This window comes from Spirillospora sp. NPDC048819, assembly GCF_040650055.1.
GTDB lineage: Bacteria > Actinomycetota > Actinomycetes > Streptosporangiales > Streptosporangiaceae > Spirillospora.
Window position 1 is genome coordinate 112,249 of sequence record NZ_JBEZGN010000017.1, and the last position, 54,196, is coordinate 166,444.

General features: G+C 71.7%; 57 protein-coding genes and 1 riboswitch (2 of these 58 running past the window's edge). Of the genes, 23 read left to right on the top strand and 34 right to left on the bottom strand.

All coding sequences use genetic code 11. The features are described 5' to 3' along the window. A protein-coding gene (locus AB0C35_RS23010; RefSeq protein WP_358459045.1) for a 2'-5' RNA ligase family protein crosses the window boundary here: on the bottom strand, positions 1 to 10 show its 5' portion. It extends 698 nt beyond the left edge of the window; 10 of the gene's 708 nt are visible here — the first part of the coding sequence; its start codon is at positions 8 to 10; its stop codon lies off the left edge, out of view. After that, a protein-coding gene (trpS, locus tag AB0C35_RS23015) for a tryptophan--tRNA ligase (protein ID WP_358459168.1) crosses the window boundary here: on the bottom strand, positions 1 to 1,088 show its 5' portion. The gene continues 1 nt to the left of window position 1, outside the view; the window shows 1,088 of its 1,089 coding nt (coding positions 1-1,088); it begins with the start codon at positions 1,086 to 1,088; only part of the stop codon is in view: it crosses the left edge, with 2 bases visible at positions 1 to 2. Before trpS ends, AB0C35_RS23010 begins: the two co-directional genes overlap by 11 nt. Positions 1,089 to 1,106: 18 nt before the next feature. Beyond that, entirely contained in the window at positions 1,107 to 2,216 is a 1,110-nt protein-coding gene (locus AB0C35_RS23020; RefSeq protein WP_358459047.1) for a hemolysin family protein, read from the bottom strand. Positions 2,217 to 2,298: 82 nt separating this feature from the next. Here AB0C35_RS23020 and galE point away from each other — a divergent pair, with 82 nt between their 5' ends. Then, positions 2,299 to 3,252 (top strand): UDP-glucose 4-epimerase GalE, encoded by a 954-nt coding sequence (galE, locus tag AB0C35_RS23025; RefSeq protein ID WP_358459049.1) that lies wholly within the window; start codon positions 2,299 to 2,301, stop codon positions 3,250 to 3,252. Then, positions 3,249 to 4,409, top strand: coding sequence for a galactokinase (gene galK / locus AB0C35_RS23030; RefSeq protein WP_358459170.1), 1,161 nt, complete (start codon positions 3,249 to 3,251; stop codon positions 4,407 to 4,409). The genes galE and galK overlap by 4 nt, the downstream gene beginning before the upstream one ends. Here the strand turns inward: galK and AB0C35_RS23035 are convergent. Further along, positions 4,406 to 7,075: a hypothetical protein gene (locus AB0C35_RS23035; protein WP_358459051.1), complete on the bottom strand. Its 2,670-nt coding sequence runs from the start codon at positions 7,073 to 7,075 to the stop codon at positions 4,406 to 4,408. The genes galK and AB0C35_RS23035 overlap by 4 nt on opposite strands. Next, the gene (locus tag AB0C35_RS23040) at positions 7,072 to 8,841 is read right to left on the bottom strand and encodes an HSP90 family protein (RefSeq protein WP_358459052.1); all 1,770 of its coding nucleotides are present in this window, start codon (positions 8,839 to 8,841) and stop codon (positions 7,072 to 7,074) included. The genes AB0C35_RS23035 and AB0C35_RS23040 overlap by 4 nt, the downstream gene beginning before the upstream one ends. A gap of 111 nt (positions 8,842 to 8,952) precedes the next feature. Between AB0C35_RS23040 and AB0C35_RS23045 the strand changes: the two genes are divergently transcribed. Both AB0C35_RS23045 and AB0C35_RS23050 read left to right on the top strand, forming a co-directional pair. Then, positions 8,953 to 9,369, top strand: a complete 417-nt coding sequence (locus AB0C35_RS23045; RefSeq protein ID WP_358459054.1) for a MarR family transcriptional regulator — start codon at positions 8,953 to 8,955, stop codon at positions 9,367 to 9,369. After that, complete coding sequence (locus AB0C35_RS23050; protein ID WP_358459056.1) at positions 9,366 to 9,800, top strand: hypothetical protein; 435 nt, start codon at positions 9,366 to 9,368, stop codon at positions 9,798 to 9,800. The genes AB0C35_RS23045 and AB0C35_RS23050 overlap by 4 nt, the downstream gene beginning before the upstream one ends. Before the next feature lie 106 nt (positions 9,801 to 9,906). Here the strand turns inward: AB0C35_RS23050 and AB0C35_RS23055 are convergent, their stop codons facing one another. Together AB0C35_RS23055 and AB0C35_RS23060 are read right to left on the bottom strand one after the other, a co-directional pair. Then, a complete protein-coding gene (locus tag AB0C35_RS23055) occupies positions 9,907 to 10,368 on the bottom strand; it encodes a DUF1801 domain-containing protein (protein WP_358459058.1) in 462 nt (153 codons plus the stop codon). A 78-nt stretch (positions 10,369 to 10,446) separates the two neighbouring features. Continuing rightward, positions 10,447 to 10,902: a carboxymuconolactone decarboxylase family protein gene (locus AB0C35_RS23060; protein WP_358459060.1), complete on the bottom strand. Its 456-nt coding sequence runs from the start codon at positions 10,900 to 10,902 to the stop codon at positions 10,447 to 10,449. 173 nt (positions 10,903 to 11,075) lie between these two features. On the opposite strand from AB0C35_RS23060, the gene AB0C35_RS23065 reads away from it, so the two are divergent. From AB0C35_RS23065 to AB0C35_RS23075, 3 genes are read left to right on the top strand one after another with little or no spacing between them, the layout of a single operon-like run. Next, positions 11,076 to 13,556, top strand: coding sequence for a tetratricopeptide repeat protein (locus tag AB0C35_RS23065; protein ID WP_358459062.1), 2,481 nt, complete (start codon positions 11,076 to 11,078; stop codon positions 13,554 to 13,556). A 28-nt stretch (positions 13,557 to 13,584) separates the two neighbouring features. Next, positions 13,585 to 14,577 carry an intradiol ring-cleavage dioxygenase gene (locus tag AB0C35_RS23070; protein WP_358459064.1) on the top strand — a complete coding sequence of 331 codons (993 nt, stop codon included), beginning with the start codon at positions 13,585 to 13,587 and terminating at the stop codon, positions 14,575 to 14,577. 44 nt (positions 14,578 to 14,621) lie between these two features. Then, positions 14,622 to 15,248, top strand: a complete 627-nt coding sequence (locus AB0C35_RS23075) for a TetR/AcrR family transcriptional regulator (RefSeq protein WP_358459066.1) — start codon at positions 14,622 to 14,624, stop codon at positions 15,246 to 15,248. 72 nt (positions 15,249 to 15,320) lie between these two features. Here AB0C35_RS23075 and AB0C35_RS23080 read toward each other — a convergent pair whose 3' ends face one another. Further along, positions 15,321 to 15,839 (bottom strand): hypothetical protein, encoded by a 519-nt coding sequence (locus tag AB0C35_RS23080; RefSeq protein ID WP_358459068.1) that lies wholly within the window; start codon positions 15,837 to 15,839, stop codon positions 15,321 to 15,323. A gap of 225 nt (positions 15,840 to 16,064) precedes the next feature. On the opposite strand from AB0C35_RS23080, the gene AB0C35_RS23085 reads away from it, so the two are divergent. Continuing rightward, positions 16,065 to 17,324: an NADH:flavin oxidoreductase/NADH oxidase family protein gene (locus tag AB0C35_RS23085; protein WP_358459070.1), complete on the top strand. Its 1,260-nt coding sequence runs from the start codon at positions 16,065 to 16,067 to the stop codon at positions 17,322 to 17,324. Between the two features lie 178 nt (positions 17,325 to 17,502). On the opposite strand, the gene AB0C35_RS23090 is transcribed toward AB0C35_RS23085, so the two are convergent. From AB0C35_RS23090 to AB0C35_RS23105, 4 genes are all read right to left on the bottom strand, one after another. After that, a complete protein-coding gene (locus tag AB0C35_RS23090; RefSeq protein WP_358459172.1) occupies positions 17,503 to 17,934 on the bottom strand; it encodes a hypothetical protein in 432 nt (143 codons plus the stop codon). Positions 17,935 to 18,009: 75 nt separating this feature from the next. Beyond that, positions 18,010 to 18,459, bottom strand: a complete 450-nt coding sequence (locus AB0C35_RS23095) for an NUDIX domain-containing protein (RefSeq protein WP_358459072.1) — start codon at positions 18,457 to 18,459, stop codon at positions 18,010 to 18,012. A gap of 88 nt (positions 18,460 to 18,547) precedes the next feature. After that, on the bottom strand, positions 18,548 to 19,903 hold the full coding sequence (locus tag AB0C35_RS23100) for a hypothetical protein (RefSeq protein ID WP_358459074.1): 1,356 nt from the start codon (positions 19,901 to 19,903) through the stop codon (positions 18,548 to 18,550). 23 nt (positions 19,904 to 19,926) lie between these two features. Next, on the bottom strand, positions 19,927 to 20,385 hold the full coding sequence (locus AB0C35_RS23105) for a hypothetical protein (RefSeq protein WP_358459076.1): 459 nt from the start codon (positions 20,383 to 20,385) through the stop codon (positions 19,927 to 19,929). Between the two features lie 220 nt (positions 20,386 to 20,605). Between AB0C35_RS23105 and AB0C35_RS23110 the strand changes: the two genes are divergently transcribed. The 4 genes from AB0C35_RS23110 (at position 20,606) to AB0C35_RS23125 (ending at position 22,276) form a co-directional block, all read left to right on the top strand. Beyond that, entirely contained in the window at positions 20,606 to 20,857 is a 252-nt protein-coding gene (locus AB0C35_RS23110; RefSeq protein WP_358459078.1) for a hypothetical protein, read from the top strand. Further along, positions 20,857 to 21,354, top strand: coding sequence for an ATP-binding protein (locus AB0C35_RS23115; protein WP_358459174.1), 498 nt, complete (start codon positions 20,857 to 20,859; stop codon positions 21,352 to 21,354). The genes AB0C35_RS23110 and AB0C35_RS23115 overlap by 1 nt, the downstream gene beginning before the upstream one ends. 491 nt (positions 21,355 to 21,845) lie before the next feature. Continuing rightward, entirely contained in the window at positions 21,846 to 22,091 is a 246-nt protein-coding gene (locus tag AB0C35_RS23120; protein WP_358459079.1) for a hypothetical protein, read from the top strand. Further along, positions 22,088 to 22,276 (top strand): hypothetical protein, encoded by a 189-nt coding sequence (locus tag AB0C35_RS23125; RefSeq protein ID WP_358459081.1) that lies wholly within the window; start codon positions 22,088 to 22,090, stop codon positions 22,274 to 22,276. Before AB0C35_RS23120 ends, AB0C35_RS23125 begins: the two co-directional genes overlap by 4 nt. Positions 22,277 to 22,426: 150 nt before the next feature. Here AB0C35_RS23125 and AB0C35_RS23130 read toward each other — a convergent pair whose 3' ends face one another. The 5 genes from AB0C35_RS23130 to AB0C35_RS23150 all read right to left on the bottom strand — a co-directional run bounded on the left by AB0C35_RS23130 (position 22,427) and on the right by AB0C35_RS23150 (position 26,802). Then, a complete protein-coding gene (locus tag AB0C35_RS23130; RefSeq protein WP_358459176.1) occupies positions 22,427 to 22,858 on the bottom strand; it encodes a hypothetical protein in 432 nt (143 codons plus the stop codon). Between the two features lie 264 nt (positions 22,859 to 23,122). Continuing rightward, positions 23,123 to 23,533, bottom strand: coding sequence for a hypothetical protein (locus tag AB0C35_RS23135; protein ID WP_358459083.1), 411 nt, complete (start codon positions 23,531 to 23,533; stop codon positions 23,123 to 23,125). A 160-nt stretch (positions 23,534 to 23,693) separates the two neighbouring features. Further along, a complete protein-coding gene (locus AB0C35_RS23140) occupies positions 23,694 to 24,698 on the bottom strand; it encodes a malate dehydrogenase (RefSeq protein ID WP_358459085.1) in 1,005 nt (334 codons plus the stop codon). Between the two features lie 248 nt (positions 24,699 to 24,946). Beyond that, positions 24,947 to 26,164, bottom strand: coding sequence for an NADP-dependent isocitrate dehydrogenase (locus AB0C35_RS23145; RefSeq protein WP_358459087.1), 1,218 nt, complete (start codon positions 26,162 to 26,164; stop codon positions 24,947 to 24,949). Positions 26,165 to 26,316: 152 nt separating this feature from the next. Beyond that, entirely contained in the window at positions 26,317 to 26,802 is a 486-nt protein-coding gene (locus AB0C35_RS23150; protein ID WP_358459089.1) for a DUF3017 domain-containing protein, read from the bottom strand. 359 nt (positions 26,803 to 27,161) lie between these two features. On the opposite strand from AB0C35_RS23150, the gene AB0C35_RS23155 reads away from it, so the two are divergent. Beyond that, the gene (locus AB0C35_RS23155; RefSeq protein WP_358459091.1) at positions 27,162 to 27,875 is read left to right on the top strand and encodes an FHA domain-containing protein; all 714 of its coding nucleotides are present in this window, start codon (positions 27,162 to 27,164) and stop codon (positions 27,873 to 27,875) included. A gap of 149 nt (positions 27,876 to 28,024) precedes the next feature. Here AB0C35_RS23155 and AB0C35_RS23160 read toward each other — a convergent pair whose 3' ends face one another. Further along, positions 28,025 to 28,876, bottom strand: a complete 852-nt coding sequence (locus AB0C35_RS23160) for a bifunctional methylenetetrahydrofolate dehydrogenase/methenyltetrahydrofolate cyclohydrolase (RefSeq protein WP_358459093.1) — start codon at positions 28,874 to 28,876, stop codon at positions 28,025 to 28,027. A gap of 66 nt (positions 28,877 to 28,942) precedes the next feature. Beyond that, positions 28,943 to 29,028: riboswitch (ZMP/ZTP riboswitch) on the bottom strand. A 95-nt stretch (positions 29,029 to 29,123) separates the two neighbouring features. On the opposite strand from AB0C35_RS23160, the gene AB0C35_RS23165 reads away from it, so the two are divergent. After that, positions 29,124 to 29,729, top strand: a complete 606-nt coding sequence (locus AB0C35_RS23165; protein WP_358459095.1) for a GNAT family protein — start codon at positions 29,124 to 29,126, stop codon at positions 29,727 to 29,729. Between the two features lie 40 nt (positions 29,730 to 29,769). Here the strand turns inward: AB0C35_RS23165 and AB0C35_RS23170 are convergent, their stop codons facing one another. From AB0C35_RS23170 to purN, 3 genes are all read right to left on the bottom strand, one after another. After that, the gene (locus AB0C35_RS23170) at positions 29,770 to 29,949 is read right to left on the bottom strand and encodes a hypothetical protein (RefSeq protein ID WP_358459097.1); all 180 of its coding nucleotides are present in this window, start codon (positions 29,947 to 29,949) and stop codon (positions 29,770 to 29,772) included. A 173-nt stretch (positions 29,950 to 30,122) separates the two neighbouring features. Next, positions 30,123 to 31,685 carry a bifunctional phosphoribosylaminoimidazolecarboxamide formyltransferase/IMP cyclohydrolase gene (purH, locus tag AB0C35_RS23175; protein WP_358459099.1) on the bottom strand — a complete coding sequence of 521 codons (1,563 nt, stop codon included), beginning with the start codon at positions 31,683 to 31,685 and terminating at the stop codon, positions 30,123 to 30,125. After that, positions 31,666 to 32,352, bottom strand: a complete 687-nt coding sequence (purN, locus tag AB0C35_RS23180; RefSeq protein WP_358459101.1) for a phosphoribosylglycinamide formyltransferase — start codon at positions 32,350 to 32,352, stop codon at positions 31,666 to 31,668. The genes purH and purN overlap by 20 nt, the downstream gene beginning before the upstream one ends. A gap of 134 nt (positions 32,353 to 32,486) precedes the next feature. On the opposite strand from purN, the gene AB0C35_RS23185 reads away from it, so the two are divergent. Then, positions 32,487 to 32,957, top strand: a complete 471-nt coding sequence (locus AB0C35_RS23185; RefSeq protein ID WP_358459103.1) for a DUF4190 domain-containing protein — start codon at positions 32,487 to 32,489, stop codon at positions 32,955 to 32,957. 13 nt (positions 32,958 to 32,970) lie between these two features. On the opposite strand, the gene AB0C35_RS23190 is transcribed toward AB0C35_RS23185, so the two are convergent. The 3 genes from AB0C35_RS23190 to sucC all read right to left on the bottom strand — a co-directional run bounded on the left by AB0C35_RS23190 (position 32,971) and on the right by sucC (position 37,066). Continuing rightward, complete coding sequence (locus tag AB0C35_RS23190; protein ID WP_358459105.1) at positions 32,971 to 34,824, bottom strand: DUF6350 family protein; 1,854 nt, start codon at positions 34,822 to 34,824, stop codon at positions 32,971 to 32,973. A gap of 177 nt (positions 34,825 to 35,001) precedes the next feature. Beyond that, positions 35,002 to 35,889, bottom strand: a complete 888-nt coding sequence (gene sucD / locus AB0C35_RS23195) for a succinate--CoA ligase subunit alpha (RefSeq protein ID WP_358459107.1) — start codon at positions 35,887 to 35,889, stop codon at positions 35,002 to 35,004. 1 nt (position 35,890) lies between these two features. Beyond that, positions 35,891 to 37,066 (bottom strand): ADP-forming succinate--CoA ligase subunit beta, encoded by a 1,176-nt coding sequence (sucC, locus tag AB0C35_RS23200; RefSeq protein ID WP_358459109.1) that lies wholly within the window; start codon positions 37,064 to 37,066, stop codon positions 35,891 to 35,893. Between the two features lie 292 nt (positions 37,067 to 37,358). Here sucC and AB0C35_RS23205 point away from each other — a divergent pair, with 292 nt between their 5' ends. Beyond that, positions 37,359 to 39,089: a glycoside hydrolase family 15 protein gene (locus AB0C35_RS23205; protein WP_358459111.1), complete on the top strand. Its 1,731-nt coding sequence runs from the start codon at positions 37,359 to 37,361 to the stop codon at positions 39,087 to 39,089. Positions 39,090 to 39,167: 78 nt separating this feature from the next. Here AB0C35_RS23205 and AB0C35_RS23210 read toward each other — a convergent pair whose 3' ends face one another. Next, positions 39,168 to 39,713 carry a GNAT family protein gene (locus AB0C35_RS23210; protein WP_358459112.1) on the bottom strand — a complete coding sequence of 182 codons (546 nt, stop codon included), beginning with the start codon at positions 39,711 to 39,713 and terminating at the stop codon, positions 39,168 to 39,170. A 50-nt stretch (positions 39,714 to 39,763) separates the two neighbouring features. Between AB0C35_RS23210 and AB0C35_RS23215 the strand changes: the two genes are divergently transcribed. Continuing rightward, a complete protein-coding gene (locus tag AB0C35_RS23215) occupies positions 39,764 to 40,354 on the top strand; it encodes a TetR/AcrR family transcriptional regulator (RefSeq protein ID WP_358459113.1) in 591 nt (196 codons plus the stop codon). 31 nt (positions 40,355 to 40,385) lie between these two features. Here AB0C35_RS23215 and AB0C35_RS23220 read toward each other — a convergent pair whose 3' ends face one another. Both AB0C35_RS23220 and AB0C35_RS23225 read right to left on the bottom strand, forming a co-directional pair. Further along, the gene (locus tag AB0C35_RS23220; RefSeq protein ID WP_358459115.1) at positions 40,386 to 40,880 is read right to left on the bottom strand and encodes a MaoC family dehydratase; all 495 of its coding nucleotides are present in this window, start codon (positions 40,878 to 40,880) and stop codon (positions 40,386 to 40,388) included. Positions 40,881 to 40,907: 27 nt separating this feature from the next. Further along, entirely contained in the window at positions 40,908 to 41,327 is a 420-nt protein-coding gene (locus AB0C35_RS23225) for a hypothetical protein (RefSeq protein WP_358459117.1), read from the bottom strand. 187 nt (positions 41,328 to 41,514) lie between these two features. On the opposite strand from AB0C35_RS23225, the gene AB0C35_RS23230 reads away from it, so the two are divergent. Then, positions 41,515 to 42,198, top strand: coding sequence for a hypothetical protein (locus AB0C35_RS23230; protein WP_358459119.1), 684 nt, complete (start codon positions 41,515 to 41,517; stop codon positions 42,196 to 42,198). Positions 42,199 to 42,204: 6 nt separating this feature from the next. Here AB0C35_RS23230 and pcrA read toward each other — a convergent pair whose 3' ends face one another. Further along, positions 42,205 to 44,460: a DNA helicase PcrA gene (gene pcrA, locus AB0C35_RS23235; protein WP_358459121.1), complete on the bottom strand. Its 2,256-nt coding sequence runs from the start codon at positions 44,458 to 44,460 to the stop codon at positions 42,205 to 42,207. A gap of 333 nt (positions 44,461 to 44,793) precedes the next feature. Between pcrA and AB0C35_RS23240 the strand changes: the two genes are divergently transcribed. Both AB0C35_RS23240 and AB0C35_RS23245 read left to right on the top strand, forming a co-directional pair. Next, the gene (locus tag AB0C35_RS23240) at positions 44,794 to 46,263 is read left to right on the top strand and encodes a hypothetical protein (RefSeq protein WP_358459123.1); all 1,470 of its coding nucleotides are present in this window, start codon (positions 44,794 to 44,796) and stop codon (positions 46,261 to 46,263) included. 34 nt (positions 46,264 to 46,297) lie between these two features. Continuing rightward, positions 46,298 to 46,636 carry a protealysin inhibitor emfourin gene (locus tag AB0C35_RS23245; RefSeq protein WP_358459125.1) on the top strand — a complete coding sequence of 113 codons (339 nt, stop codon included), beginning with the start codon at positions 46,298 to 46,300 and terminating at the stop codon, positions 46,634 to 46,636. Positions 46,637 to 46,645: 9 nt separating this feature from the next. Here AB0C35_RS23245 and dhaM read toward each other — a convergent pair whose 3' ends face one another. The 3 genes from dhaM to dhaK are packed head-to-tail and all read right to left on the bottom strand — an operon-like array spanning position 46,646 to position 48,716. Then, the gene (gene dhaM, locus AB0C35_RS23250; protein ID WP_358459127.1) at positions 46,646 to 47,041 is read right to left on the bottom strand and encodes a dihydroxyacetone kinase phosphoryl donor subunit DhaM; all 396 of its coding nucleotides are present in this window, start codon (positions 47,039 to 47,041) and stop codon (positions 46,646 to 46,648) included. Further along, positions 47,038 to 47,724, bottom strand: a complete 687-nt coding sequence (dhaL, locus tag AB0C35_RS23255; protein ID WP_358459129.1) for a dihydroxyacetone kinase subunit DhaL — start codon at positions 47,722 to 47,724, stop codon at positions 47,038 to 47,040. The genes dhaM and dhaL overlap by 4 nt, the downstream gene beginning before the upstream one ends. Further along, positions 47,721 to 48,716, bottom strand: coding sequence for a dihydroxyacetone kinase subunit DhaK (dhaK, locus tag AB0C35_RS23260; RefSeq protein WP_358459131.1), 996 nt, complete (start codon positions 48,714 to 48,716; stop codon positions 47,721 to 47,723). The genes dhaL and dhaK overlap by 4 nt, the downstream gene beginning before the upstream one ends. Positions 48,717 to 48,828: 112 nt before the next feature. On the opposite strand from dhaK, the gene AB0C35_RS23265 reads away from it, so the two are divergent. From AB0C35_RS23265 to AB0C35_RS23275, 3 genes are all read left to right on the top strand, one after another. Next, entirely contained in the window at positions 48,829 to 49,794 is a 966-nt protein-coding gene (locus tag AB0C35_RS23265; protein ID WP_358459133.1) for a nucleoside hydrolase, read from the top strand. Between the two features lie 190 nt (positions 49,795 to 49,984). Further along, positions 49,985 to 50,668, top strand: coding sequence for a PIG-L deacetylase family protein (locus AB0C35_RS23270; RefSeq protein ID WP_358459178.1), 684 nt, complete (start codon positions 49,985 to 49,987; stop codon positions 50,666 to 50,668). 121 nt (positions 50,669 to 50,789) lie between these two features. Further along, positions 50,790 to 51,245: an SRPBCC family protein gene (locus AB0C35_RS23275; protein ID WP_358459135.1), complete on the top strand. Its 456-nt coding sequence runs from the start codon at positions 50,790 to 50,792 to the stop codon at positions 51,243 to 51,245. A gap of 126 nt (positions 51,246 to 51,371) precedes the next feature. Here the strand turns inward: AB0C35_RS23275 and AB0C35_RS23280 are convergent, their stop codons facing one another. From AB0C35_RS23280 to AB0C35_RS23290, 3 genes are all read right to left on the bottom strand, one after another. Then, the gene (locus AB0C35_RS23280) at positions 51,372 to 52,133 is read right to left on the bottom strand and encodes a DUF4190 domain-containing protein (RefSeq protein ID WP_358459137.1); all 762 of its coding nucleotides are present in this window, start codon (positions 52,131 to 52,133) and stop codon (positions 51,372 to 51,374) included. Positions 52,134 to 52,393: 260 nt separating this feature from the next. Then, complete coding sequence (locus tag AB0C35_RS23285; RefSeq protein WP_358459138.1) at positions 52,394 to 53,023, bottom strand: response regulator transcription factor; 630 nt, start codon at positions 53,021 to 53,023, stop codon at positions 52,394 to 52,396. A gap of 13 nt (positions 53,024 to 53,036) precedes the next feature. After that, on the bottom strand, positions 53,037 to 54,176 hold the full coding sequence (locus tag AB0C35_RS23290) for a PspC domain-containing protein (protein WP_358459180.1): 1,140 nt from the start codon (positions 54,174 to 54,176) through the stop codon (positions 53,037 to 53,039). Positions 54,177 to 54,196: the final 20 nt, after the last annotated feature.

Here is a 54,196-nt window from a genome sequence, read left to right on the forward strand (position 1 = left end):
CAGTGACCACGTCCCACGAATCCCACCCGGTCGCGGACGATCTCCATCGTCCGCGTGGCGACCTTGGACGCGCGTCCGGCGCCGTGGGCGAGGAGCCGGTCGAGCTGCGCCTCGTCGTCCAGCAGCTTGAGCGTGCGTTCCCTGATCGGCGTGAACGTGTCGAGGACGACCTGCGCGAGGTCCTTCTTGAACTGCCCGTAGCCGGAGCCCTCGTACCGGCGTTCCAGGTCGGGGACGGACGTCCCGTCCAGCGCGGAGTAGATGCGCAGCAGGTTGGTGACGCCGGCCTTCTTCTCCTCGTCGTAGACGACCTCGGAGCCGGTGTCGGTGACCGCGCGCATGATCTTCTTGCGCATCGGGCCGGGCTCCTCCAGCACGTCGATGATCCCCTGCGGGGAGGAGGCGGACTTGCTCATCTTCGCCTCCGGCTCCTGAAGGTCGGTGATCTTCGCTGCGCCCTCGGGGATGTGCGCCTCGGGCGGGACGAACGTCTCGCCGAACCGGTGGTTGAACCGCTGCGCCAGGGTGCGGGTCAGCTCTAGGTGCTGCCGCTGGTCCTCGCCGACCGGCACGCGCAGCGCCCGCTCCCCCTCTCCCGGCTCGGGCGTGTAGAGCAGGATGTCGGCGGCCTGAAGGATCGGGTAGGTGAACAGCCCGACGGTCGTCCCGCTCGTGCCCTGCTTGGACGACTTGTCCTTGAACTGGGTCATCCGCCCCGCCTCGCCGAACCCGGTGAGGCAGCCCAGCACCCACGCCAGCTCGGCGTGCTCGGGGACGTGGCTCTGCACGAACACGGTGGCGCGGTCGGGGTCGAGGCCCATCGCGAGGAGCTGCGCGACGGCGACCTTCGTGCGGCGGCGCAGCACCGCCGGGTCATGCTCGATGGTGATCGCGTGCAGGTCGACCACGCAGTAGAAGGCGTCGTGGGTGTCCTGCATCGTGACCCACTGCCGGAGCGCGCCCAGATAGTTGCCGAGGTGGAACGAGTCGGCGGTGGGCTGGATGCCGGACAGCACGCGGGGGGTGACCGCGCCTGCGGCACCGGCGGACGTCGCGGGGCTGGGCACTGGGCTGGACGCTTCGGACATGTGCACGGACCGATTCTCTCAGGTGTCGCCGGAGGCTCCGCCGCCGGTGGCCCGGCCCTGTGCGGGGCCGGTGGCCCGGCCCGCCGCGGGCTCGGCGGCCCGGCCCGTCGCGGGGCCGGTCGCCTGGCCGTTCGCCGGGCCGGTGGCGGCGTCGCCGATGGCCGCCCGCGGGGTCGCGGGCGGGGTGCCGGGCGGCGCCGTGACGGCCTGCGGCGTCGCCCGCGGCATGACGCGCACGCGGGCCACCCGCCGGCCGTCCATCCGGGCCACCGCGAGGCGGCGGCCCGCGACCTCCACCGAGTCGCCTTCGGCGGGCACGCGGCGCAGCGCCGCCATGATGTGCCCGGCGACCGTCTCGTAGGGCCCGTCGGGCAGCCGGATGCCGGTCTCGTCGGCGAAGTCGTCCAGGTTGAGCAGGCCGTCCACCTCGACCACGCCGTCGTGCAGGCGCCGTGCCTGCGCGTCCTGCACATCATATTCGTCGCGGATGTCGCCGATGAGCTCCTCCACGAGGTCCTCCAGCGTGACGATTCCGGCGACGCCGCCGTACTCGTCCATGACGATCGCCAGGTGGCAGCCCTCGCGGCGCATCTCCGACAGGACGGGCAGCACCCGTTTCGTGGACGGCAGGAACTTCACCGGCCGGACGAGATCCCCCACCGGCACGTCCCGCGGCGCCCCGTCCCGGCCGTCCGGACCGCCCGAGCCGTCGGGCGGGTCCGGGACGAGCAGGTCCCGGATGTGCACGAAGCCGATCACCTCGTCGTGGGAGTCGCGGCAGACGGGGTACCGCGAGTGGGGGCTGCGGGCGGCGATCCGCGCGGCGGCGGTCAGCGGGAGCGCCGCGTCCAGGAACTCCACCTCCGTGCGCGGCACCAGGACCTCGCGCAGCGGACGCTCCCCCGCCGCGAACACCTCCCCGATCAGGGCCCGCTCCTCCGCGGTGAGATGGGTGTTCTCGGCCACCAGCGCCCGCATCCGCTCGGCGCTCAACTCCTCCCGGAGCGCGGCCGGGTCACCGCCCGACAGCCGCACGACGAGGTTGGTCGAGCTCGACAGCAGCCAGACCAGGGGGCGGGCCAAGATGCGCGCGTGCCCCACGGGCGTCCGGGACGGCGTCCGGTCCATGTGTCCAGCCTTCCCCGTTCGGGGTTCCGGATAGCCTGGACGGACCCCGCCGTCCAAGAGTCTCGTCTGTGGAGGTCCGTCAGTGAAGCTGCTCGTCACCGGAGGCGCCGGCTACGTCGGCAGCGTCGTCTCCGCTCTGCTCCTGGAGGCGGGGCACGAGGTCGTCGTCCTGGACGACCTGTCCACCGGGCATGAGGACGCCGTTCCGGAGGGCGCCCGGCTGGTGCGCGGCACACTGCGGGACACGGCCGCGGAGGTCCTGGGCGGCGCCGGGTTCGACGCCGTCCTGCATTTCGCCGCCAAGTCCCTCGTCGGCGAGTCGGTGGAGAAGCCCGGCCTGTACTGGGACAAGAACCTCGGCGAGTCGCTGGCGCTGCTGGAGGCGATGCGCGTCGCGGGCGTCGCGCGGATCGTGTTCTCCTCGACGGCCGCGACGTACGGGGATCCCGAATCGCCGGGGATCGCGGAGACCGACCCGACCCGCCCGACCAACCCCTACGGCGCGTCCAAGCTGGCGATCGACACGGCGCTGGCCGAGTACGCGCGGCTGCACGGCCTCGGCGGGGTCTCGCTGCGGTACTTCAACGTCGCGGGCGCCTACGGCCGGCTCGGCGAGCGGCACACCGTGGAGACCCACCTGATCCCGAACGTGCTGAAGATCGCGCAGGGGGACGGCGAGTCCGTGCGGCTGTTCGGCGACGACTACCCGACGCCGGACGGCACCTGCGTCCGCGACTACATCCACGTGGTCGACCTCGGCCGCGCCCACCTGCTGGCGCTGGACGCCTGCGCGCCGGGCACCCACCAGATCTTCAACCTGGGCAGCGGCACCGGCAGTTCCGTCCGGGAGGTCGTGGAGGTGTGCCGCGCGGTGACCGGGCGGGAGATCCCCACCGAGATCGCGCCGCGCCGTCCGGGCGACCCGGCCGTGCTGGTCGCGTCGTCCGAGAAGATCCGGTCGGAGCTGGGCTGGAAGCCCGAGCGGGACCTGCGCACCATGGTCGACGACGCGTGGACGTTCCTGCGGTCCCGATGACCGGTCCGCACGCGCTCGCCGACGCGTTCACCGGTGTGTTCGGGCGGGAGCCGGAGGGCGTCTGGCACGCGCCCGGCCGCGTCAACCTGATCGGCGAGCACACCGACTACAACGACGGTTTCGTGCTGCCGTTCGCGCTGTCGCTCGGCGTGTCGGTGGCGGCGGCGCGACGCGACGACGGCGTGATCGAGGTGCGGTCGCGGCAGGCCGCCGCCGCGGTCACCGCGCCCGTGGACGGCGGGACGGTCGTGTCCGAGGGATGGCCGCCCGACCAGGCATGGGCGGCGTATCCGGTGGGTGTGGCGCGGGTGCTGCGCGAGCACGGGACGGGCGGCGCGTCGCTGCTGATCGACTCGGACCTGCCGCAGGGCGCCGGGCTGTCCTCGTCCGCCGCATTGGAGTGCGCCACCGCCCTCGCGCTCTGCGACCTGCACGGCGTCGACATCGACCGGCCCGCGCTGGCGCGGCTGGCGCAGCGCGCGGAGAACGAGCAGGTCGGCGTGCCGTGCGGGTTGATGGACCAGTCGGCGTCCCTGCTGTGCACGGCGGGGCACGCGCTGATGCTCGACTGCCGCAGCGGACTGTCGTCGCAGGTCCCGTTCGCGCCCGCCGGCTCCGGCCTGACCCTCCTGGTCGTCGACACGCGGGCGTCCCACGCCCTGACGGGCGGCGAGTACGGGCGGCGGCGCGCCGAATGCGAGGAGGCCGCGGCGCTGCTCGGCGTCGACGCCCTGCGCGACGTCAAGGACCTCGCCGGGGCCCTCGGGTCGCTGCGCCACCCGGTGCTGCGCCGCCGCGTCCAGCACGTCGTCACCGAGAACCACCGTGTCGAGGCCGCCGTCGGGCTGCTGCGCGCCGAGGCCGTCGCGGAACTCGGCGCGATGCTGAACGCCTCGCACCTGTCGCTGCGCGACCAGTTCGAGGTGTCCTGGCCCGAGGCCGACACGACGGTCGGCGCGGCCCTGCGGGCGGGCGCCCGCGGCGGGCGCATGGTCGGCGGCGGCTTCGGCGGGTCCGTGATCGTCCTGACCCCCGCCGACCGCGCGGACCGGGTGCGGGACGCCGTCGCCGCCGCCTACGGCGAGCGGGGCTGGACGCCCCCGGAGTTCCTCGAAGCCGTTCCCTCCGGGGGCGGACGCCGCGTCACTCCCGCCTAGTCCTCCTGCAGGGCGGACGTGATGTCGTCGCGGAGGCGGGCGGCCTCCTCGGCAGGGCCGGTCTCGTCCAGGGTGCTGAAGCCGTCCACGGCGGCGGACGCGTGGGACGCCGCCTCGGGCAGCCGCCCGACCTGGGCCAGCAGGCGGGCCTGGTCGTAGGACACGAGCGCAGTCTCCCAGATGCGGGCGGGCTCGTTGTCCGGCGGCAGGCTCGCGAGCGCCGCGCGGGCCGCCTCCATCGCGGGGACGGCCTCGTCGTGCTCGCCGCACCACAGCAGGCACATCGCGGCGCGGCGGCGGGCGCGGACGACGCCGTACGGGTCACCGGCCTTCTCGAACGCCTCGGCCGCCGCGGCGAACCGCTCGGCGGCCTGCGCGTCCCTGTCGAGGCCCGTCAGGACCTCCCCGGCCTCGTCGAGGAAGTGCGCGACGGCGCCGTGCTCGCCGTCCTGCGCGGCGTCCTCGGCGAGGGCCGCGAACGTCGCGGCGGCGTCCTCCTCGCCGAGTTCCTTCTGCGCGTGCGCCAGGATCAGCCGGCAGCGCCGCTCCGCGTCGGGGTGGTCCGGGCCGGCGAGGGCGGGCAGCGCCTCCTCGGCGACCTCGGCGGCCTCCAGGAACCGGCCCGTGGACAGGTAGCCGGCGGCGAGGTCCACGCGCAGGTGGACGGCCTGCTCGTGCAGGCCCTCGGCCGTCCAGCCCGCGATGGCCTCGGCGAGGTCGGCGACGGCGTCCGCCGGGCGGTCGGCCGCGAGCAGCGCGAGACCCCGCTCCGAGTGCGCGGCGGCGCGCATCGGCGACCCGGCGGGCACCGCGGCGATCACCTCGCCGAGCATGGCGAGCGTCTCCTCGCCCGGGCCGTCTTCCTGCCGTGCCAGGACGCGGGCGAGGAGCAGCATCGGCGTGGCGGCCTCCGCCACGCCCCCGGACGCGCGAGCGGCCTCCACGGAGCGGCGCAGCGCGGCGACGCCGTCATCGGTCTCGCCGGTCATCAGGAGCGACTGGCCCCGCACGAACCACACTTCGCCCGCCCGGTCGGGGGCGTCGTCCGGGTCGACCCGGTCGAGCACGGCGAGGGCGTCGGCTGGGCGGTCCTGGTCCACGTGCGCGCCGGCGAGCCGCAGCAGCGATCCGGTGGCGTCGCCGTCCTCGGTGGGATGGCTCGCGAAATGCTCGACGGCGGCGTTCATCTCCTCCAGGCCGCGCGGGTCGCCCACCTGCGCGTGCATCGCGCCCATGCGGCCGAGCACACGGTGGCGGCGCGTGTCGTCGCCCAGTTCGCCGAACAGCCGGGACGCCTCCTCCCAGCACTCGACGGCTCCCTTCTCGTCACCGTCGAGGGCCCGTTCGACGCCCCGGCCGTCCAGCCGGCGGGCCTTCTGCAGCGGCCCCGGCTCGACGGACTCCGCGAGGACGTCGAACCGCTTCCAGGCGGCGAGCGTGGCGTCCACGTCCCGCTGGGTGCGGCGGCGGTCGGCGATGTCCAGGAGCGCGTCGAGGTCGTCCACCGACGTGACGTCCTCCTGCGGGACGGGTACCGGGGCAGGCGCCGGGGCGGGGCGGCGGTGGTGGGCGGCCAGCGGCACGAAGTCCGCGACCGGCTCCGCCGCCAGCGTGGCGCGCACCTTGTCGCCCTGCCGGGACGTGCCGTTCCGCTCGTCGAACCGGGCCGCCAGCCTCGTCGCGCGCTCGGCCAGCTCGGCGCGCAGCTCGGGCAGCGGCACGTCCGCCGCCGGGCGGCCGTCCGACGCGGGACGGCGGACCGTCGCACCGCCGTGCCCGGCAGCCGCGACCCGGTCGAGGACCAGAGCCGACGCGGCGGCGAACTCCATCTCCGAGTGCGGGCTCGGCGCCCGGTCGAGCCACCCGAGATGCCGCTGCACGATCTCCAGGCCGCGCGCCTCGTTGCCGGTGATCGCGCAGAACTCCAGGTGCTCGGCGATGTCGCCGAGATCGGCGAGCCTGCTCCGGTGCACCCGGTAGGCGCGGCGATGCGCGTCGGCGGCCTGCTCGGGGCGGCCCGTGCGCAGATACACCGGCAGCATCGCGGTCAGGACGGACTGCGGCTGCTCGTTGCACGACAGCTGCGACGTCAGCACGGGCGCGGCGATCTCGAACGCCTCCTCGTGGCGTCCGACCCGGGCGAGGTGACGGATCATGCCGGTCGGGTCACAGCCCTCGCAGTCCGACAGTTCGTCCCGCTGGGCGGCGCGCCACTTCAGATACCAGTCGTCGGCCGCCCCGTCGCCCACATGCTGGGCGACCACGTGACGGCGGCGGTAGACGGCCTGGAGGCTGTGCCCGCCCGCGAGGTAGCGGCGCTCCATGTCGTCCAGCAGGGCGTAGGTGCGGTCGAGAGGGATCTCGGGGAACAGCGTCAGGGACGACACCACCGCCTTCATCTGCCACAGCAGCACACGCGGCTCGTCGAACCGGCCGGGGTCGCGGTCGTGCTCCGCGAGCGTCCGGCTGAACGTCGCGAGGGCCTTCGCGGGCTCGCCCCCGTACTGGTAGGCGTCGGTCAGCCGGGCCCGCACCCGGAACGCCAGCACCTCGTCACCGGCCGCCTCGGCGCGGCGCAGCGCGTCCTCCACCAGGACGGTGCGGGCCTCCCCGTAGGGCAGCTCGTCCGCCTGCGCCATCAGCGCGGCGACGTCTTCAAAGCTCACTGGGGCGCCTCCGGGGCGTGGACGGCCCACTCCAGCAGGCCGATGAACGAACGGTTCAGGACCGCCGTGTCGGCGGGCCGCAGCGGATGGTGGCCGAGCAGCAGCGCCTGCCCGTACAGGGCCTGGACGGCCAGTTCGACCGGCCCGTCCTCGCCGAGGGACGTGACGCGCCGGGCCAGCGGATTGCGGTGGTTCAGCACCAGCTGCGGGCGTTCGACGCCGGCGGTGGCGCCGACCGCGCCCAGAACGTCGGCCCACAGCGCGTCGGCCTCGTCCCGCGCCCGGCTGAGCTCCTCGCGGAACTGCGCGTCGCGGCTGGTCAGGTACAGGGCGGGCAGCGACGCCGGGTCGAAGTCGCGGATCACCACCTCGCAGCCGAGCCGCTCCACCGCCCGCTGCGCCGCCGCCAGGAACGGCCGCAGCGCCAGTTCCGCCGCCGGGTCGAGGACACCGAACGTCGTGGTCAGCTCCGCCGCGTCCAGCCTGGTGAGGCGGATGTCGGGGTCGAGTTCGGGCAGCCGCTCGATGATCTCGGCGTCGTGGACGTAGCCGCCGTTGACGAGCCCGACGCCCTGCGCCCCCGCGACCGCCGACAGCCGCCGGAACTCGTCCACGCTCGCGGTGAACCGGCCGCCCGGGTGCCGCCGGCGGAACTCGGCCAGCGTCATCGGCCCGGCGGACGTCTCGTAGTCGAGCCAGCGGTCCACGATCCGCAGCATGTCGGCGTCGTGCAGCGCCATGGCCTTCACGCCGAGCTGATGCAGCCGCAGGAACCCGCGCAGCCGCGGCGGGTCGGTCTCCGACAGCCGCACCAGCCACTGCCGCAGGACGTCCCCGAGCCCCTCCCGCGTCGCGTCGAGCAGCTCGTCCTCGTAGAGGGCCTCGCGGCTCGCGGTCGGACGCAGCTCCCCCGCGTCGACGACGCACCGCGCGAAGAACGCCCACTCGGGCAGGAGCCCCTCCACGCTCTCGGCCAGCAGCATCCGCTTGAGGTAGACGCGATGGGAGGCACGCGCGGTCGGCGAAACGGCCTGCGGCAGGATGAACGCCACGCCCGTCAGGCCCGCCTCCGGCACGTCCAGATCGACCACGTCGAACGGCGCGAACCCGTACAGCTCCTCGCAGTACTTCTCCAGCGCCCGCCGCCGCCCGGCCGGATCGCGGTGGGACGCCTGCCACGGCGGCCCGTCACCCGTGATCGGGACGCCGTCGACCGTGAGATCGACCGGCAGCAGCGACCCGTACGTACGGGCGAGGTCCGCCACGACCGGCGGGCTCAGCAGCTCGGCCGCCCCCGGACGCGCCCGCAGCGTGACCGTCGTCCCCGGCTCGTCCCTTTCGGCCAGCTCGACGCGGTAGCTGCCCTCGGAGCGTCCCGTCCACCGGACGGCGTCACCGCCTCTGGCGGACCGCGTCACCACCTCGATCTCGTCCGCGACCAGGAACGCCGACAGCAGCCCGATCCCGAACTGGCCGAGGAAGTCGTGCCGGGCGAACCCCAGCTCGTCGCGCTTGGACGACCGCCCGATCGTCGCCAGCAGCGTGTGCACCTCGTCCGCGGTGAGCCCGATGCCGTCGTCGTGGACCAGCAGCGTCCCGCCACCGGTCTCGATCGCCACCCGGCCGCCGCCCCCGCCCCGCGCGGTGATCGCGTCCACCGCGTTCTGCAGCAGCTCCCGCAGATACACCCGCGGGCTCGCGTACAGATGGCGGCTCAGCAGATCCACCACCCCGCGCAGATCCACCTGAAATGCCCGATCCGCCACCGACGCCCCTCCCGATCATCCGCATAAGCGATCACACCCTAGCGACCGGTACCGACCACATTCCGGTGATTTTCACGCGCGCATTACTACGATCTCGGATATTCTGATTTCGTGACTTCAACGTCGGCGCTGCTCGCGCTGCAGCGCGCCACCCACGCCACTCTGCAGATCCTCATGGCCGAGCTGGTCGACCTCGACCTGACCGCTTCGGAGATCAACGCGCTGGCCATCCTGGCCGACGGCCGCGGCCGGACCATCACCGAGCTCGGCACGGCGGCCGGCTCCCGTCCGACCACGCTGACCAGCGTGCTGGACCGGCTGGAACGCCGCGGCCACATCACGCGCGGCACCCGGCCGGGCGACCGCCGGGTCGTGCTCATCGAGCTGACCGCCTCCGGCCGCGCGACCGCCGAAACCATCCGGGGGACGCTGGCCGCGGTGGAAGCCCGCGCGCTGGACGGCCTGCCCCCCGAGGCCGTCGCCGGCTTCCACACCGTCCTGCGCGCCCTCGCCGAGGTGCCCAGATGACCGAGTCCGGACGGGAGACGGCCCTCAGCGCGGATGTCTTCGATGAGCTGATGGCCGAGGTGATGTCGTCCGCCGACGGCTTCGGCCACCGCCAGCACGTCCACCTGACCTGGCTGGCGGTGCGCCGCGTCGGCATGCCCGCGGCCATCGCCCTGGTCAGCGAGGGCATCCAGCGCACCGCCCGCTACGCGGGGGCGCCCCAGAAGTACCACGCCACCGTCAGCCGGGCCTGGGTGGAACCGGTGGCCCACCACGCGGCCGAGCACGACCGCCCGGACTTCGCCGCCTTCACCGAACGGCATCCCGCGCTGCTCGACAAACGCCTGCTCACACGCTTCTACCGCTCCCCGACACTGGCCGGCCGCCAGGCCCGAACGGGATGGGTCGAGCCCGACCTCGCCCCGTTCCCCTGGACGCATTCCGACCGTTAGGGCCCGAACGGGAAGGCACCGTCTTCGCTGACAGGTGACCGGGCGCGGAGGAGCCCCAGACCCGCCATGGGATCCGGGGCTCGCTCAGCGGCGGCAAGGGGAGTGCTCAGCTCGCCGCCCGCTTCACGAGTGCGGCGATCCGGGCCTCGTTCTCGGCGGTCAGCTCCGTCAGGGCGAAGGCGGCCGGCCACATGGCGCCGTCGTCGAGGCTCGCCACGTCGTTGAAGCCCAGCGTCGCGTACCTCGCCTTGAACTTCTGCGCGCTCTGGAAGAAGCAGAGGACCTTGCCGTCCTTGGCGTAGGCGGGCATCCCATACCAGGTCCTCGGCACCAGATCCGGCGCCGACGCCTTGACGATCTCGTGCAGCCGCTCGGCGATGGCGCGGTCCGCGTCCGCCATCTCGGTGATCTTCGCGAGCACGTCACGCTCCCCGTCCGCCTTGGCCTTGCCCCGGCGCGCGGCCGCCTTCAACTCCCGGGCGTGCTCCTTCATCGCGGCTCGTTCGTCGTCGCTGAACCCGTCGAACGCCTTGCCTGACGCGGTTGCGGTCTTCTGCGTTTCGCTCATGGTGGGGTCTCCTTGCTGTCGTTGAGTCTCTGCGGGTCTGGGTCTGGGTCTCGGTCTGGGAGTCGCTGCGGCTTCGCTCTATCCCCACGCGCCGGCGATCTGCCGGGTGGTGGCGTTGAGCCGGTTGAACAGGTTGGTGACGCCGATCATCAGGACGATCGCGGCCAGTTGCTTCTCGTCGTAGTAGGTGGCGGCGGCGTCCCAGACCTCGTCGCTCACCGCGTCGGGCCGGTCGGCCAGCCGGGTGGCGGCCTCCGCCAGCGTGAGCGCCGCACGCTCCTCGTCGGTGAAGTACGGGGCCTCCCGCCAGGCGGCGACCGTGGCGAGTCGCTCGTCGCTCACCCCGGACTTACGGGCCGTCTTGACGCCGGCGTCGACGCAGGCGCTGCAGCCGTTGATCTGGCTGACCCGCAGGTGCACCAGCTCCAGGGTCTGCCCGTCGACGCCGCCGGAGTGGACGGCCTTGAAGATCTCCTGGATGGGCTGCATCGCGCCGGACAGGACGACGGCGGGGTTCTGCATACGAGACTGCATTGCGGGTTCCTCTTCTTCCGGGTGGCGCCCTGCCCTCGGGGCGTGTCTCCATCAGAGCCGGTGGGGCTTACGATGACGACGGCGATGGGACGCCGTGGGACACCTGAAACGCCTCTGAGCAGCGGCGATTCGTCCCGAGGAACGTTCACCGGGACGGGACAGGGGGCCTCGGAATGGTGGTGCAACAGCCGTCAGCGGGAACGGCCGACCCACGGGATGAACTGGCGGCCCGGCTGCGGCTGCTCCAGGAGCTGTCCGGGCGCGGCGTCCGGGCCCTCGCGCGGGACGCGGACCTCAGCTCCTCCTCGCTGTCGCGCTACCTCGGCGGCCAGACGGTGCCGCCCTGGTCCGCGGTGATCGCGCTGTGCCGTCTCGTCAAGCGCGACCCCCGCCCGCTGCGTCCCCTGTGGGTACGGGCGTCCAGCTCGCTGGCGGCGCCGCCGAAGACCAGCCGCCAGGTCCAGCCGCCCTCGCCGCCCGCCGGGGCGCCGCGCCCGCCCCGCAACGATCTGCCGCGCGACATGCCCGACTTCACCGGACGCGAGGCCCAGCTCGCCGCCGTGCTCGCCGCGGTGGACGGCAGCCGGGTGGTCGCCGTCGACGGCATGGCGGGCGTCGGCAAGACGTGCCTGGCCGTGCACGCCGCACACCGGCTCGCCGCCGACTACCCGGACGCCCAGCTCTACGTGGACCTGCACGGGTTCACCGCCGGACGGGAACCACTCGATCCCGACCCCGCGCTGCGGACCTTGCTCGCCGCCCTCGACGTCCCATCGGAGAAGATCCCGCAGGAGGGCGGCATCGAGCCGCTGGCCGCCTGCTGGCGTTCGGAACTGGCCCACCGGCGTGCCGTCGTGGTCCTCGACAACGCCGCCGACGCCGACCAGGTCCGCCCGCTGCTTCCCGGCGCCGGCCCGTCCGTGGCCCTGATCACCAGCCGCAACCGCCTGCTGGGCCTGGACGAAGTGCCCCCGGTGTCGCTGGACGTGCTGTCCCCGGACGAAAGCGCCGAGCTGCTGGCCCGCGCCAGCGGCGACCCGGGCGGATCCGACGGCCGGCTGGCCCGCGACCCCGAATCCGCCGCCGAGGTCCTGCGGCTGTGCGGCCATCTGCCGCTGGCCCTGCGGCTCGCCGCGGCGCGGCTGCGGCACCGGCCGGGCTGGACCGTGGGGATCCTCGTCGAGCGGATGGCGGAGGGCGCCACCGAATTCGACACGGCGTTCGCCATGTCCGTCCGGCAACTCGACTGGGCGCAGCGCCGCTTCTTCCGGCTCCTGGGCCTGCTGCCCGGCTCGACCTTCGACGAGTACGTCGCGGCGGCATTGGCGGACGTGTCACTGCGCAGAGCCAGGGCGATGCTGGAGGACCTGCTCGACGCGCATCTCGTCCAGCAGCCTGCGGCCGGCCGCTACCGGTTGCACGACCTGGTGCGCCAGCACGCCCGCCGGGCCGCCACCGAGCAGGAGTCAAAGCAGGAGCTGGATCAGGCGCTCGGCCGGGTGCTCGACTACTACGTGCACGCGGCGGCCGCCGCCGACGCCGCGGCGTCGTACCTGTCCCCCGCCCGCGAGGTCTCCGCGGGCCGGCCGCCGGCCGAACTGCCGAAGTTCACCGGCAAGCATTCCGCGCTCCTCTGGTTCACCACCGAGTACACCAACCTGATGGCCGTCTTCGAGGCCGCGGCCTCCGCCGGAGCCGACGTGCACGTGTGCGAGCTGCCGCGTTTCATGCGGGCCTTCTTCGCCCGGCGCTGCGGCACGACCCACCTCAACGTCCTCTTCGAGCACTCACTGGCCGCCGCGCAGCGCCTGGACGATCCGCTGCAGCTGGCCGAGGCGCACAGCGACCTGGGCTTCGCCCGCTACAACGCGGGCCGGATGGCGGAGGCGGACGCCGCGTACGAGGCGGCGGCACCACTGGTGTCGGGGAACACCAGGTCCGAGGCCGAGCTGACCATGCGCCGCGGATACCTCAGATGGGACGAGGGACATGTCGAAGAACCCCTCGACCTCTTCCGCCTGGCGGGCGAACTGTACGCGGACGCCGGCTGCCCGATGGGCACGGCCCACGCGACCGCCTACGAGGCCTGGGCGCTCCTGCAACTGGGAGACGGGGAGAAGGCGGCGCAGCTGGCCCGCAAGGCACTGGCCATCCCCCACACCGACCCCGCGTGGCCCCCCACGCTGACGGCGCGGATCACCCTCGGCGTGGCCATCGCCCGCGAGAAGCCCGACGACGCGATGGAGCATCTGGAGCAGGCCCTCGCATCGGCCCGCGAGGACGGGCACAAGCACAACGAGGCATGGTGCCTCAACTGCCGGGGCGTCGCACTGCGCCAGATGGGCCGATACGAAGAAGCACTCGCCAGTCACCGCCAGGCGTTCGCCCTGCTGGACGACCTGTTCGAGGAACACTGGAAGATCCACTTCCTCGACGGCTACGCCGAGACCTGCCGCCTGGCCGGCCTCCGCGAAGAGGCCCTGCGCCTGCACCGCCAAGCACTGGAACTGGCACCGAAACTGGGCTACCGATTCGCCGAGGCCCTGGCCCACGAAGGAATCGCCGCCGCCCTCCACGAAACAGACCCGCCCACAGCCACCGAACACCGCAAAGCCGGCCAGGCCATCCTGCAAGACCTGAACCCACAAACCTGAGGGGACAGGCACGAATACTGGAATTGCAGTGGAGACCGACAACGGTGGGGATCGCATGAACGAGCGGCGTCGGAGCCGGGAACCAGCGGCGGAGTTCGAGCGACGCCCCCTCGCCCGCCCCGACGAAGAGCTGGTCGACCAGGGCCTTGGATTCGACGTCGGCACCCTCCTCGGCCGACGGCGGATGCTGGGGCTTCTCGGCCTGGGAGCCGCGAGCATGGGCCTGGCTGCGTGCTCAGGCGATGGCGGCAAGCCATCCTCCGGTTCCTCCACGGCGTCGGCCAGCACGTCCTCAGCGGAGATCCCGGAGGAGACCGCAGGCCCTTACCCGGGCGATGGTTCCAACGGGCCGGACGTTCTTGAGCAGAGCGGCATCATCCGCAGCGACATCCGGTCCAGTTTCGGTGAGGCGAGCGGGACGGCCGAGGGCGTGCCGATGACGCTGGAACTGACCGTCTCCAACCTGGCCGCCAACGGCGCACCTTTCGAAGGCGTGGCCGTCTATGTCTGGCACTGCGACCGGGAGGGGCGGTACTCCCTGTACTCCCAAGGCGCCACGGAAGAGAACTACCTGCGTGGCGTACAGATCGCCGACGCTGCCGGGACGGTGAAGTTCACCAGCATCTTCCCCGCCTGCTACACCGGACGCTGGCCGCACGTCCACTTCGAGGTCTACCCCGACAAGGCCGCCATCACCGACTCCGCCAACGCCATCGCCACCTCGCAGCTGGCATTTCCGAAGGACGTCTGCGACAAGGTCTACGCGCAGCCAGGCTACGAGCAGTCCATCAAGACTCTGGCCCAGGTCACACTCGACAATGACATGGTCTTCAGCGACGACGGCGCCACCAGCCAGATGGCCACCGTGACGGGCAGTGCCAACAGCGGCTACGCCGCCGAACTAACCCTCGGCATAGACACCCGAACAACCCCCACCACCGGCGGAGGCCCCAACGGTGCTGGTAGCCGAGTCCGACGGGGTAGTTTGGCAGCGGCCATGGAAGCTACTACTGACCGTTGACAGGCAGTTGCTGGCGGCGGTCGACAGCGAGACAATCAGGCGCTATGCCGTCATCATCGACCACGTCCAGGACGGATTTGCGGGAGGCGCTCCTGCGCGCCGCCGAGCAGGCGATCGACGAGCACGGCATCGGTCCGGTCGGCATGCGGGCGATCGCCCGGCGAGTCGGCGTCTCGCACCAGGCGCCCGGACATCACTTCGGCGACCGCCGCGGGCTGTTCACGGCGCTGGCCGCGAAGGGCTTCCGCACGCTGGCGAGGCGGATGCGCGCGGCGCGCCGGCGGATTCCCGACGATGCGACGCCCGCCGAGCGTGTCGCCACGCTCGGCATCGGCTACATGGTCTTCGCCAAGCAGCACCCCGCGCTGTTCGTGGTGATGTACCGGCCCGAGTTGCTCAACGCCGACGATCCGGATCTCGCCGAGGCGCGCGCGAGCGCGTTCCGGATCCTCCTCGACGAGATCAACGACGCCCGGGCGACGGGCTGGGGCAGGGACCACTCGGCGACCGCGCTGGCGCTGACATGCTGGTCGACCGTTCACGGTGCCGTGATGCTCTGGCGCGACGGCATCCTGGACACCTTCTTTCCCGGCCTCGGCGGCGTCGAGGCCGCGGCCCGGTTGGTGACCGAGACGCTCAACAACGCTCTCGCCGCCGAGGCGGCCGACTGACGAGTCGTGACGGCGGGGCGGCACTCCTGGGAGCGGCGCCCTCTCGCGTCCACCGGGCCTGAGCCGGTTGGATCACCAGTTGAAGCCGGCACCCGGGAAGGTGACCTTCAGAGTCGACTCCGAATCCGGTGCGCACGGGGCCTTCAAGGTCTCTCTCAAGGTCACGGTGCCCGTCGCCGACAGCGTGTCGGCGCCGTTGGCGATCGACCCGGTCACCGGCCCCCGGTAACGGCACTCCCCGCCGAGGGCATTCGTGATCACGATCGAGATCCTGCCGGTCACCGCGCCCTTCTTGATCTGGAAGTGGATCGGCTCGTCGTATCTCGCTGCCGTGATGACGCCGACGCAGGAGGCGTCGAACCCTCGGACCTGCACTTGCGCTCCATGCCTCGTGCGATGTGCCTTCGCGGTCAGCTTCGACAGGGTGCAGGTGGATGGTCCGACCCTGGAGTCCCCGGTGAAACTGCCGCTGCCCTCGGATGTGCTGTAGTGATCGGGCGGCGAGACCGACGCGGATGCGGCGAGCGTCGGCGTGGCAAAGGCCGCCAGCGCGACCACGGCCGGGATGGCGCCCTGCTCGAGGATCTTCATCGACAACCTTTCGCGGATCGTCCGACTTGACCGTGCGACAAGCCATGCCTGTCGCTTGACAGTGACAAGCATGGCTTGACGGTGTCAAGCGATGTCGGCTAGGAATCTATGCCGCGGAGCCGGGCCACGACACGAGGCGCGGCAACGATGGCCAGACCTCCGGACAGGCGCGGCCGAGACTCCCCGACCCGCCGACGCAGCGGCATCGGCCGCAAGGAGAAAACCATGACTTTCGCCCCGACCGGCGGCGGCAGCCTGGGCACTTCCCTGGCTTTGCGCTCGGGTCTGACCCTGCCCAACCGGCTGCTGAAGTCGGCGTTGAGCGAAGGCCTGGCCGAGCCCGGCGGCGCCCCCGGCACCCGCCTCGCCAACCTCTACCGCAGATGGGGCGACGGCGGATACGGCCTGCTCATTACGGGGAACGTCATGATCGACCGGCGGCACATGAGCGAGCCCGGCCAGGTCATCGTCGAGGACGACCGCCACCTGGTCGCACTGACCCGGTGGGCCGGGAGCTACCACGAACACGGCGGGCCGATCTGGGTCCAGCTCAACCACCCGGGCCGCCAGGCCAACCAGCGGACCGGACGGCACCGCCCGGTCGCGCCCAGCGCGATCACCGCCCGCGTTCCCGGCGCCGCCAAGCCCCGCGCCCTCACCGACCTGGAGATCCGCGAGATCATCACGCGGTTCGCCACCGCCGCAGCCGTCGTCCAGGCCGCCGGATTCGACGGGGTGCAGATCCACGGAGCCCACGGCTACCTCGTCACCCAGTTCCTGTCCCCCAGGACCAACCGGCGCGACGACGCCTGGGGCGGCGATCCCGAACGCCGACGCGCCTTCGTGGTCGAGGTCGTGCGCGCCATCCGCGCGAGCACCGGCCCCGGCTTCTCCGTCGGCATCAAGCTCAACTCCGCCGACTTCCAGCGCGGCGGATTCAGCGAAGAGGAGTCCCGCGAGGTCGTCGGCACCCTGATCAGTGAGGGTATCGACCTCATCGAAGTCAGCGGCGGTTCCTACGAGGCCCCGGCCATGATGGGCGTGCTGGCCGAGTCCACCCGCGCACGCGAGGCCTACTTCCTGGACTACGCCCGGACCGTCCGCGAGATCGCCGGCCAGGTGCCGATCGCCGTCACCGGCGGCTTTCGCAGCCGTACCGCGATGGAGCAGGCCCTCGCCGACCACGACTGCGACATCATCGGCATCGGACGGCCCGCCTGCATCACCCCCGACGCCCCCAGAGCCCTCCTCGAACGCGGCCAGCAACAGCTGCACGCCCCGACCATCCGGGTCGGCGCCCGCGGCCTGATCGGACGCCTCATCGACCTCCGGTCCGTGGACAGCGCACTGAACCTGCTCTGGCACGCCGACCAGCTCCACCGCATCGCGGCAGGCCTCGACCCCGACCCCGCACGCCCCTGGTGGCGCACCCTCAACTCAGTGATCCGCACAGGCCCCAGCGCACTCCGCCCCAAGCGAAACTGACCTGGAAGTCGATGAGCACGCAGACGATCGAGCAGCTTGACCTGCTCAACCCGGTGACGCACTCGCCGGACGGTGAGTCGCGCGGGCTTGTGTTCCGAGTCGGGGACGGGACGCGCCCGTCCACCAGAGCGAGCCGCGCCATCAGCCATATCAGCTTGGCGCGAAGATCGCGCGTCCATCACGGGACCGGAGTCTCGCCGACCGCTGCGAGCAGCTCGATGGGGAACTCCCGGTCGCCTTGTCCAACGCACAGCGCAACCCATCGGCCGGCGTCCGGTCGACGCCAAACAAGCATCTCGCCGCTGAGCTGACATAGCCGGTTGACCGGCTCCGGAACTTCACTCTCACCCCACAGATAGGGGCCCAGATCGATCGGCTCCGGCCCGCCCCAGCGGGCCGTCAATGCGGCCACCAATGCCTGGAGGGCGGTGTCGATCTCCTCCGCGGCCGCCTCGATGACCTCCGCGCCGTCGTCGTCCCAGAAGTCCCGACTGGCCTGCAGGGCGCACAAGTGGTAACCCGGTCCGCTGGAGCGGTCACCCTCCACTGTGTCTTCAGCCGGAAAAGGAAGGACGAGCAGGCCGTCGACGATGTCAAGCCGATCTTCCATGGCCACGCCGCGACACTAGCGGACGTCCTGCTTGGCTCCTGTCATGGGTGCTCACACCTCTCGGTGGCAAGGAGTTCATTGGCCGGGTGATCCGTCGATCAGGTGCGTGCCGTCATGATGACGTACGGCGGGTGGGGTCGACCGATGCGCCATCGCGTCCAATACACGAACAGCGAAGGCTTCGGTGGCCAAGGACCCGACCTCTTCGGATCCCATCCACCGGAGATCTTGAGCTTCGCTGGTCTCTCGGGCACTCCCACCGACGATTCGACAACGAAAGACGAGTGCAATAATCCCGCGTTTCATATTCTTATAGACACCTGTCAGGTCATCCACTTGAACATGAAGCCCGGTCTCCTCGAGCACTTCCCGCTTGAGTCCCGCCCGGATGTCCTCATCGAGCTCCAGGACGCCACCCGGAGCTTCCCAGTGGCCGTTATCGGGGCGCTGAATCAGCAGAGCACGGCCGACGTCGTCCAAGATGACGCCCGCCACGCTCACCGAGTGCCGGTCGCCCTCATCCATCGGTCTCCCATCGGCTGACCACCTGACATGGATCAATAAGAGACGACGGAGTCGTCTTCGGGACGTGACGGAACGGGGGGTCACTGGCTTAGATGCCGACCAGTGCGGTATGGATGTGATCATCGAGATCCGCCACGAAGGGCTCTCGCCGCCACGCACGCAACTCCAGGCGCGCACGCCGCAACCGCTGAGCCGCCACCCGGCCCCGGGTCGCCGCTATGAGATCAACGCACTCGTGCAACAGTTCGACCGCAGACTGGGGAGCACCCGCGCCGGACGTGCGCAGCCGTGCAACCGCACGGTCAGTCAGGACGATCGCACGTTGGACGCTGTCACGTGACTTCCTGAGAGTCTCGGCTGACTCGGCCAGCCGACGTTCGGCGTCCTCCGCCTCACCCAGGAAGATCCCGCAGACACCCTCGAAGCCACGCAGTCGGCCCTTACTGAAGGAAGCCGCCATCGGGTCGTCGGCCGTGTCGCCGTCCAGGTCGCGCCAGGCCAGATGCAGGGCCAACTCGGCATCGCGTCGTCGCACAGGCTCGCCGCGCACGGCCATCTCGGCCTGCAGCGCGTGCGCTCGCGCGCGCATGAGAAGGCTTTCGCCACGGCGCGCGTCCTGCACGGCGGAGTCGGCGATGCGGTGGGCGCGTCCGATATCACCGGTGGAGTAGTAGACGACCATCGTCTGGCTGGAGCGGATCAGGGCCCGCTCCGAAAGATTTGACTCGCTCTGGACCTCGACCGCCTGGTCATACAGGTTCAGCGCAGCCACATCGTCATGCGTCTCGAATGCCAGACGGGCGGCCAACGCGAAGGCACGTGCGGCGACAGACCGCAGCCGGGAGTTGAACTGCGCAGGATGCTCAGCGAGTAGCAGCCGCCGGCATGCCTCAACGGCGGCCGCCTGGGCCAGATACAGGCGCACGAACGGAACTGTGCCGATCCGCCGGTCTACTGCCCGGCTCGATTCAGCCAGTGCATTTAGTAGGGAGAGGCTCATGGACTCCGGCCGGGCAAGCACACCGGTCAACTCGTCACGCACCGGCGCGCTGAGGAAGGCCAGCAAGTGCGTGCCCGTGTCTGTGACAGCGGCGCTGACCGTACCCGCGACCTCGTCGAGCCGCTCGGGGAGCACCCCCATCAACGCGAGTGAGTCCAGCAGTTCCCGGAAGTCCGACCCCGGCCCGAGGGCCACCGATCCGGTGGACGTCCGGGCGTAAGTGTGCGCGAGGAGCAGCTGGTACTGCTCGTCCGGGACACTGGTACCCGACTCCCAGCGGCCGATCGTACGCCGGATGCTACTCAGCTGCGCCGCGCCGATGCGCGTGATGTGAAGCGTCCGGGCATGCAAACGCAGTTGCGTGGCCAATTCGGTCCACGACCAACCCCTCGCGGTGCGCAGCCTGCGCAGGGAACCCGCCCCGGCTTTCCGCTGCCCGTCCATTCTTCCAGTACATCACCGCGAACTTACACCGGCATTACCAATCGCGGTTTGTCACGGTTTGCCGCATAGTCGAGCGTGTACCAGGTACCGCTGGCATTTGTGCCCCGGCGCGGGAAGCCGATGACAAAGCCACTGCGGTCGACCATCCAGCGGTTGCGGGCGAAGTAGCCCTCCCGCTGGAGTGGCCCGCCGAGTTCGAGCAGCCCGGCAAGACGACCCGATTCCCGGACGGCCGCGATCGCATCACGGGCGTCGGCCGGCTGATCTGCGAGCTTGGCCGGGACGGCGACCACGAGTTCCGCCTCGGTCTCATCGGCCAACCAGAGCAGAGCAAGCGAGTCGATGCCGGATGCCCCGCCGAGGTGGAAGCGGACGCCGGACAGCGCGAACGGGCCGACATATTCCTCGAACATCGCCAGGTACTCGGCGAGGGCGCGGTGCCCCGTCGAGCGCGTGCCGGTGATCGTCACGGCCTGCGGCATGTCCGTTCCAATGTCACCAGATGTCATCTCCCCTCGCGGCCACGAGCCCGGTTCACTCGATCACGTGGAAGGACTCACCAGCTTGCCAGCCTTCTCCGAGCGTGTGGGCCGTCAACGGACACAGGTGCAGTCCTCCGTCTCAAGAAGCAGAGAAGAGCGGCCCCGGACGGCGCTGCAACGCCGCTCCCGGGGCCTTAGCCCGACGATGGAGGTCGGACTCGTGGGAGATGTTAAGGGCAAGTCGCTGGAGGAGTTGGCGGTGCAGCTCTCGCAGCGGGGATGCCGGGCGGAGGTGTACGGCGGGACGCTGGTCGTTTCGCTGGGGGCGCGTTGTGAGCAGGTGATCGCGTGCGACGGGCGGCGGTACCGGTGGGGCGGGGAGCGCGGGCATGTGCTCGGCGAGGTCGGGGCCGAGGCGGTGTCGGCGGAGCGGACGGTGCTCGTGCTGAAGCAGATCGCGCGGTGGTCGTGATGGATGGCGGCGCGGGCGCCGTTGCCAAGGCACCGGACGTGACGTTTCGCGCGACGCCGAAGGCTCCAGGGCGGGTGCGCACGCTAGTGAGGCTCCGGCTTGCCGGGTGGGGGCTGTCCGGGATCAGTGACGATGTGATGCTGATCGCGAGCGAGCTGGTCACGAACGCGGCCCTATACGCGTCGGAGCGCGAGATCCGCGTGCGCCTCACGCGCGAGACCGGGGCGGTGTTGCTGGCGGTGTGGGATTCCTCCGACGCCAGGCCGGTGCGCAAACGCGAACTGGGGGCGACGACCGGCGACGCGACTCCGGACGCTGAGGCGCTTGACCCTGGCCATGACGCCGAGACGGGCGGACGAGGGTTGCCGATCGTCGCAGCCATGTCTGAGAAGTGCTGGGTGGAGCCGACCGAGCCGCGTGGGAAATGGGTGTGTGCGCGTTACTCCATTGCCGAAGCGGCCGCAGTTCCGTCCGCACGCATGCTCACACTGAGGTAGGGCCATGGCGGACGGCACGGCACTCGCTCGGTGGGCCGAGGGGAACCACCCCCGCTGGGCCGTGGTTTGGGGCGCGTACAACCGGGAGTTCACCGCCTGGGCGTTGTGGAGCCGTCAATCGCTGGTGGTGACCGCCCCGGACACACAGTCGCTTTCCATCGCCATCCGGCGCGCCGAGCAGCGCAGCATCGAACTCCTGCCGCGCACCAATGCCGGCTGGCGGAGCAGGCCGCCGACCGGTCCGCCGCCCCATGAACCCCACGGCCCCGAGGCAGAAGGTCAAGCTCCTCCAGAGCCCCCTGAGGAGGACGAACCCCCGGGACACGATGCCCCGGGGCCGTGGCTTGTACCGGCCCGGCCCAAGGTGGTTGCGGCCGTCCACACCGAAGGCGTTCGCGTCTGGCGATGCCAACAACCGGCGGCCGGAGTGCCGCCAGAAGGGGAGGTCAAGGAGCACGCAGACGATCGAGCAGGTTGACCTGCTCAACCCGGTGACGCACTCGCCGGACGGTGAGTCGCGCGGGCTGGTGTTCCAAGTCGGGGACATCTCCCCCCCGTGGACCCGGGCCTGGACCTCGCGTCCGAGATCGACGCCTGCAACCGAGGCCGCGCCCTGGGGACTGCGGTTCCTGGTGCAGCCGCGCGCGGGCAAGCACGACATGGGCACGTCCGGCTACACCACTGGTGGCCAGGGCGACGGCCAGCACCCCGAGGACAAGGGGAAGGACCGACCATGACGGTGCTGATGCTGGCGCGCGACGGCGACAAGGTCGCCGAACGGGTTGCCGCTGAGTTGCGCGGACGCGGAACCAGCGTGGTGCAGGTGAACCTGTCCAGCTTCCCCTCGCGGCTGTCGATGGGTGCCCGCCTGAACGGTTCGTCCTCCTGGACCGGACGCCTCCGTGACTGGTACGGGCCTTGACGTCGAGTGGCCAGCATCAGCGCTGTATGGCAGCGGTCCGTCCGTGATGGACGCGCGATCTTCGCCCAAGTTGATATGGCTGATGGCGCGGCTCGGTCTGGTGGACGGGCGCGTCCCGCAATCCCCTGAGCCCGCGGCCGACGGGCCGTCCTATGGGACCGGAGTCTCGCCGACCGCTGCGAGCAGCTCGATGGGGAACTCCCGGTCGCCTTGTCCAACGCACAGCGCAACCCATCGGCCGGCGTCCGGTCGGCGCCAAACAAGCATCTCGGCACTGAGCTGGCAGAGCCGGTTGACCGGCTCCGGAACTTCACTCTCATCCCACAGATAGGGGCCCAGATCGATCGGCTCCGGCCCGCCCCAGCGGGCCGTCAATGCGGCCACCAATGTCTGGAGGGCGGTGTCGATCTCCTCCGCGGCCGCCTCGACGACCTCCGCGCCGTCGTCGTCCCAAAAGTCCCGACTGGCCTTCAGGACGCGCACGTGGTAGCCCGGTCCACTGGAACGGTCACCCTCCACTGTGTCTTCAGCCGGAAAAGGAAGGACGAGCAGGCCGTCGACGGTGCCAAGCCGATCTTCCATGACCACGCCGTGAGACTAGCGAACGTCCGGTTTGATGTGATGGGCCCAGTGTTCGCCGCCCATTGCGGCGGGGGAGCCGTCCCCCGCCGCGGACTTCTCCCCGTCCCAACGGTGCCCGGCCTTTCGCTTCACCAGGCTGGGCGCATGACGGTCCTGCGTGCTTGGGCCCGTCGTCTCACGTGAAAGCCTGAAACGCCGACCGAGACCTTGCGAGGCTGCGCTGCTCGTGTCGCCTTGGCGACGGCGAACAACGGTGATGCGCCCTCAGAAACCGCGGAAGATGCCATCCTCGGCGACGGCGTCGGCGAACTCATGAAAATCCATGTTGGCCAGCGAGAGGTTGTTCTCGATCGACCAGAACTCGGTGGCGATGACCCGGATCTCGCCTCGGGGTTCCTCTAGGAGGTCGATCACGAGCAGTGGCATCTCGGGAGAGCCGACGGTGGTCTTGTCCACGACTGTTAGGAGCCGGTACCCGGGGGCGTCGGGGACCAGCGCGAGGATCTGCTCCGTCGAGAGGTCCTGGTAAGCAGGGTCGTCAAGGACTCTTGCCGACGCCATGAAGCCGTCCTCGTTGGGTGTGTCGATGGTCGCCTGTAGAGCCTTCCATTTCTCGGGGTCGTGGAAGTCGGTGCGGACGAGCAGCGTGGCGCCGGATCGAGGGAGCATTTTCATCGTCGGACCTTCCTTCCGCACAGCATGCGTCTCTGCGCCTTTCTAATGTGGCGGTCCGACAATGCCGACTCGATGTGGGCGTATTGCTCGCATGCCGCCGGTGTAACAGACCGAACGAGCCCCGGACCACGCCGGTCCGGGGCTCGATTCGGGACGTGTGTCAGATCAGGCCGAGTTTGCGGACGGCGTCGCGCTCCTCGGAGAGCTCGTTCACCGACGCGTCGATGCGGGTGCGGGAGAAGTCGTTGACGTCCAGGCCCTGGACGATCTCCCACTTGCCGTCCTTCGTGGTGACCGGGAAGGACGAGATGAGGCCCTCGGGCACGCCGTAGGAGCCGTCCGACACGACCGCCATGGACGTCCAGTCACCGGCGGCGGTGCCGTTCACCCAGGTGTGCACGTGGTCGATCGCGGCAGAGGCGGCCGACGCCGCCGAGGACGCGCCGCGCGCCTCGATGATCGCGGCGCCGCGCTTGGCGACGGTCGGGATGAAGTCGTTCTCCAGCCACGTCTGGTCGTTCACCGTCTCGGCGGCGTTCTTGCCGGAGATCTCGGCATGGAAGATGTCCGGGTACTGGGTGGCCGAGTGGTTGCCCCAGATCGTGAGCTTGCGGATGTCGGCGACGGAGACGCGCGTTCCCGTCCCCCGGACCTTCTTGGACAGCTGCGCAAGGGCGCGGTTGTGGTCGAGGCGCGTCATCGCGGTGAAGCGGTCGGACGGGACGTCCGGGGCGTGCTGCTGCGCGATCAGGGCGTTGGTGTTGGCCGGGTTGCCGACCACCAGGACCTTGATGTCGTCGGCGGCGCCGGCGTTGATGGCCTCGCCCTGCGGCTTGAAGATGCCGCCGTTGGCCTCCAGCAGGTCGCCGCGCTCCATGCCCTTCGTCCTGGGGCGCGCCCCGACCAGCAGGGCCACGTTGGCGCCTTCGAACGCCTTGGTCGCGTCGTCGAGGATGTCGATGCCGGACAGCAGCGGGAACGCGCAGTCGTCCAGTTCCATCGCGGTGCCCTCGGCGGCCTTCACCGCCTGCGGAATCTCCAGCAGCCGCAGGCGTACGGGTACGTCCGCGCCCAGGAGGTGCCCGGACGCGATGCGGAACAGCAGCGCGTAGCCGATCTGGCCCGCTGCGCCGGTGACGGTGACGGTGACTGGGGTGCGCGTCATTGCCTTCTTCTCCTGCTATGACCTGACGGGGCTCAGGCGGCCATCCTTCGAACCCGACCGCCCGAGAGCGCCGCCCTTGCGACGGCAGGGCGCGCGGGTCTCTCGCCGTCGAGATATTTCCGTGGCCAGGCTATCGCGCGCGCCGCGCCCGCCTCCCGCCAGGTGCGCCACCCGGCATGGCGAACGTCCCCGAACACGCGGAAGGCCGCCCCGGACGAACCCGGGACGGCCTCCAAGCGAGGGGTCGCCTAGCCGTTGATCTTCTTCTGGAGGTTGGTGTCGAGGGCCTCCAGGAACTCCTGCGTGGTCAGGAAGGGGGTGTCCCTGCCGACGAGGAGGGCCAGGTCCTTGGTCATCTGGCCGGACTCGACGGTCTCGATGCAGACATCCTCCAGCTTGCGGGCGAAGTCGCTCACCTCGGGCTGGCCGTCGAGCTTGCCGCGGTGCTCGAGGCCGCGGGTCCAGGCGAAGATCGACGCGATGGGGTTGGTCGACGTCGGCTTGCCCTGCTGGTGCTGCCGGTAGTGCCGGGTCACCGTGCCGTGCGCGGCCTCGGCCTCGACGGTCTTGCCGTCGGGGGTCATCAGGACGGACGTCATGAGGCCTAGGGAGCCGAAGCCCTGCGCGAGGGTGTCGGACTGGACGTCGCCGTCGTAGTTCTTGGCGGCCCAGACGAACCCGCCCTCCCACTTGAGCGCCGCCGCGACCATGTCGTCGATGAGGCGGTGCTCGTAGGTGAGCCCCTTGGACTCGAACTCGGCCTTGAACTCGCTCTCGTAGATCTCCTGGAAGAGGTCCTTGAAGCGGCCGTCGTAGGCCTTGAGGATCGTGTTCTTCGTCGACATGTACAGCGGCATCCCGCGCTCCAGCGCGTACCGCATCGTCGCCCGCGCGAAGTCGCGGATCGAGGCGTCGTAGTTGTACATGCCCATGGCGACACCGCCGCCGGGGAACTTCGCGACCTCCATCTCGATGGGCTCGCCGCCGTCCTCGGGGGTGTAGGTGAGCATCACCGTGCCGGGGCCGGGGACCACGAAGTCGGTGGCCTTGTACTGGTCGCCGTGCGCGTGGCGGCCGATGATGATCGGCTTGGTCCAGCCGGGGACGAGCCGGGGGATGTTGGAGCAGATGATCGGCTCACGGAACACCACGCCGCCCAGGATGTTGCGGATCGTCCCGTTCGGGGACCGCCACATCTTCTTCAGGCCGAACTCCTCGACGCGCGCCTCGTCGGGGGTGATGGTCGCGCACTTGACACCGACGCCGTGCTCGCGGATCGCGTCGGCGGCGTCGATCGTGACCTGGTCGTCCGTGGCGTCACGGTGTTCCATTCCCAGGTCGTAGTACTTAAGGTCCACATCGAGGTAAGGCAGGATCAGCTGGTCCTTGATGAATTTCCAGATGATCCGCGTCATTTCGTCGCCGTCGAGTTCGACGACCGGGCCCGCTACTTTGATCTTGGGCATGCTGCTGCTGTCCCTTTCCTACACCTGGCCAGCGGTGAGCCCTCGCGTCCTCGGGGGGCGTGGCGGTGTCGGGCCGCCGGTACACCCCGGACGAAAGGGACTCGGTCCTTGTAAGGCTCAACTGGCAAGGCTAGCCGAGGCGCCCATGAGGTCTAGACCTGGCCCGGCCGTTCCGGTCGGCCATGACCGTCCTCACCTGGGAGGACGTGTGCGCCCGGCGGACCGGCCCGGCGTCCGGCGATGAGGAGCTTCACACCGCGCACCAGCAGGACGAGCAAAATCAGGACGCCGAAGGCGCCCGCGAGTACGAGCCCGGTCTTGTTCATCGGCGGGACGCTCAGCGACACGAACGCGACCATCTCGCCGAGGATCACGAGCGTCCAGCAGTCGATGGACCTGCTGCGGACGGCGAGCGGGCCGAGCTGGGACTCCGGCAGCAGGAGACGCGCGAGCGCGCCGATGAGCAGCGCGGCCGCCATCAGGCCGGACCCCTTGCGGAAGTAGTTGAAGGCGCAGAGGGTGAGGCCGGCGCCGACGCCGCTGAGTACGATCAGGTACGGCAGCTGCGCGAGCCAGTGCGGCGCGGCGCCTCTGCGGCGCGGCGCCCTGCGCCGCCGCCGGTGCACCTGGGTGCTCATGGTCCGTCCTCCAGCCCCCACCCGCCACCATTCACAAAGGACGAGCTCCGCTCGGCTGATTCCACGGTATAGGCATTCGGGTCCCGGCACGACTCGTCCGATGGACCTCTCGCGGCGGGCGGCTTTCACGCCTCGGCGCACATCGCGGTGATCATCCGCAGGTCCGCGGGTGTCCGGCTTGTCGGACGGGACGGAAAAGCGGGTGGGGCGCGAGGGGGCACAGGGATGCCCGAGAGGCCCGAATGCCCTGCGCCATCGGTGCTACTCGCCAGTAGGAGGGTGTGACGGTCACGCGCCCGGGTAACCCGGCAGACAGGGGTCGCTAACTAGCTGGGAGGACTGCCGTGGAGGGGCCGTTCATGCGGATCGAGGACAGCGGGCTGGTGGTGCCGCTGCGCCCCGACGTTACGACGGTCGGGAGAGGGAGAGGAGTCGACATCCGCCTCGACGACCCGAGTGTGTCCCGATTGCACGCAGAGATCGTCCGACGCGGTCCGTACGTCTACGTGGTGGACATGGGCCTGTCCCGCAATGGGACCCGAGTCAACGGCAGGCCGATCGCCCGCCGTGTCCTGGAGGACGGTGACGTCGTCAGCTTCGGCACGGCGCGCTGCCGAATGGGGGGCATCCCCCGTGAGGAGGTCGACCCGGACGTCGAACTGCGGCGTGCCGTCGCACCCGAGCTCACCCGCCGCGAGGTCGACGTGCTGACCTCGCTCTGCCGTCCCGCCCTCTCCGACGAGGCGTTCGTGGCCCCCGCCACGGCACGCGACATCGCCGGCGAGCTCGTGGTGACGGAGGCGGCCGTCAAGCAGCATCTGCTGCGCCTCTATCAGAAGTTCCGGATCCCCGAGGGCGCCAACCGGCGCACGCGGCTCGCCAACGAGGTCATCGCCATGGGCCTCGTCCGGCCGCTGCCGCCGGTGCACGTCCCGCAGGGCCGCCCGCCGATGGACGGGCGGGTCCCCGGGGTCCGCGGCACGGCCGAGACCCGCAGGGCGGGCGCGGGACACGGCCATGTCACCGGTCCGAACCGTGCGGCGCCGAGCACGGCGGGACGGAGGGCGAGCTGAGGTGAACCTGCGATCGCCCTCTCCGGCAGCGCGACACGAGGGCGATCGCTGAACCGGCCCGTGCGGGGCCGCGCAGGTGACGGCGCGGCTCCGTCCGGAGCAGTGTCGGCGCAGGCCGCCACCGGGGTGCCGGTGGCGGCCTCCGCGTGTCAGGCGAGTTGCCGCTCGGCGGCCTCCACGACGTTCGCGAGCAGCATCGCGCGGGTCATCGGGCCGACGCCGCCCGGGTTCGGCGCGACCCAGCCGGCGACGCCCGAGACGTCGGCGGCGACGTCCCCGGCGAGCTTGCCGTCCACGCGGGACACGCCCACGTCCAGGACGGCGGCGCCCGGCTTGACCATGTCGGCGGTGATGAGGCCGGGGACGCCGGCGGCGGCGACGACGATGTCGGCCTTGCGGGTGTGCTCGGCCAGGTCGCGGGTGGCGGTGTGGCAGAGGGTGACGGTCGCGTTCTCGGTGCGGCGGGTCAGCAGGAGGCCGAGCGAACGCCCCACGGTGATGCCGCGGCCGACGACGGTGACCTCGGCGCCCTTGATCGGGACGTCGAAGCGGCGCAGCAGCTCGATGATGCCCTTCGGCGTGCACGGCAGCGGGCCGGGCTGCATGAGGACGAGCCGCCCGAGGTTCGCCGGGTGCAGGCCGTCGGCGTCCTTGGACGGGTCGATGCGCTCCAGCACGCGCTGCTCGTCCAGGCCCTTCGGCAGCGGAAGCTGGACGATGTAGCCGGTGCAGGCCGGGTCGGCGTTCAGTTCGGCGACGGCGCGTTCCACGTCGTCCTGGGCGGCGGTGGCGGGCAGGTCGCGGCGGATGCTCTCGATGCCGACCTCGGCGCAGTCGCGGTGCTTCATGTTGACGTAGGAGTGGCTGCCGGGGTCGTCGCCGACGAGGACCGTCCCGAGGCCGACGGTCACGCCGCGGTCGCGGAGCGCCTCGACGCGCACCTTGAGGTTCGAGCGGATCTCGGCGGCCGTGGCCTTGCCGTCCAGAATCTGTGCCGTCATATGCGTTCCTCCGCGTGGGTCTCGCCAGGGGCCCGGACCCGGCTCGGGGCCCGGCCGCCATGGAGTCCCGTCCACCCAGGCGCGCGGTGTCCGGACTGTCGTTCGCTCCCCGGTGGTGATCCACCTTGACCGCGCCAGTCGCGTGAAGGATCCATGGTATCCCGCCCGCCCTCGGCCGAGTGGCATGCGGAAATCGGCGTCAGGTGGCTCTGCCGGGTGCCACCCCGGTGCTTCTAGCGTGATCCGCATGAGTCATGGCACGCGTCACGAATGGTTCGAGCGCCCCGTCCTGAGCGGGCGGTACGTCCGGCTGGAGCCGCTGTCCCCCGAGCACGCCGAGGGGCTGTTCGAGGCGTCCAAGGACCCCGCCGTCTGGACGTGGCTGAGCGAGCGGCAGCCCGCGACCGCCGACGACATGCGCGCGATGGTCGGCAAGGCCCTCGCGCATTGCGAGAAGAAATTCCGGCTGCCGTGGGCGCAGATCGACGCGCAGACCGGGGAGGTCGCCGGGACGACGTCGTACTACGAGGTCGCGCCGTCCCACCGGTCACTGTGCATCGGGCACACCTGGCTCGGCGCGCGCTGGCACCGCTCCGGCATCAACACAGAGGCGAAGCTGCTGCTTATGGGGCGCGCGTTCGACGAGCTGGGCGCGATCCGGGTCGGCTGGCACACCCACGCGAGCAACGGGCGGTCACGTGCGGCGATCGAGCGTCTCGGGGCGACGTTCGAGGGGATCCACCGCAAGCACCGGATCCGGGAGGACGGGTCGATCCGCGACACCGCCGCCTACGGGATGACCGACGACGAATGGCCGGCCGCCGCCGAGGCGCTGCGGGCCCGGCTCCGCTGAACCGTCCCGCCGCCGGGACGACCTGGGCATCGGCGGCCGATCAGTCCTCGGAGGAGCCCTGCCGCCAGGCGATCAGGCGGTCGGTGCCGTGCCAGCCGAGCTGGGCGGCGAGGACCGCCGCGAGGAAGGCGGCGACCAGGCCGATCATCTGCCGCGACTCCATCAGCAGCGTGTCCGCCCGGTAGACCACGCCCAGCATGAGCGACAACAGCACATCCATCGCGCCAGCCCTTCAACAACGGAACGGTCGCGCCGGAGTCAAGAAGCGGTCATGAGGCGCGGCCCAGCCGAGGCTACCTGCACCGAACCGTGAAGACGACAGCTCAAACCCGATGTGTCGGTGTTCTCCGCCACACCGGGTCCACGCCCGATCGGTGTCTGCTCGGCGGCCGGTCAGTGGAAGAAGTGCCGGACGCCGGTGAAGTAGAGGCTGACTCCGGCCTTCTCCGCGGCGGCGATCACCTTGTCGTCGTTGACGGACCCGCCGGGCTCGACGATCGCCCGCACGCCCGCCTCGGCCAGCACCTCGAGGCCGTCCGGGAAGGGGAAGAACGCGTCGGACGCGCCCACGGCGTTCGCGGCGCGCTCCGCCCCGGCCCGCGCGACCGCGAGCTTGGCGGAGTCGACGCGGTTGACCTGGCCCATGCCGACGCCGACGGTGGCGCCGTCCGCGGCCAGCAGGATCGCGTTGGACTTCACCGAGCGGACCGCCCGCCACGCGAACGCGAGGTCGGCGAGCACTGCCTCGTCGGCGGCGGCGCCGGCCTTCAGCTCCCAGGTGGACGGGTCGTCGCCGGCGGCGTCCACGCGGTCGACGCCCTGCAGCAGGACACCGCCGTCGATCCGCCGGTACTCGGCCTGATTCGCGGGGCCCTGCGGGCAGCGCAGCAGCCGGATGTTCTTCTTGCGGGTCAGGACCTCCAGGGCACCGTCCTCGAACGCGGGCGCGACCAGCACCTCGGTGAAGACCTCCGCGACCTGCTCGGCCATCGCGACGGTGACCGGCCGGTTCACCGCGATCACCCCGCCGAACGCCGACAGCGGGTCGCAGGCGTGCGCCTTGCCGTGCGCCTCGGCGACGTCCGCGCCGACCGCGATGCCGCACGGGTTGGCGTGCTTGATGATCGCGACGGCGGGTTCGGTGAAGTCGTGGGCGGCGCGGCGGGCGGCGTCCGCGTCCACGTAGTTGTTGTAGGACATCTCCTTGCCGTGCAGCTGCTCCGCCCCGGCCAGGCCGCCGCCGGAGGCGTCCGTGTAGAGGGCGGCGCGCTGGTGGGGGTTCTCGCCGTAGCGGAGGACGTTCGCGCGCTCCCAGGTGACGCCGAGGAAGTCGGGCCACTGCGCTTGCGCGGCCGTCTCGTCCGGCGCGTAGCTGCTCGCGAACCACGACGCCACGGCCACGTCATAGGACGCGGTGTGCGCGAAGGCGCGCGCGGCCAGGCGGCGCCGCTCCTCCAGCGTGAAACCGCCGGCCGTCACGGCGTCCAGGACGGACCCGTAGGCGGACGGGTCGACGATGACGGAGACGCTCGCGTGGTTCTTCGCGGCGGCGCGGACCATCGTCGGGCCGCCGATGTCGATCTGCTCGACGCACTCGTCCGGCGCGGCGCCCGAGTCGACCGTGTCGGCGAACGGGTACAGGTTCGCCACGACCAGGTCGAACGGCTCGACGGCCAGGTCGTCCAGCTGCTGGAGGTGGTCCTCTTTGCGGCGGTCGGCGAGCAGGCCCGCGTGCACCTTCGGGTGCAGGGTCTTGACCCGGCCGTCCAGGCACTCGGGGAACCCGGTGAGCTTCTCCACCTTCATCACCGGGACACCGGCGGAGGAGATCCGCCCCGCCGTCGACCCGGTCGAGACGATCTCCACGCCCGCCTCGTGCAGGCCGCGGGCCAGCTCCTCGAGCCCGGTCTTGTCGTACACGCTGATCAACGCGCGCTTAATCGCCACCCGACTCACCGGCCGAGCTCCCCTCTACATCGGATGAACCACTCTCGGACGCATCACCACAGGTCCTGCACTTCATCGAGACCCGCCTGCCGCGCGCCGTCCAGCCGTCGCGGGCGAGCCGTCCGACGACGTCGACCAGGAGCCGGCGCTCCACCTGCTTGATCCGCTCGTGCAGGGAGTCCTCGTCGTCATGCCAGCCCACGGGAACGGTCTCCTGGGCGATGACGGGTCCGGTGTCCACGCCTTCGTCGACGAAGTGAACCGTACAGCCCGTCACCTTCACCCCGTACGCCAGGGCGTCCCGTACGGCGTGGGCGCCGGGGAACGACGGCAGCAGCGCCGGGTGGGTGTTGACCGTCCGGCCGCCGAACGCCGCCAGGAAACGCGGCCCGAGGATCTTCATGAACCCGGCGGAGACCACCAGGTCCGGCTCGTACTTCGCGACCGCCTCGGTCAGCGCCGCGTCCCATGCGTCGCGAGACGGGAAATCAGGGACGCGGACGGTGAAAGTGGGCAAACCCGACCGTTCGGCGCGGGCGTTTCCGCCGGTATCGGGACGGTCCGCTCCCACGGCCACCACTTTCGCCCCGTAGGCTGGATCCGCGCACGCGTCGAGCAGCGCTTGTAGGTTGGTCCCCGCGCCGGAGACGAGGACGACGAGCCGGGCGGACACCATGACTCCCTGGTGGACGGTGGGGGTTGTGTTCGGGCCACCACGAAGCCTATCGGGCCAGTTCGGCGCACCTTGAAAGCAGACCGCGCGGAGAGCGGACCCACGCGGTCATCCACCCCAGGCCAGGAGGAACGAACGTGAGCGAGCAGCCGGGCCGTCCGGCCCCGCCCGAAGACCGCCCCGACGGGCGGCCGGCGGGGCAGCCGCCCGCGGGGCAGCCGAAGTCCCGGCAGGCCGGCTGGCGGGCCTTGTGGCTCGGCGGCATCGCGCTGCTGACCGCGTTCTTCTTCTACCCGCTCGGCCTCGTGCTGGGCGTCGCGGCGCTCGTCGTGGGCATCCGGGCCCGCCGGGCCGCGCGCAGCGGGGGCGACGCCGCCCCGGGCGCCGTCCCGGGCATCGTGCTCGGCTCGATCGGCCTGGTGTTCTCGGTGCTGTCGGTCTCGCTGACGGTGTTCCTGTGGTCGGAGCTGAGCGGCTACCAGAACTGCCTCAGCACGTCCAACACCGGCGCCGACAAGCAGGCCTGCCGGGACGAGTACTACCCCAAGATCGAGGACAAGCTCGGCCTGCCGCGCGGCAGCATGGACCAGTACGGCGACCTGCTCTGACCGTCGGCGTGCGCTAACCGTCCCGTTCGGGTTCTTCGCGCAGGACGTAGATCGCGCCGCCGCGGTTCTCGGTGCGCCCGGGGTCCTCGCGAGGAAGCGGGACGGGCGGCTCCCCGGGCCCGTCCACCGGGCCGGCCGGCTCGGGCGTGTCCGGCGGGTCTGGCGGGTCGTCCATGAGGTGGCCTTCGACGACGACCGTGCCGTCGCTCGGCGGCGGCGGCGCCGGCTTCCGCTGGGGCCGCTCTTCGGCCAGGTCCGGCAGCGGGTCCGCCTTCCGGCGGGCCGGGCGGCGCGGCGCGAGGACGGGATCGGCCTCCTCGAACTCCAGCGGATCGGGCGCGTACGGGGCCTTGGGCGCGGGCCCGGGCTCGTTCTGATAGTCGCCCGGGACGGGCGCCGACAGGGGCATGGGCGCCGGAGCCCGCCGCGCACGCGCACCCCCCGCCGGGCGTTTCTCCGGCCGCTTCCTGGAGCGCCTCTTGGGCTTGGACGCCGCGCGGGCGGGACGGCGCAGGATCATCGTGTTCGCCGCCCAGGCCGCGATCGCCGCGGAGATGCCGACCTCAAGGGCCGCCAGCAGCCCGACCTGCCAGGCCGAGGGACCCACGGTCGCCAGCCGTCCGCCGCCGAGCGGCCCGCCCGACAGCGCGCTCAGCAGCGCCACCACGGCGCCGGTGAGCGCCCCGGACACGAAACCCCACATCGGAGCCCCCTCCGACACCGGGGCGGGCAGCGAGCGGATCGTGAGGGCGCCGCCCACCGCGCCGGCGACGAACGGCGCGGCCAGCGCGAGCAGCGAGATCGCGGGCGCCGGACCGGGGTCGGGCAAGGCCGCGAGCGGCGGGAACGCCGGGACGGCGTCCAGGAAGACCCCCGTCGGCGACACGCTCGTCCCGGCGCCGACGGAGAAGCCGGGCCCGACCGCGTACGCCATCCCCCAGATCACCGCGTTCGGCAGGAACGCCAGCTGCACCAGCAGCAGGAGGACACCGCCGACGACACCGGGGGCGAGAAGGTCGTACAGGTGGTCGGCGTCCGGCATGTTCACGGCGAGCGACGCCCCCACCAGCAGCGCCCCCGACGCCAGCAGCACCGACAGCGACCCCGCCACGCCGATCACGAGCGAACGCGGCCGGTCCGGCAGCAGCCGCAGCAGCGCGCCGAGCCCGGACCGGACCCGCTCCCCCCGCGCCTGCGCCGCCACCTGCGCCGCGACGACGGCCCGCGCGGCGCCCAGCCCGCCCGCGATGACCGCGACGAGGAACCCCCCGAGGAGCGCCTGCCACGCCGACGGCCGGACCTGCGGGGACGCCGCCGCCAGCGCGAGCAGCCCGGCCAGCCCGGCGTACGGGGCCGCCAGCGCGACCGCGACGTGCACGACCGCCTTCCGGGGACGGTGCGGCAGCCCGGCGACCCGGATCATCCACCCGCCGCCGCGATACAGCAGGGCCCCCGGCAGGACGAGCAGACCGAGCGGCAGCAGCCCCACCCGTCCCTGCCCGTAGGAGAAGCCCGCGTGGTGGGACACGAGCCAGAAGTTGACGGCCGTCCGGAACACCCCGGGCAGCCCGCCGCCGAGAGCGGTCTTCGGCGCGGCGATCCACCCGATCAGCGTGACGGTGGTGAGCACGGCGAGCCCGATCCCGATGCACCACAGCGCCGCCACGAGCCCCGTCACGTACAGCGGCCTGGCCACCGACGCCGCCGGCGGCCCGTCCTGCCTGCGCTGCTCTTGTCCGCGCTGCTCGTGATCGGGGGGCGCCCCGCCTCGCTCCGGACGCCGCGGCGCCCGTCCCGCCGCGCCTCCCGGCGCCTCGCCTCCCGGTGACCGGGGGCCCGCACGCCGTCCAGGGCTCGCTTCGCTCACGCGCTCCATGCTGGCACCATGCCCGCCGCCCGGACGCCCCCCGGCCCGGCGTGTCGCCTTTGTCGTCCACCCCCGGAAAGACGGCGATCGGGAGCCGTCCCTGGGAGCGCCGCGCCGCCGCACGCGAAAGACGCCCGGGCCGGGGCGGCTCGGGCGTCTTTCGGGTGGAGCGGCGGATCAGAGGTTCTTCATGATCTCCCGCATGAGGACGGCCGTCTCGCTGGGAGTCTTGCCGACGCGGACGCCGACCTTCTCCAGGGCCTCCTTCTTCGCCTCCGCGGTCCCGGACGAACCGGACACGATCGCGCCGGCGTGGCCCATGGTCTTGCCCTCGGGGGCGGTGAACCCGGCGACGTAGCCGACGACCGGCTTGGTCACGTTCTGCTCGATGTAGGCGGCGGCGCGCTCCTCGGCGTCACCGCCGATCTCGCCGATCATGACGATGGCGTCGGTGTCCGGGTCGTCCTGGAACGCCTTGAGGGCGTCGATGTGGGTCGTCCCGATGACGGGGTCGCCGCCGATGCCGACGCAGGTGGAGAAGCCGACGTCGCGCAGTTCGTACATCATCTGGTAGGTCAGCGTGCCCGACTTCGACACGAGGCCGATGCGGCCCGGCGTGGTGATGTCGGCCGGGATGATGCCCGCGTTCGACTTGCCGGGGGACGCGATGCCGGGGCAGTTCGGCCCGATGACGCGGGTCTTGCCGCCCTTCTTCTCCGCGTACGCCCAGAAGAAGGCGGTGTCGTGGACGGGGATGCCCTCGGTGATCACGACGCAGAGGGGGATCTCGGCGTCGATCGCCTCGACGACCGCGTCCTTGGTGAACTTCGGCGGCACGAACACGACCGACACGTCCGCGCCGGTCTGCTCCATCGCCTCCTTGACGGTGCCGAGGACCGGGAGGGTCGTGCCGTCGAACTCGACGGTCTGCCCGGCCTTGCGGGCGTTCACGCCGCCGACGACCCGCGCCCCGGACGCGAGCATCCGGCGCCCGTGCTTGGTGCCCTCGGAGCCCGTGATCCCCTGAATGATGATCTTGCTGTTCTCGGTGAGCCAGATGGCCATCTCATGCACCTGCCGCGAGTTCCGCGGCACGCTTGGCCGCGTCGTCCATGGTGTCGACCTGCTGTACGCCGTTCAGCGCCGCGTCGCTCAGGATCTTGCGCCCGAGCTCGGCGTTGTTGCCGTCCAGCCGGACGACGAGGGGGCGGTTGACGGCCTCGCCGCGATCGGCCAGCAGCTGGTAGGCCGAGACGATGCCGTTGGCGACGGCGTCGCACGCCGTGATGCCGCCGAAGACGTTCACGAAGACGGACTTCACGTCGTCGTCCGACAGGACGATCTCCAGCCCGTTCGCCATCACCTCGGCGGACGCGCCGCCGCCGATGTCGAGGAAGTTCGCGGGCTTCTGCCCGCCGAACTCCTCACCCGCGTAGGCGACGACGTCCAGGGTGGACATGACCAGCCCGGCGCCGTTGCCGATGATGCCGACGCTGCCGTCGAGCTTGACGTAGTTGAGGTCCTTGGCCTTCGCCGCCGCCTCCAGCGGGTCGGCGGCGCCCTTGTCCTCGTACTGCTCGTGCTCCTGGCGGAAGGCCGCGTTGTCGTCCAGCGTGACCTTGCCGTCGAGGGCCTTCACCTGGCCGTCGGCGGTGAGGATCATCGGGTTCACCTCGACGAGGGAGGCGTCCTCGTCGGTGAACACGGCCCAGAGGCGCTCGATGAGCTCGGCGGCGCCGTCGAGGGCCTCCTGCGGAAGCCGGCCCTGCTCGGCGATCTCCCTGGCCCTGGCCCGGTCCACGCCGTCGAGCGGCGAGACCGGCACCATCGCCAGCCGGTCGTGCGGCACCTCCTCGATCTCCACGCCGCCCTCGACGGAGCAGATGGTGAGGAAGGTGCGGTTGGCGCGGTCGAGCAGGAACGAGAAGTAGTACTCCTGCGCGATCGCGCTTCCCTCCTCGATCAGGACCTTGTGGACCGTGTGGCCCTTGATGTCCATGCCGAGGATCTGGCCGGCGAGCACTTGCGCCTCGTCCGCCGAGTCGGCCAGCTTCACGCCGCCGGCCTTGCCGCGGCCCCCGGTCTTCACCTGGGCCTTGACCACGACCTTCGAGCTCCCCGCGGCGAACAGCTCCGCCGCGATGGCCCGGGCTTCCTGGGGAGTATGGGCGACCTTGCCGGTGGGCACCGGTACCCCGTACTCGGCGAAGAGTTCCTTCGCCTGATGTTCGAACAGGTCCACGAGGCGTCCTTAAACGGATCGACAGCCGAATGACCACACGAGTGGGGGTTACACGGGAGTCCGTGCGGCCGGCACTCTGCGGTCCGCTCCGTCGATGCAGCCTAGTCAACCCGCCCTCGTGGTGATGCCGCCGGGTCCAGATGTCCGCGAGTATCACCGAAACGAAGGTGTGCTCATCCTTGAGGAGGGCACGAGTGGCTCGTGAGGAGGATGAACCAATTGACTTAGTTTGATGTACTTATTTCGTCTTCGGTGGCCAGCCGGGCGGAAGATGCGGTAAGGGGGCGGACGCATGGCGATGGCGGAGGAACGGGACACGACCGTCGCGCCCCCCGTCCCCGCCGATCCTCTCCCCGCCGAGACCGTCCCCGCCGAGTCCTTCCCCACCGAGTCCTTCCCCACCGGGATCACCTCGGCCGAGCTCCCCCCGCCGCCCGCGCACACCGCACCGCCCGCACACACCGCATCCCCCGCACACACCGCATCCCCCGCCCACACCGCATCCCCCGCCCACACCGCATCCCCCGCCCACACCGCATCCCCCGCCCACACCGCATCCCCCGCCCACACCGCACCGCCCGCGCGCAGGCGGCGGAGGAGGCGCGGCGGCGCGCGCACGTTCCGGCGCGTGGCCGCCCTGCTCATCGTGGCCGCGCTCATCGCGACCGGCGGCGCCACCGTCCCGGACCGCACCGGGCCGGGCTGGGCGAGCCCCGGGCTCATCGGCGGCGGCGGCTGGCCGTTCGCCGGCGTCCCGCTGCCGGCCGCCCAGGCGGAAGGGGCGTCCTACCTGCCGGACAGCTCCGTCGTCCGGCTGGCGGACGGGCGGATCCGGCTCATCCCGACCGGCGGGGAGCAGCCCGTCACCGTCGACGCGTCCGACCCCCGGGTGGACCAGGCGGTCCGGTCCGACAACGCCTGGCTGTCGCAGGGCACCATCCCGGCCGGCGGCCTGGACCCGGCGACCGGGACGGACATGGGCTACCGCGACATGGCGGCCCGCGCCCTGCTCGACCTGCGGCTCCTCACCCGCCCGAACGGGGCGTCTCTTGCGTCCTGGTACAGCAAGTGGCGGTACTGCTGGCCCCGCGACTCCGCGTTCGCCGTCGCCGCGTTCACCGTGACCGGCCACCCGGCCGAGGCCCGCCGCATCCTGCGCTTCCTCTCCCGCGCCCAGAACGAGAACGGCATGTGGGCCGCGCGCTACAACCCCGACGGGACGGCGGTCGCCGACGGCCGGGCACCCCAGCTCGACTCGCTCGGCTGGGTCCTGTGGGCGACCTGGTTCCACCGCGTCCACGGCCACGGGCAACGCGACGAACTCCCCGAACTGTGGCCGATGGTGCAGCGCGCCGCCGACCACCTGGCGCGCTCCCTGGACGCCGAGGGCCTGCCGCCCGCCTCGTCCGACTACTGGGAACGCGACCACCGCCGCGAAGAGGACCCGCGCCGCCCCACGCTCGGGGTCGTCGGCCCGGTGCTGGCCGGGCTGCGCTCCGCCGCCGACCTCGCCCGGCGCCGCGGCGAGGGCGGCGACGCCGCGCGGTGGCACGGGGCGGCGCAGCGCGTCTCCGCCGCCGTGGACCGCCAGTTCGCCCCGTACGGCTACCCGCGCTCCCCCGTCCCCGGCGGCCTGATGGACACGTCGGTGACGTTCATCGCGCCGCCGTTCGCCGCCGCCGACCCGGACGTGACCGCCGCGATCGCCGCCGCCGCCCGCAAGACGGCGCTGCCGAACGGCGGCGTCCTGCCGGGCGAACGCTGGTCCGGCAACCCCGACGTCGCCTGGACGCCGGAGACGGCGATGTTCGGCCTCAACGCGGCCGCGTCGGGCCGGACCGGCGACGCGCTCGGCCGGCTGAGCTGGCTGTCGGCGCACCGCACGTCACTGGGCGTCCTGCCGGAGAAGGTCGGCCCGACCGGCGAGCCCGCCGGCCCCGCCCCTCTCGGCTGGACGGCGTCCCTGGTCCTGCTCAGCCTCTCCGCCCTGGAAGACCCCCTCCCCGTCCCGCCGGCGCGCTGACCGCAAGGCGTACCGGCCGGATCGGCGGCGTGCCCGAGCGCGCCCGGCAGCGTGTGCCCACCCGGACGCGCGGCCTGCTCAGGCGGGCGGCCACTCATCGGCGAGGACGGCCCAGACCTGGGCGTCCCGCCGGTCGCCGTCCAGGACGAACGACTGCCGGTGGACGCCCTCGCACGTCATGCCGAGCCGCTTCGCCACGGCCGCGCTGGCGGTGTTGCGCGGGTCGCAGTACCACTCCACCCGGTGCATCCCGCGCACCCCGAACGCCCAGTCGATCATGTGCCGGACCGCGATGGTGACCAGCCCGCGCCCCCGCACCTCGCCCCCGAGCCACACCCCCGCCTCGCAGACGCCCATCTTGACGTCGAACGTCCGGAACACCGTCCCGCCCTGGAGGACCCCGTCCACCCAGATGCCGTAGATGCGGCCTTCGTCCCTGGCCTGTTTGACCGCGTACGACTGCAGGAGCTCGCGGGCGGTCGCCTCGTCCACGACCGTGCGTCCCCACGGGATGTAGTCGTCGATGTCCTTGCGGACCCGGTCCGTGTGCTCGGCGAACTCGGCCGCCTGCCACGGCTCCAGGGGACGCAGTTCGGCGTCGTCGGCGAGATGGCGAGCGAACATGGGGGGCCTCCCGGGATACATACAAAACGTTCGTTATGTACTCTACGGGAATGCCGCCCCGAGGTGATCACGACGCCCGCCGCCGCGACGTCTCCGAAGCCGTCTGGCGCGTCCTCGCCGACCGCGGCTTCGGCGGCCTGACCCTGCGCGCCGTCGCAACGGAGATGGACGCCTCCACGGGCCTGCTCACCCACTACTTCCCGAACAAGAAGGCCCTGGTCGCCCACGCTCTCGACCTCGCCGACGAGCACACCGCGAACCGCCGCCTCCGCGACGCCCCCGGCGACGGCCTGACCGCCCTGCGGGCCGCGCTCCTGGACGTCCTCCCCCTCACCCCCGCCTCTGCGGCCATGAACAGGATCTGGGTCGGTTCCTGGGACGGCGCACTGGCCGACCCCGACCTGACCGCCCGCGAAAAGCGCCGCTACGAGCACTGGCGCGACCGCCTCCGCACCCACGTGACGACGGCCGCCGCACAGGGCGAGCTTCCCGCCTCGTCCGACATCGAGGGCCTGGTCGACACCGTCGCCGCCTTCGCCCATGGCCTGGTCGTCCAGGCGCTCTTCGACCCGGCCCGCTTCCCCGCGGCCCGCCAGACGAAGATCCTCGACGATTTCCTGAACCACCTGACGCCCCGATGAAGCCGGGCGGCGGCGGGCGCTCGGCCGGTGCTCAGGCGTCGCGGCGCCTGAGCATGTTCATGGGAAGGGTGTGCAGGACGAGCTGGTCGTCCTGATTGAGGAGCTCCGCGCGCGTGCGGACGATGCCGCGATCGGGCTTGGAGCGGGACGCGCGAGCCTCCAGGACCGTCACCCGGAGGCGGAGCTCGTCACCGGGACGAACGGGCGCGGGCCAGCGAAGCTCGTCCACGCCGGGTGAGGCGAGGCTGGCGACACGGGACAGGAAGTGGTCGGCGAACAGGCGCATCATGATCGAGCCGGTGTGCCAGCCGCTCGCGATGATCCCCTTGAACGGCCCGGCCGCCGCGAAGGCCGGGTCGACGTGGATGGGCTGCGGGTCGAACCGGCGGGCGAACTCGATGATCTCGGCCTCGTCCACGGTGACGTGCCCGTACTCGTAGGCCGCTCCGGCGGCGTAGTCCTCGAAGTAGCGGTCGGTGATGGGGGTGGGGAAGTCGTCGCCGAGGGCACGCGTGCTGATCGTCATGGGATCAGGATGACGCAAGGCGTGCCGTCACTCCGGTGCGGAGGGGAGCCACCTGACTCCGGTTCCATAGGCGAACACCTGTTGGACCATCTTCTTCTGGCCGGGTGTCACCGCACCTGTCGGGAGAAGGACCGGGTCGCCCTGCATGCGGAATATGACGGGGCAGAATCCGACTCCGAGCACCGCGTCGTAACCGGCCGCTCGGGCCGCTTGTTTGAGGCTGACCAGCGCCCAGGCGCCGTCGTCGGAGGGTTCACCTTGGACGACGTCGTGCTGCTCGAACGATCTCTCGGCAGTGGAAAGGGTCGATACCCAGATCGAGTCGAGTTCCGCCTCCAGCCGGAGTCGCTCGGCCTCCCTCGCCTGTTCGTCCGCTCGCGCCCGTTCCTCCGGAGTGGGCGGTCGCTCTTCCACCCGGCGTTGCCAGCGCTCTTCAAAGAACCCCATGGACGAAGTGTGGCATTGCTGTTCCGGTATGTGTCTGTTTACTGCACGACGGGCTGGGTCTCGGTGAACCCTCTTGGGCGTCGCGCACGTGCAGCGGGGTAGGGCGTTCCCCCGGCTTGACGGCCCCGTGCCGGCGGGCCGAGGGGGCGCTCCGGCCGACGAGGGCCTGCGGCGCGAGGAGCTCAGCGTGGAACCTGCATCCGGGAAGCGACCGAAGCACGCCCTGCCGCAGCAGGAACGCCTGTGGCCGCCGAGCGCCCGGCCGTTCGTCGCGTTCGGCGTGGCGACCGCGCTGGCCGCCCTCTCCCTGCTGTGGACGGTGTCCGATGATCACAACCGGCCTCCGGGGACGCCGGTGCTCGTCCCTCCCGCGGCCGCCTCACCGAGCCGGGAGGCGCCTCCGGCGAGCCCCACGTCGGCGGCCACGCGGGCGAGCCTCTCGCCGTCGCCGTCCCCGACGAGGTCGACCGCGGGCCCGTCCAGGCGTGCCGCGAAGGTGGACCTGACCAGGCCGGACGACGGCGACGTCCTGTTCGACGACGATGACTTCACCGTCGAGGGGAACGTCAGCGGTCTCGGTGACGATGATCTGCGCATCTTCATCTTCGACGAGGACGACGAGACGTTCTATCTCGCCGACTACGGCCCGGAGGACGTCGGCGGGGACGGGCCGTGGGACATCCGCTCCACCGGCATCGGCACCGATTTCGGGCGCGACGGCGACACCTATCTCGTCCAGGCGGTCCTCGCCGACCGGTCGTGCCGCCGGAGCCTGGACGGGCTGGAACTCGGCAACGACCGCTATCCCGACTTCCGCGACCTCCCGGACGGTTGCCGGGTCGGGGATCAGGTGCGTGTGGAGGAAGACTGACCGGGGTCAGAGTTTTTCGATGGTGGCGTAGCGGAGGACCAGGGTTCTGACGCCGTATTCGCCGCCGAAGTCGACGCTGGCCTTTTCGCCCCGGTCGTAGACCGAGACGACGGTGCCCAGGCCGAAGGCGTCGTGGGTGACCTTGTCGCCTGGGGACAGAGACGGGACGGGACGGTTGCCCGGGGACCGGGTCCCGGGGCGGGCGGCCATTTGGGCCATCGCGGAACCGGAGGTGGACGACGCCTCGCGTTCCCATTCGACCAGGCTTTTCGGGACTTCGCCGAGGAAGCGGGACGGCGGGTTGACCTGCGGGGCGCCCCACGAACTGCGCATCGTGGCGCGGGAAAGGTAAAGGCGCCGGCGGGCGCGGGTGATGCCGACGTAGGCGAGGCGGCGTTCCTCTTCGAGTTCCTTGGGATTGCTCATGGCGCGCAAATGCGGGAAGACGCCGTCCTCCATGCCGGTGAGGAAGACGACGGGGAATTCCAGGCCCTTGGCGGTGTGCAGGGTCATGAGGGTGACGACGCCGTGTTCGGTTTCCTCGGGCTGTTCACCGGGCGGGACGGGGTTGCCCTTGGCGCCGCCGGGAATGGAGTCGGCGTCGGCGACCAGGGCGACCTGCTCAAGGAATTCGGCGAGGCGGCCTTCGGCGGGTTCGCCGTCGAGGCGTTCTTCGAATTCGCGGGCGACGGCTTCGAGTTCCTGGAGGTTCTCGACGCGGGTCTCGTCCTGCGGGTCCTTGGACGCCTGGAGTTCGGCGAGGTAGCCGCTGGCCTTGAGGACCTCGGCGACGAGGTCGGCGGGCGTGAGGGATTCGGCGGCGACGCCGAGTTCGTCGAGGAGGGCGACGAAGTCGCGGACGGCCTTGATGGAGCGGGTGGCCATGCCGGGGACGTCCTCGGGCACCCGCAGCGCCTGCCAGAACGAGATGCGCTCGCGGGACGCGTACGCCTCGACGCACGCCTCGGCGCGGTCGCCGATGCCGCGTTTGGGGACGTTCAGGATGCGGCGCAGAGAGACGGTGTCCTCGGGGTTGGCGAGGCAGCGCAGGTAGGCGAGCAGGTCGCGGATCTCCTTGCGCTCGTAGAAGCGGACACCGCCGACGACCTTGTAGGGCAGGCCGACGCGGATGAACACTTCTTCGAAGACGCGCGACTGGGCGTTGGTGCGGTAGAAGACGGCGACGTCGCCGGGGCGGGCCGCGTCGTCGTCGGTGAGGCGGTCGACCTCGCGGGCGACGAACGCGGCCTCGTCGTGCTCGTTGTCGGCCACATAGCCGGTGATCTTGTGGCCTTCGCCCTGGTCGGACCAGAGCTTCTTCGGCTTGCGGTCGGCGTTGCGCTCGATGACCGCGTTGGCCGCCGACAGGATCGTCTGCGTGGAGCGGTAGTTCTGCTCCAGGAGGATCGTGGTGGCGTCCGGGTAGTCGCGCTCGAACTCCAGGATGTTGCGGATCGTCGCGCCGCGGAACGCGTAGATCGACTGGTCGGCGTCGCCGACGACGCACAGTTCGGCCGCGCCGATGCCCTCGACGGGGGCGGTCAGCTCCCGGACGAGTTCGTACTGCGCGTGGTTGGTGTCCTGGTACTCGTCCACGAGGACGTGCCGGAACCGGCGCCGGTAGTGCTCGGCGGCCTCCGGGAAGACCTGCAGCAGGTTGACCGTCAGCATGATCAGGTCGTCGAAGTCCATGGCGCCGGCCTGCTGGAGGCGCGCCTGGTACATCTCGTACGCCTCGGCGAGCGTCTGCTCCATGTGGGTGGACGCGCGGTCCTTGAACGTCTCGTAGTCGATCAGCTCGTTCTTCAGGTTGGACACCTGGGCGCTGAACGACTTCGGCGGGTAGCGCTTGGGGTCGAGGTCGAGCTCGCGGCAGACGAGCGCCATGAGCCGGTTCGCGTCGGCCTGGTCGTAGATCGAGAAGCTCGTGGGGAACCCGAGGCGCTTGGCCTCGCGGCGCAGGATCCGGACGCAGGCGGAGTGGAACGTCATCACCCACATGGCGCGCGAGCGGTTGCCGACGAGGGCGTCGACGCGTTCCTTCATCTCGGCGGCGGCCTTGTTGGTGAACGTGATCGCCAGGATCTGGCCGGGGTGCACGTCGCGTTCGCCGAGCAGGTGGGCGACGCGGTGGGTGAGCACCCGGGTCTTGCCCGAGCCGGCGCCCGCGACGATCAGCAGGGGGCCGCCGGAGTGCACGACGGCGGCGCGCTGCTGCGGGTTGAGGCCATCGAGCAAGGGGTGAGCTTCGGTCTTCGACATCACGTGCGAGTCTACGGCTCGGCGCGGACGTTTTCGGCGCGTCCGCCCAGCCCGGCCCGGCGACGGCGTGCGCGCCGGCCGTACGACCGCATGTGGAACGGTCCCGCGGCTGCATGTGGACAGATGAGGGGTCTTTTGGACTTCCCGGGTTGACTGGATCTCCTGACCGGCGGACCGTTCTCCTCGAACAGGGCGGATACGAGACCCGCCGGACCCGTACCGGACCGGCCCGTCCCACCGGAGTGCATGGCCCCGCACCGCATCCCCGCATGTCCGCCCACAGGAGCGCAGAGTCAGCAGGACTCGCGCACCGTAATGGGGAGGGTGGTTTCGATGACGATCCACCAGCACGACATCCAGGCACAGCGGGACACCGAGCCGGCGGCGGAGGTTCCCGCTCAGTGGCCGGGACGGGGGCCCCAGGCCGCCGCTCAGGGGCAGGCCGCCCCGCCCGTACCGCGGCCCGCTCCGCGTCCGGTGCCGATTCCGGTGCCGCCGAGGACCGGTCACCGGATGTTCGTCTACAAGCAGGACCCGTCCGTCACTGAGCTGGGCGCCCGGATGGCCTTCATCCCGACCGTGGTGCTGAACGGCCCGGCGGACGCGCGCGTCAAGATCGAACTGCCGGGCGTCACCCCGGTCGCGCGCAACATCAGCGGCGACTTCGTGTTCAACGCCGGAACCCCGCAGTTCGACTGCGCCCACACGTTCGCCGTCGTCCGGCAGACGATGGCGATGTACGAACGGCACAACGGCGGCGAACCGATCCCGTTCGCGTGGAACGGCGGCGGCAACACCGACCCCATCACGGTGTTCCCGCACGCCGCCGCGGGCGCGAACGCGTTCTACAGCCGGACGGCCCAGGCGTTGAAGTTCTTCTTCTTCACCCCGGAGCCGCGCGGCTCGTCGGGGGTCGTCCACACGTGCCGCTCGCTCGACATCGTCGCGCACGAGACCGGCCACGCGCTGCTGGACGGGCTGAAGCCGGGCTGGCTGTCGGCGGGCAATCCGCCGCAGACCGGCGGCCTGCACGAGTCGTTCGGCGACCTGACGGCGATCTTCCTGGCGCTGGCCCAGCCGGACCAGGCCGACGCGCTGGTGGCGCTCACCAAGGCGAACCTGCACGACAAGTCGTTCCTCGCCGACCTCGCCGAGGAGTTCGGCCAGGCGCTCGGCATGCCGTCCGGGCTCCGCAACGCCGACAACGACCTGAAGCTGAGCCAGGTCGGCAACGAGGTCCACGCGATCTCGCAGGTGTTCACCGGCGCCGTCTACGACGTGCTCGCGGACGTCTACGCGTTCGAGATGAGCAGGCAGCGCCGCACGAAGGACCCGGCGCTCGTGCTGATCGAGGTCGCGTCCGGGCTGTGCCGGCTGGTGTTCGACGCGATCGTCGCGTCCCCGGCGACGGGCGCGGGGTACGCGGACGTGGCGAACAAGATGCTGCAGATCTCGGCGACGCGCGGCGACCCGGCGATCTACCGGACGTTCGTCCGCAACCGGTTCGCGGTCCGCGAGGTCACGACCGCGGCGACGCCGCTGACCGACCTGATGAGCGGGCAGATGAGGATGACGGACGCCGCCTACACCGGGGACGGGCAGGACGTCACCGAGGTCGAGCCGTACGACGAGCGGTCGGCGAGCCTGCGGGCCGAGCAGGACAGGTCCCGCTGCTGCGGCACGATGCAGATGCCCGAGTACGAGGTCGTCGCGCCCGAGAAGCTGGCCATGGGGGGTTCCCTGGAGGACGATGACATCCTCCGGGACGATCTCGAAGTACTGCGCCGCGCCTTCGGCAAGTAGCCCGAGGCCGGCCCCGGCGGGAGGTGCGGACTCCATGCGCGTGAAGATCGAGAGTACCGGCGGGTTCACCGGCCGGCAGGCGGTCGTCGCGCTCTACGACACCGCCGCGCTCCCCGCCGGGCCGGCCGTGCGGATCCGGGAGGCGGTGGACGCGCTCGCCGCCGCGCAGGCGCGCGGCGACGAGGGCGAGGTCGGCGCCGACCTCCCCGCGTACCGGATCACCGTCTCCGAGGGCGGCGACGCCTCCGGAGCCGGTGGGGCCGGCGAGGAGACCCGCGTGTACGAGGTGCGCGGCGACCCGGCGACGGGCGTGGCGTCCGTCCTCGGCACCCTCCTCGCGGGCCCTGACGCGGCGGGCCCCGACGCGACCTGAACCCGCGGGTCAGCGGGTCTTGCGGTGGTCGTAGGCGGATTCGGCGGCGGCGTGGACGGCGGCGAGGTCGGCGCCCGCCGCCGCCATGGAGGCTGCGGCGACCGCGCCCTCGACGAGCGGCGCGTCCGCGAGCAGCACGTCGCCGCCGTCGGTGTCCTCGATGAGCATCTTGGCGGTGAGGACGGAGCTGCCCAGGTCGGCGAGCAGCAGGACGCCGTCGCCGCCGTCCGCCGCGGCGACGGCGCCCTCGACGAGGTCGACGCTCGTGCCGAGCCCGCCCTCGGAGTCGCCTCCCGCGGGCTCCACGACGGCCTTGCCGACGCCCATGGCCCGCGCCACTTCGGCGACGCCCTCCGCGAGCGTCCGGCTATGGGAGATCACGACGATCCCGACCATCCGCCTCATCCCTCCCCTGAGGCCGCGTCGGCCGCGACGACGTCGGACAGGGCGCGCAGGATGAGGGCGGTGGACGACGCACCCGGGTCCATGTGGCCGATACTGCGCGCACCCAGGTAGCTGGCCCGGCCCTTGCGCGCCTGCATCGGGACGGTCGCGTCCGCGCCCTCGGCCGCCGCGCCGGCGGCGACGCTGACGCAGCCGGGGAGGTCGGCGCCGTCCGCGAGCGCCGCCTCGTACGCCGCGACGGCGGGGGCCAGCGCGTCGATCATCGTCTTGTCGCCCTCGGCGGCCTTCCCGAGGTCCTGGACGCCCTCCAGCGCGGCGCGGAGCGCGGCCCCGAGCGCGGCGGCGTCCACGTCGGCGGTGTCGCCGAGCGCCTTGCCCGCGCGGCGCAGCGCCGTCCCGTAGAGGGGACCGGACGCGCCGCCGGTCTTGGACACGATGGCCCGGCCGGCGGCGATCAGCACCTTGCCGGGCGGGACGTCCCCGGGCGACGCCTCGCCGGACAGGGCTTCGGTGGCGGCGCGGAACCCCCGGTCGAGGTTGAGGCCGTGGTCGCCGTCGCCGATGGCGGCGTCCAGCCGCGTGAGCCGGTCGGCGTCGGCGGCGACGAGTTCGGCGGCGTGCCGGATCCAGGAAACGGCGTCCCCCGCCTTCATCGAGCCCGCGTTCATCGAGCTCGCGTTCACCGGCCCCACCGCAGCCCGGGGGTCTCGACGGGCGCGTCCCAGAGGCGGGTCAGCTCGGGCGTCAGCCGGCACACGCTGATCATGCAGCCGGCCATCTCCAGGCTCGTGACGTACGGCCCGACCAGGGGACGGACGACGGTCGCGCCGTGCCCGTCCAGCCACTCCGCCGCCGCCGCGTACGCGACGTACTGTTCGATCAGCGGGGTGCCGCCCATTCCGTTCACCAGCACCAGCACCTCGGACCCCGACAGCGGCATGTCGGCGTCGATCGCGCTGAGCGAGGCGTCCACGATCTCCGCCGCCGTACCGATCCTGACGCGTTCGCGGCCGGGTTCGCCGTGGATGCCGATGCCGAGCTCCATCTCGTCCTCGCCCAGCTCGAACGTCGGCGTCCCGGCTGCGGGGACCGTGCACGACGACAGCGCGACCCCGAACGACCTGCTGCGCTCGTTCACCTCACGCGCCACGGCCGCGACGGCGCCGGCCGCCGCCCCCTCCTCGGCGAGCGCGCCGGCGATCTTCTCCGCGAACAGCGTGGCGCCGGTGCCGCGGCGTCCCGCGGTGAAGGTGCTGTCCTCGACGGCGACGTCGTCGTCGAGGATGACGGACGCGACCTCGATGTCCTCGTCCTCGGCCAGCTCGGCGGCCATATGGAAGTTCATGACGTCGCCGGTGTAGTTCTTGATCAGGTGGACGACGCCGGCGCCGCCGTTCACCGCCATCGTCGCGGCGATGATCTGGTCGGGCACCGGGGAGGTGAAGACCTCGCCGCAGCAGGCCGCGTCGAGCATCCCGTGGCCCACGAACCCGGCGTGCAGCGGCTCGTGGCCGGATCCGCCGCCCGACACCAGGGCGACCTTCCCGGCGCGCGGCGCGTCCGCCCGTACGACCGTCCCGTTCCCGGGGTCGACCCGAAGCGAGGGATGCGCGGCGGCCAGGCCGCGCAGCGCGTCGGAGACCACGTCCGCCGGGGCGTTGATGAGTTTGCGCATGTCTCATGCTCTACCCCGGCACGGGCCCGTGTCCCAGGCCCAATCACCGATCATCGCCGGCGGCCCCGATTTCGGGGTGCCGCGGCGCGTCGCGCGGCATTAGGTTGCCTCCGTGACGAGAGCGCGAACGATCCTGTACGACTGCGACACCGGCATCGACGACGCGATGACGCTGCTGTACCTGGCCTCGCTCGTCCGGGCGGGCGACGTGGAGCTGGCCGGCGTCGGCACGGTGCACGGCAACATCGACCCGCTGACCGGCGCGCTGAACACACTGCGCGTGCTGGAACTGGCGGGGATCAAAGCGGGAGAGCAGGGCGTGCCGGTCGCGGTCGGCGCCGCCCGGCCGATGGCGCAGGACGTCCACTACGCGCTCAACTGGCACGGGACGGACGGGCTCGGCGACACGCATCTGCCCGAACCGGCGGGGCGTCCCGTCGCGGAGCCCGCTGCCGCGCAGATCGTCCGGCTGGCGCGCGCCATGCCGGGTGAGCTGACGCTGCTCGCGACGGGCCCGCTGACCAACCTCGGGGCGGCGCTGCTGCTCGACCCCGAGCTGCCCTCATTCGTCCGCGAGGTCGTCGTCATGGGCGGCGCGTTCGACCACCCCGGCAACGCCACGACGCACGCCGAGGCGAACATCTGGCACGACCCGGAGGCCGCCGACCTGGTGTTCGCGGCGGACTGGCCGGTCGTGCTGGTGCCGCTGGACGCCACGCACCCGACCGCGGTCCACGACGACTGGCTCGACCGGCTGGCCGCGCACGACACGGCGGCCTCCCGTTTCGCCGTCCGCATCCTGGAGTTCTACGTCGACGCCTACACGCCCACGCTGCGCCGCCGCGGCGCGGTCATCCACGACGCGCTCGCCGCGATGCTCGCAGTGGACCCGGATATCGGCGAGTACACGCAGCGGCCCGTCCGGGTGGAGCTGCGGGGCGAGCTGACGCGCGGCACGACGGTGTGGGACGCCCGGTCGCTGCCCGCCGAAGACACCCGCCGCCCGGTCCGCGTGGCCGTCGGCAGCGACGTCCCGGCGTTCCGCGAACGCCTGCTCACCGCCGTCCTCTCCCTGTGACCGACCGGATCGGCCTGTCCCTGCGACCGCCGGGATCGGCAGTACCCGTGACCAGCGGGATCGGCCGGACGCCCCCGCCGGTTCCCGGAAACTTGATCTTCCGGAGTGTCGGTGACCGTTCGCAGACCTTATTGTTGAAACCGTGATCAATGTTCTGGACGACGGTGAGGTGCGGCGGGTGCTCGCCGTTATGGCGCATCCGGACGACGTCGACTTCGGTGCGGCCGGGGCGGTGGCGGGCTGGACCGACCGCGGCATCGAGGTCGTCTACCTCATGGTCACCGACGGCGACGCGGGCGGGTTCGACGACGCCGTCACCCGCAAGGAGATGGCCGCCCTGCGGCGCGAGGAGCAGCGCGCGGCGGCCAAGTGCGTCGGCGTGAGCGACGTCCGGTGGCTCGGGTACGCCGACGGACGGGTCGAGGCGACGCTGGACCTGCGCCGCGACATCGCGCGCGTGATCAGGCAGGTGCGGCCGGAGCGGGTGCTGATGCCGAGCCCCGAACGCAACTACGAGCGGATCTACCCGAGCCACCCCGATCACCGGGCGGTCGGCTCGGCGGCGCTCGACGCCGTCTACCCGGACGCCCGCAACCCGTACGCGTTCCCGGAGCTGCTCGCCGACGAGGGCCTGGACGCCTGGACGGCGCGGGAGGTGTGGTTCACCGGCGGCCCCGTCGCGAACCACTACGTCGACATCACCGACCGGTTCGACCGGAAGCTGAACGCGCTGCGGGCCCATGTCAGCCAGACCGGGCACATGGGCGACGGGCTGCCGGAGATGCTGCGCGGCTGGCTGTCGGCCAACGCCGCGGCGGCGGGCCTCCCCGAGGGCCGGCTCGCCGAGTCGTTCCAGGTCATCGACACGGCCTGAACGAGACCGCCCCCGGTGACGCGCGGCCGCGCGGTCACGTTCCAAATTCAATCGCTCACAGGCCGTAATCGTCCTCCGATCGGGCATGTATCCCCATGTGACGGAACTCGGGGGGGTTGTCATGCCGCATGAGATCGAGGCCACCGCCACCTCCAGCGCCGCGCCGGAAGTGATCTTCAAGCATCTGTGCGTGGCGGAGGCATGGGGTGAATGGGGCGGGTTCTGGGTTCGCGGGAGGCGGGAGTCCGCGGGCGAGGACCACCCGAACGGGATCGGCGCCGTCCGGTGCGTCCCGCCCTGGCGCGAAGAGGTCGTCGCCTGGGATCCGCCCCGGCACTACGGCTACATCTCGCTGGCGGGGCCGCCGCCGCGTCGCTTCCGGGCGGACATCACGCTGGAGCCGCATTCGGCGGGGACCTTGGTCCGCTGGCGCGGGGCGTTCGACGGTCTTCCGGGCACGGGGCCGTTCACGCGGACCGTGCTCCGCCGCCGGTTCGGCTTGTACGCCCGAAGGGTGGCGTGGCACTCGGAACGCTGCGAGCCCGGCTGCCCGGCCCGCCTTCCGGGCGCGCTCTGACGCGGACTTGGCGCGAGGGACGAGGGTGCGGGTCCGGGACCGGGCGGCGCGAGCGAAGCTCGTCCTTTGAATGGCGGCGGGTGGGGGCTGGAGGACGGTGGGCCGACCGCCCGTCGGACCGGACCGTCAGGGCCGGAGCGGCCGCGTGAGCTTTCCGCCCTGGTTGGCGGAGACGGCGACGCAGGTGACGTCGCGGTCGCCCTGCCGCCACGACTCGGTGGTGGGGTAGTAGTAGGACGTCGCGAGCGAGCCGGCCGCCGGGTCGCGGCTGAGCTTGCTCCGCATGCGCGGCTTGCATCCGGACGAGGCCAGCGCGTTCATCTGCTGGTCGGTCGGCGTGATGCTGCCCGGCAGCTGGAAGATCGCCACGACCTCGCCGTCGTGGGGGCCGTTGCACGAGACGATCTTCACGCTCTCGACCTCGACCGGCTCCCCGTCGACGGGGGCGTTGGTGGCGCCCTGGTCGTCGTTGATGCAGTCGCCGACCTTCATCTTCTTGGCGTCCACCTCTTTCGGCTTGGTCTCGGACGTGACGGGCAGGCCGCCGGCGTCGTCCGAGGAGGAGCCGGACGCGGCGCCGCGCAGCGCGAAGCCGGCGATGCCGCCGACGAGCCACAGGCACGACAGGACGACGCCGGCGACCGCGAGACCGCGGCCCCTGGCGCCGCTCCGCGTGATCTCACGGAGGGCGATGATCCCGAGGATGAGGCCGAGGACTCCGAAGCAGCCGAGGAGGCCGGTCACGAAGGCCGCGATGGCGAGGCCGCTCGTCTTGTCGCTCCGGTATCCGTGCGGGGGTCCGTAGCCGGGGCCGCCGGGCATGGGCGGGGGCCCGTACCCCGGGCCGGCCGGCATGGGCGGAGGGCCGTAGCCGGGTCCGGCGGACATCGGCGGAGGTGACGGCGGCGCCTGGGGCGGGGGCGAAGGCGGGGCCTGCGGCGGGGGCGGCGCCTGGGGCGCCGGAGAACCTGGGCCGGGCGGGCCGGGCCAGGGGGGAGGGTAGCTCATGGGGAGCGACTGTCCCATACCGGGCAGTGGGGACGATCATGATGTGCGGAAATCGAATATGACGATTCGCACACGCTTATCGGTAAAACGTTTACCCCGGTGCCGCGACGGGGCATACAGCCCGATTGCCCATCAGACCATCAGACGAGCCGGCGGGCGGCGGCCCAGCGCGACAGCTCGTGCCGGTTGGACAGCTGAAGTTTCCGCAGCACGCTGCTCACATGCGTCTCGACCGTCTTGACCGAGATGAACAGCTCCTTCGCGATCTCCTTGTAGGCGTAGCCGCGCGCGATGAGCCGCAGCACGTCCCGCTCCCGCTGGGTGATCTGGTCCAGTTCGGGGTCGACGGCGGGCGCGTCCGTCGCGGCGAACGCGTCCAGGACGAACCCGGCGAGGCGCGGCGAGAACACGGCGTCGCCGTCGGCGACCCGGCCGATCGCGTCGGTCAGCTCCGGCCCCGAGATGGTCTTGGTGACGTAGCCGCGCGCCCCGCCCCGGACGACGCCGATCACGTCCTCCGCCGCGTCCGACACCGACAGCGCGAGGAACTTGGACGTGACGGCGCCGTGCAGGCGGCGCAGCACCTCGATGCCCCCGCCGCCGGGCAGATGCACGTCCAGCAGCACCACGTCCGGCCGCGTCGCGCGGATCACCGCGACGGCCTCGTCGACGTCGCCCGCCTCCCCGACGATCTCGACGCCGCCGCCGAGTTCGGCCTTGACGCCGGTCCGGAACATCTGGTGGTCGTCGACCAGCACGACCTTCTTCAACGGTTCGCTCCGCTCATGTCTTCTTGATCTCCAAACGCACTTCGGTGCCCTCGCCCGGCTCGGTGCGGACGGTGGCCCTGCCGCCGTTGCGCTCCATACGTCCGATGATGGACTCCCGGACGCCCATCCTGTCCTCCGGGACCTGGTCGAGGTCGAATCCCTTGCCGCGGTCGCGGACGAATATGGCGATCTCGTCGCCCTCCACCTCGGCGTACACGGAGACGGACGGGGCCTCGGCGTACTTGGCGGCGTTCACCATCGCCTCCCGGGCGGCCTGCAGCGTGGCGCCGAGCGGCTCGTCCAGCGCGGTGTCGCCCACGCAGACGATCTCGATCGGCACGCCGTGGTCGTCCTCGACCTCGCCCGCCGCCTCCCTGATCGCGGCGGCGAACGTCTGGTCGGGGTCGGCGCGCGGCTGGTAGAGCCAGGTCCGCAGCGTCCGCTCCTGGGAGCGGGCGAGGCGCTGCACCTCGCGGGTGTCGTGCGCGTTCCGCTGGATGAGGGTGAGCGTGTGCAGCACCGAGTCGTGGATGTGCGCGGCCAGCTCGGCGCGCTCCTGGGACCGGATCCGCTCGTGCCGCTCGGCGTCCAGGTCCTGGAAGAGCCGCACCACCCACGGCGTCACGATCACCGCGACGCCGGTGAGGATGATCAGCATGGCGATGACGACGGACCGCGCCTGGGCGGCCTCCACGTTCTGCACCACGACGCCGCCGATGCCGCCGACGACCAGGAGCAGGCCGAGCAGGCTGCGCAGCCACCGCTGCCGCAGCGGGAGCGTCCAGCGCTGCCGCTGGTCGCGGTCGGCCTGCTGCCACAGGATCGCCGCGCCGACGCCGCCGATGACGAACGGCCACAGCGCCCACTGGACGACCCCGGCCGCGCCCCACGGCAGCGCCGCCAGGCCCAGCGTGACGGCCGCGTAGGCGAGCAGCTGGCCCCAGTCGCGGCCACGGCGCCGGCCGGGCGCGCGCTCGGGCTTCTCGGCGGCGGGCACCAGGATCCAGAACGCGACGTACGCGGCGACGCCGAGCCCGCTCGCCATCGTCAGCAGCACGAACGCCACGCGGACGATCACCACGTCCACGCCGAGGTGCCCGGCCAGGCCGCGGCACACACCGGCGACGAGCCTGCCGTCCGCGGCGCGCTCCAGCCGCGGCGCCGCGGCGGGCG

Excerpts from the sequence above, each read along its gene's own strand:
- AB0C35_RS23020 (WP_358459047.1), bottom strand. The coding sequence starts at position 2,216 with ATGGACCGGACGCCGTCCCGGACGCCCGTGGGGCACGCGCGCATCTTG.
- galK (WP_358459170.1), top strand. The coding sequence starts at position 3,249 with ATGACCGGTCCGCACGCGCTCGCCGACGCGTTCACCGGTGTGTTCGGG.
- AB0C35_RS23050 (WP_358459056.1), top strand. The coding sequence starts at position 9,366 with ATGACCGAGTCCGGACGGGAGACGGCCCTCAGCGCGGATGTCTTCGAT.
- AB0C35_RS23055 (WP_358459058.1), bottom strand. The coding sequence starts at position 10,368 with ATGAGCGAAACGCAGAAGACCGCAACCGCGTCAGGCAAGGCGTTCGAC.
- AB0C35_RS23060 (WP_358459060.1), bottom strand. The coding sequence starts at position 10,902 with ATGCAGTCTCGTATGCAGAACCCCGCCGTCGTCCTGTCCGGCGCGATG.
- AB0C35_RS23065 (WP_358459062.1), top strand. The coding sequence starts at position 11,076 with ATGGTGGTGCAACAGCCGTCAGCGGGAACGGCCGACCCACGGGATGAA.
- AB0C35_RS23075 (WP_358459066.1), top strand. The coding sequence starts at position 14,622 with ATGCCGTCATCATCGACCACGTCCAGGACGGATTTGCGGGAGGCGCTC.
- AB0C35_RS23080 (WP_358459068.1), bottom strand. The coding sequence starts at position 15,839 with ATGAAGATCCTCGAGCAGGGCGCCATCCCGGCCGTGGTCGCGCTGGCG.
- AB0C35_RS23085 (WP_358459070.1), top strand. The coding sequence starts at position 16,065 with ATGACTTTCGCCCCGACCGGCGGCGGCAGCCTGGGCACTTCCCTGGCT.
- AB0C35_RS23090 (WP_358459172.1), bottom strand. The coding sequence starts at position 17,934 with ATGGAAGATCGGCTTGACATCGTCGACGGCCTGCTCGTCCTTCCTTTT.
- AB0C35_RS23095 (WP_358459072.1), bottom strand. The coding sequence starts at position 18,459 with ATGGATGAGGGCGACCGGCACTCGGTGAGCGTGGCGGGCGTCATCTTG.
- AB0C35_RS23100 (WP_358459074.1), bottom strand. The coding sequence starts at position 19,903 with ATGGACGGGCAGCGGAAAGCCGGGGCGGGTTCCCTGCGCAGGCTGCGC.
- AB0C35_RS23105 (WP_358459076.1), bottom strand. The coding sequence starts at position 20,385 with ATGCCGCAGGCCGTGACGATCACCGGCACGCGCTCGACGGGGCACCGC.
- AB0C35_RS23115 (WP_358459174.1), top strand. The coding sequence starts at position 20,857 with ATGGATGGCGGCGCGGGCGCCGTTGCCAAGGCACCGGACGTGACGTTT.
- AB0C35_RS23125 (WP_358459081.1), top strand. The coding sequence starts at position 22,088 with ATGACGGTGCTGATGCTGGCGCGCGACGGCGACAAGGTCGCCGAACGG.
- AB0C35_RS23130 (WP_358459176.1), bottom strand. The coding sequence starts at position 22,858 with ATGGAAGATCGGCTTGGCACCGTCGACGGCCTGCTCGTCCTTCCTTTT.
- AB0C35_RS23135 (WP_358459083.1), bottom strand. The coding sequence starts at position 23,533 with ATGAAAATGCTCCCTCGATCCGGCGCCACGCTGCTCGTCCGCACCGAC.
- AB0C35_RS23140 (WP_358459085.1), bottom strand. The coding sequence starts at position 24,698 with ATGACGCGCACCCCAGTCACCGTCACCGTCACCGGCGCAGCGGGCCAG.
- AB0C35_RS23145 (WP_358459087.1), bottom strand. The coding sequence starts at position 26,164 with ATGCCCAAGATCAAAGTAGCGGGCCCGGTCGTCGAACTCGACGGCGAC.
- AB0C35_RS23150 (WP_358459089.1), bottom strand. The coding sequence starts at position 26,802 with ATGAGCACCCAGGTGCACCGGCGGCGGCGCAGGGCGCCGCGCCGCAGA.
- AB0C35_RS23155 (WP_358459091.1), top strand. The coding sequence starts at position 27,162 with ATGCGGATCGAGGACAGCGGGCTGGTGGTGCCGCTGCGCCCCGACGTT.
- AB0C35_RS23160 (WP_358459093.1), bottom strand. The coding sequence starts at position 28,876 with ATGACGGCACAGATTCTGGACGGCAAGGCCACGGCCGCCGAGATCCGC.
- AB0C35_RS23165 (WP_358459095.1), top strand. The coding sequence starts at position 29,124 with ATGAGTCATGGCACGCGTCACGAATGGTTCGAGCGCCCCGTCCTGAGC.
- AB0C35_RS23170 (WP_358459097.1), bottom strand. The coding sequence starts at position 29,949 with ATGGATGTGCTGTTGTCGCTCATGCTGGGCGTGGTCTACCGGGCGGAC.
- purN (WP_358459101.1), bottom strand. The coding sequence starts at position 32,352 with ATGGTGTCCGCCCGGCTCGTCGTCCTCGTCTCCGGCGCGGGGACCAAC.
- sucD (WP_358459107.1), bottom strand. The coding sequence starts at position 35,889 with ATGGCCATCTGGCTCACCGAGAACAGCAAGATCATCATTCAGGGGATC.
- AB0C35_RS23205 (WP_358459111.1), top strand. The coding sequence starts at position 37,359 with ATGGCGATGGCGGAGGAACGGGACACGACCGTCGCGCCCCCCGTCCCC.
- AB0C35_RS23210 (WP_358459112.1), bottom strand. The coding sequence starts at position 39,713 with ATGTTCGCTCGCCATCTCGCCGACGACGCCGAACTGCGTCCCCTGGAG.
- AB0C35_RS23215 (WP_358459113.1), top strand. The coding sequence starts at position 39,764 with ATGCCGCCCCGAGGTGATCACGACGCCCGCCGCCGCGACGTCTCCGAA.
- AB0C35_RS23220 (WP_358459115.1), bottom strand. The coding sequence starts at position 40,880 with ATGACGATCAGCACGCGTGCCCTCGGCGACGACTTCCCCACCCCCATC.
- AB0C35_RS23225 (WP_358459117.1), bottom strand. The coding sequence starts at position 41,327 with ATGGGGTTCTTTGAAGAGCGCTGGCAACGCCGGGTGGAAGAGCGACCG.
- pcrA (WP_358459121.1), bottom strand. The coding sequence starts at position 44,460 with ATGTCGAAGACCGAAGCTCACCCCTTGCTCGATGGCCTCAACCCGCAG.
- AB0C35_RS23240 (WP_358459123.1), top strand. The coding sequence starts at position 44,794 with ATGACGATCCACCAGCACGACATCCAGGCACAGCGGGACACCGAGCCG.
- AB0C35_RS23245 (WP_358459125.1), top strand. The coding sequence starts at position 46,298 with ATGCGCGTGAAGATCGAGAGTACCGGCGGGTTCACCGGCCGGCAGGCG.
- dhaM (WP_358459127.1), bottom strand. The coding sequence starts at position 47,041 with ATGAGGCGGATGGTCGGGATCGTCGTGATCTCCCATAGCCGGACGCTC.
- dhaK (WP_358459131.1), bottom strand. The coding sequence starts at position 48,716 with ATGCGCAAACTCATCAACGCCCCGGCGGACGTGGTCTCCGACGCGCTG.
- AB0C35_RS23270 (WP_358459178.1), top strand. The coding sequence starts at position 49,985 with ATGGCGCATCCGGACGACGTCGACTTCGGTGCGGCCGGGGCGGTGGCG.
- AB0C35_RS23275 (WP_358459135.1), top strand. The coding sequence starts at position 50,790 with ATGCCGCATGAGATCGAGGCCACCGCCACCTCCAGCGCCGCGCCGGAA.
- AB0C35_RS23280 (WP_358459137.1), bottom strand. The coding sequence starts at position 52,133 with ATGTCCGCCGGACCCGGCTACGGCCCTCCGCCCATGCCGGCCGGCCCG.